The following is a 57,671-nucleotide window of genomic DNA, read 5'->3' as shown; positions in this document are numbered from 1 at the left end:
TTGCAGCATGTACAATACCAGTTTTATCTACTTTAAAGTCAATTTTACCAGCTTTTACTTCTGTAACGGCTTTTGCAATATCCATTGTTACTGTACCAGTCTTAGGGTTAGGCATTAAACCACGAGGACCTAATACACGTCCTAAAGGACCTAATTTCCCCATAACACTAGGCATAGTAATAATAACGTCTACGTCTGTCCAACCACTCTTGATTTTATCAAGGTACTCATCTAAACCAACGAAATCTGCTCCAGCTTCTTTAGCTTCTGCTTCTTTATCTGGAGTTACTAATGCTAAAACTTTTACGTCTTTACCTGTACCATGAGGAAGAGATACAACACCTCTTACCATTTGGTTAGCTTTTCTAGGATCAACTCCTAAACGAACTGCTAAATCTACAGATGCGTCAAACTTTGCATTAGATATTTCTTTTATTAATGCAGATGCTTCAGTAATAGAATAAACTTTTCCTTTTTCTATTTTTGCTAAAGCCTCTTTTTTCTTTTTTGTTAATCTTGCCATTTTAAATTTCTTTTATAGATTAATTTGGCGCGTTTCCAGTCACGGTTATACCCATTGACCTTGCGGTTCCAGCTACCATCTTCATAGCAGATTCAATTGTAAATGCATTTAAATCTACCATTTTGTCTTCTGCGATAGTTTTCACTTGATCCCAAGAAACTTTAGCTACTTTTTTTCGGTTTGGTTCTCCTGAACCCTTCTTGATTTTTGCCGCTTCTAATAATTGTACTGCAGCTGGTGGTGTTTTGATTACAAATTCAAATGATTTGTCTCTGTAAACAGAAATTACCACAGGTAAAACTTTACCTGGTTTATCTTGTGTTCTAGCATTAAACTGCTTACAGAACTCCATGATATTAACCCCAGCAGCTCCTAGAGCGGGTCCAACCGGTGGCGACGGATTCGCTGCACCTCCCCTTACTTGTAACTTAACTACTTTGTCTAACTCTTTTGCCATTTTAAATAATTTAGTCGATGTTTACTTTTATTGGAAGCAAAAGAAACATCTATCTTTATGTAACAATTATTATACTTTTTCTACTTGCATATAACTTAATTCTAATGGTGTTTTTCTTCCAAAAATCTTCACCATTACTTCTAGTTTACGCTTTTCCTCATTTATCTTTTCGATACTTCCGTCAAAACCATTGAATGGTCCGTCTATAACTTTTACCGTTTCTCCTATTGTGAATGGTATTGCTACATTAACATCTGTATCTACTTCTAATTCATCTACTTTACCTAACATTCTGTTAACTTCAGATTGTCTTAAAGGCACTGGCTCTCCTCCTTTAGTTTCTCCTAAAAAACCAATAACATTTGTTACAGATTTAATTATGTGAGGGATTTCACCACTTAAATTTGCCTGAACCATTATATAACCAGGAAAGTAAACTTTTTCTTTGCTTACCTTTTTCCCGTTACGTATTTGAATTACTTTTTCAGTAGGTACAAGAACCTGATCTACATAATCTTGTAAGCCTAATCGAGCTATTTCATTCTCAATATATGCTTTGATTTTGTTTTCTTGACCACTTACAGCTCTAACTACGTACCACTTCTTTTCTATTCCTTCAGACATAAATCTTAAAATTATCCGTTTATTAAATTAAAATAATACCCAATAACTCTACTGAAAACTGTATCTATTCCCCAAATTGCTAAAGAGAAAATAATAGAAAATACAGCTACAAGAATAGTTAAACTTTGTGTTTCTGCCCATGTAGGCCAGCTCACATTATTCTTTAATTCTTCAAATGATTCTTTTATATAATTTACAATTCCTGCCATTATAATATTTGTATTTGCACGGGTTGAGAGACTCGAACTCCCGACACCTGGTTTTGGAGACCAGTGCTCTACCAACTGAGCTAAACCCGTAAATATAAGTCAAGGCGTTCCGCAAAAACGGAACACCTTTACTTATTATTTATAAACTCTTAATTAGTCTAAAATCTCAGTTACCTGACCAGCTCCAACTGTTCTTCCTCCTTCACGTATAGCGAAACGAAGACCAACATTCATTGCAATTGGTTGAATTAACTCAACGTGAATTGTTAAGTTATCTCCAGGCATTACCATTTCAACTCCATCAGGAAGCGCAATGTTTCCAGTTACATCCGTTGTACGAACGTAAAATTGTGGACGGTAATTTGTATGGAATGGAGTGTGACGTCCACCTTCTTCTTTCTTAAGGATATAAACCTCAGCTTTAAATTTAGCGTGAGGAGTTACAGAACCTGGCTTACAGATTACCATACCTCTAGAAATTTGAGACTTTTCAATACCTCTTAATAAGATACCTGCATTATCTCCAGCTTCACCTCTATCAAGGATTTGACGGAACATTTCAATACCTGTAACAGTAGATGTTAACTTTTCAGCTCCCATTCCAATAATCTCTACAGGATCTCCAGTATTTGCTACACCAGTTTCAATACGACCAGTTGCAACAGTACCACGACCAGTAATAGAGAATACATCTTCGATAGGCATTAAGAAAGGCTTGTCTACTTCTCTTACAGGCTCTTCAATCCATGCATCTACAGCATCCATTAATTCCATTACAGTATCTACCCATTTTTGTTCACCGTTAAGTGCACCTAAAGCAGAACCAGCAATTACAGGTCCATTATCTCCATCATATTCATAGAAAGATAATAAATCTCTAATCTCCATATCTACTAACTCAAGTAATTCTTCATCATCAACCATATCCACTTTATTCATGAATACAACCATACGAGGAATTCCTACCTGACGTCCTAATAAGATATGCTCACGTGTTTGTGGCATTGGACCATCTGTTGCTGCTACTACTAAAATAGCACCATCCATTTGCGCTGCACCAGTAACCATGTTCTTTACGTAATCGGCGTGACCTGGACAGTCAACGTGAGCGTAATGACGATTTGCTGTTGCATATTCTACGTGAGAAGTATTAATTGTTATACCTCTTTCTTTTTCTTCAGGAGCGTTATCAATTTGATCGAAATCTTTTGCCTCTGATAAACCTGCATCAGCTAATACTTTAGTAATAGCAGCAGTTAAAGTTGTTTTACCGTGATCTACGTGTCCAATTGTACCAATGTTTAAGTGTGGTTTTGAACGATCGAAAGTTGCCTTTGCCATGTTTAATTTATTTTAATCTATTTATATTATTGTTCAATTTATTCTATACTATACTTTAAAAAGAGCCAATGACGGGAATTGAACCCGTGGCCTCTTCCTTACCAAGGAAACGCTCTACCCCTGAGCTACACCGGCTAAATATTAGAGCGAGAGACCGGGTTCGAACCGGCGACATTCAGCTTGGAAGGCTGACGCTCTACCAACTGAGCTACTCTCGCAATTATTTATAATCCTTAATATTCACAACCTTCGCTTTAAAACTACTTTACTGGTATCGCAGTTAAAAAAGTGGGGAGAGTAGGATTCGAACCTACGAAGTTAAAAACAACAGAGTTACAGTCTGTCCTCGTTGGCCGCTTGAGTATCTCCCCAATTATAAATATTTCACTCTATTAAAGAACTTGAGCCGATGGAGGGACTCCCTTCGACTACGCTCAGGATAAACTTCTCGTCCCAAGTCAATAATTTCATTTCAAAAATTATCAACTTCCCTTTGCGCAATTCACTTTTTGAGCCGATGGAGGGACTCGAACCCACGACCTGCTGATTACAAATCAGCTGCTCTAGCCAGCTGAGCTACATCGGCTTTTTTTTAATGCCTTTTAGCTATAAAAAAAGCCCGCTATTTCTAACGGACTGCAAATGTATATATTTATTTAATTATTCAAAACATTTTTTCGATATTTTTTTTATAAATGTGCTCTTAATTTTTCTTTTCGCTTTTTTAACTGTCTTTCGAGCGACGCAATCGCCACATCTGTACCCTCTTCGAACGATTTACATTGTTTTTTCACAACGAAGCTATCTCCAGGTACACTTACTCGTGCTTCAAAAATTTTATTTTCCTTATCACTAGTATTATCTAATTTCAAAAAAACGTCTGCTTTTATTATCTTATCGTAAAAGGTATCTAACTTATCCATACGTTTTTGGACAAAGTCTAATAGTTTTTGATCTGCATTGAAGTTGACGGATTGGGTGTTTACTTTCATACTTCTAATTTATTATAGGTTAAACAATTATGCTATTTTTTTTTACTTCTTGGATGTGTGTTTAGGTACACTTTTTTTAACTCTGCTATACTATTATGTGTATAAACTTGTGTTGCAGCTAAACTAGAATGCCCAAGCAATTCTTTTACAGCATTTAAGTCTGCACCTTGATTTAGTAAATGAGTTGCAAATGAATGTCTTAATATATGCGGGCTCTTTTTTACTTTAGTAGATGCTAAACTAAAATACTCATTTATTATTCGGTACACAAGTGTTTCGTAAATTTTAACTCCTTTTTGGGTTAAAAACAAACAGTCTTTATCTACTATTATTTCTAATTGCTTTCTTGCTTCTAGATATTTGTTGATAGTTTGTATTACCGATTGTAATAATGGAACAAATCTTTCTTTGTTGCGTTTCCCTAATACTTTTAATGTTTTATTGGAGGTATCAATATCTTTTAATTGCAGCTGCACCAGCTCCATACGTCTAATTCCTGTAGAATAAAATAGTTCTATAATTAGTTTATCTCGTATTCCCTTATAATCTTCTTGAAAGTTAAGCTCGTCTAATACGATTGCTATTTCGGCTTCAGAAAATGGAATCTGTATTTTCTTACTTGTTTTTAAAGCTTTGTGTTTTGCTAATGGATTTGCTTCTATTTCTCCTATTTTAAGAAGGAATTTATAGTAGGTATTTAAAGCCGAAATTTTTCTATTAATACTTCTATTGGAGATTTCTTTTTCTACCATAGCAACGATCCAACTTCTTATTTGCGAATAGTTTGCGTCTTCTATACTTTCTTGATCGAATGCGGAAGCATTAAACATTAAGAAATCGGAAAGATCTTTTTCATAGGCTTTTATGGTTAGCTTAGAATAGTTTTTTTCTAACAAGAGATAATCGATGAAAGCGTTAAATAGCATTATTGATGTTAATAGTTAATAGTTAATAGTTAATAGTTAATAGTTAAATGTACTAAAGTTTTACTGGAATTGATTTTAAAACAAAAAAATCCTAATAGTTATTACTAATAGGATTTAATATTATCTTCTTTAAAAGTACTTAAACGTTTTCTGCATCTCTTAATCCTTGAACATATTGTGCTTTTTGCACTTGTGCTCTACGTTCCATAGAAGGTTTAGTATATTGTTTACGTTCTTGTAGTTGATTTTTAACTGTAGTTTTAACAAACTTACGTTTGTGGCGTTTTAATGCTCTCTCTATATTTTCTCCTGCTTGTACTGGAATTCTTAACATAGTTCTTAACCTCCTCTCTTTTAGATTTTTTAAGGCTTCAAATATAGAAATAAAAATACAAAGTATAATCTTTATTTATTTCTTAAGTTTCCATTCTTTAAGAAATATAAATTTTTTATTGTCTTGAAAAATATCAACGGGATAATAAGATAATGTATCTCTTCCCAAATAAGATTTAAATACACCTGTTAATTTACGTTTACTTTTTTCAAATTTATATTTTAATGTATCTGATTTCCTCAAAACTTTCACAATAAATTCTGAACAATATAATCTGTTTGGTTCATTGGTTGAAAAGTTTTTATTGAATACAATTTTTAAACCCTCATAACCCAAAATACATTTCCTTATAGTATTAGTTTCTGTAGAACTACTAGTATTAATTTTCCATAAACTTGTATAAAAAACCCTTTCTTTATTTATGTCTAAAAAATCTTTCATTTTATGTATTCTTAAATCAGATTGATTATCATTTTCATCTAGCACATGGTATACAAGCCATGTGTTATTTTTAAATATTAAAAAACCTACATGAGAACTAAACTTATCTTTTAAGTTAAAGTCTCTAGCTATATTACCAAGTTTAGTTTTAGTTCCTCGATATACTATATATATTTGTTCTTCATCGAGTAATATGTTATCGTACTGAAAATTAGTTTTATTACAACTAAATAAAGCCACAAAACTAATTATATGTAAATATTTCAAAGGTCTTCTAAAAAACATTAAATATCAGACCAAATTCTAACGCATAGAAATTAGTAAGTTTAAATTCCTGCTTAGAGTCTCTGTAATTATTAAACATATCTGATTTAGACTTTACTCCAAACAAAACACCTAAGTCTTCAGCAATCTTATAGTTAATACCTAAACCTATTTGAGCTCCATAATTTAAACCTAAATTTTTATTACTACTATTCTGATTAAGATTTATATTTTCCAATTTAGAATAATAAAGATAAGAAGCATAAAACCCTACTCTGGCATAGACTGTTAATTTATCGGTACTTTTATATTCCCCTTGAAAATACAGAGGTAAACTTAAATAGTTATTTGTTAAAAATAATTGTTCATTAATTAAAGAACTATAATCACTTTTTACTTTTGAATGTTCAATACCTGTAATTATAGCCCATGTATTGTTCATTAAAAATTCTTTTCCTACAAATACTTCTAATACTTGCGCGTTAGTTTTAAAAATATTTTCTGCTTCTAAAGTTGCAATCCCAATATCCATATGCATCAAATATTCTCCTTTATTAGACTTCATACTTTCTTGAGAGTAAACCACACTAGAAATTAAAATTAATAAAACCTTTATAAAAATATTTCCCTTCATAATTAATATGTTAATTTATTATTTCCCTCCAGTACTTCCTAAAACTCCTCCAAGAACTCCTCCTACAATAATGCACAAACTACACAGTAAACCACCAACCAGCATTCCTGCAATTGCTCCAAAAAGTCCCCAAAAACTATATCTTCCATGACCTTGATAATCCAACTCTTGCCCATATGAATTAATGAATGATAACATTTCTTTTTCGTTTATTTCTAAGTTATTATAATCTACATGATCTATAATGTTTTCTATCCAATTCCCTTCAGAAATACTTTTTAAAGAAGATTTTGTGAACTCTGTTAAATTATAATCAGCTAAAAGTTGATCAATTCCATCTGTTGTAGATACACCATACTTTGTTATAATTTCATTTACCATTTCTACAGAAATTTCACCTTCTTGATATCCTAACAAAACTAGTTGTTCATCAATTAACTCTTGAGTAATTTCAAAATCAGAAGTTAATCTGCTATTTATAGTAGAATGCAAATTTTTTTCTACTAAATCAACTTCATTAATAATTTTTTTAGCCTCTTTTCTATATAGAGAATTATTAATACTAGACCCCTCATCCATGTTTACTTTTGAACAGGAATAAAAAGTTGGCATTAAAAATGTATAAATTAATAAAATTGCGATTAATTTTTTTGTTTCTTTAATAGTTTTCATCTTAGTCAGTATTGACAAATGTTAATGTATAGAATATTTTCTAAGATATAGAAAATATTCTATACATTAACATTTGTTTAACACTTTTACGTTTAAAAAAATGAGATTCTAAATTACTGAATAAAAGATCAATAACTGTAGTATTCTGCAAAAAGGATTGAACGTTTCGACTGCGCTCAACGCAGGCTAATTGTTTGAGCTCTTTTTATTTTTCATAAAAAAGCGAGTAGTGAAAGCGTGGTGCTCCTTCGCTAAAGCTTTGGAGCATATAGATGCCTTGCTTAAATAATTTAAAGTCTTATTACTTAGTTGTAAATGATAAAGTTGGTTTGCTTTAGCGAAGGAGCATTTGCCCAAATAATTAATCTTTATATAAGGACGCTCTTTTGCTTAGATCTAAAATAAGCTGCTCATCTTCTTCACTTTCTAATAAGACGTTATAACTCTTCCAGAAGTCTTTATTGTATGGTTTTGGCGCAAAGATGTCTGCATCCCAATCTTTTTGTAGCTCGTTTGCTATTTCTTCTTTGTCTAGAATAATTTCGGAAAACAGAATTTCTTGTACCGTATAATAGTAACGTTCTTCTTTATTATAGCGTGCTTCTTCTACTTTTGAAATTTTTAAAGATGGCTTCATTCCTACATTTACCAACTTTGGTGTTTCGTAATAAATATAATTTGGGTACATTTTATCTTTATACTCCCTATAAGTGATTACTAATTTGTGATTGGTTTGGGTATCAAAAAGTCTTTTACTTCTATCTTTTTGCGCTGGAGATGCAGCTACCAGCTCATACTCTATTTTCTTAAAGGCATAGTTATCATAATAAATATATAACCAACCTTGTGCGTGATACCCTTCGTTAAAGATTCCTTTGGTGTCTAAACCGACAAAGTCTTTAGAGTCTTCAATTTTAATTTTATATAGTTTACGCTCATTATCTACTAAAATAGTATCTAATTCAAATTGGTGCTTTTCTAGTATGTCGTCACCAAATATAGCTTTGGCATTATTTGCATTACGCAATAAATTTAATTTACCTTGAAAAAGATTTTGCAAACCGTTTATTCTATTATCATTCCATTTAATGGCTGTTAATAGTTGATCTGTGGTTACCGATCTTCGGCTTATATCTTTTGCTTTGAGTTTTTTCTTGGTGTTTTGATTCTTATACGATGCAAAAGTGAACAAACTATCTACATCCCGAAGGTCATAACTTTTACGGACTTGATCTACATTAATTTTTAGATAATCGGCACTATTGGAAGTGTAACCCGAATCATAAACCGTTATAGCACTTTCGATTAGCCATTTAAATTCATTTTTGTTACGTTCTTTATGTCTTAAAAATCCTTTTTGAATGTATGAAGAATCCGGAAGGTTTCGTTCTAGTTTTGAAATTGCTTTGACTACAATTTCGTTTCCTGTTTTTGGTCTTGCCTCTGCTATTAAAACCACTTCGTCTAAAGATGCTTGTTCTTCAGATAGAAATATTGGAGTACTAGCATCAAATTCTTGAATTGGAATTCTAAAGGTAGAATACCCAATAGAAGAAACAACAAGTGTGTCTTGTTCATGTTTTTCTGGCACTTGTAGCACAAAATTACCATCTATATTGGTTACCGTACCAATGGTTGTGTTTTTAATATAGACACTTGCGCTAGCAATAGGGAAAGAATCTAGTGTATCTACAACGGTATTTTTAAGTTCGGTTTGCGCGTAACTGGTAACTCCTAAAAAAAGTAAGATAACAACAGCTAATTGTTTTGTGTTTTTAAATTGCATAGTATAAGTTTAATAGTTTCAGGGCCATTTTCTTAGTTAACGATTTGGAATACTAATTAGTATTTCATCTTAAGGAATTCTTAAATCGCCACATTATTTTGTAAAAAAACAATGTAGCGATTTTTAAAATACTACTGAAATTATTTTTCAGCAGGTTTATATACTTTGGAATCTATTACCATTTCATCAAAATTGGGCTACAATTTTAGTGAAAATGGTAATGGAATTATTTCGCCGCAGGTTTATACTCCTTCTTATCAATTACCATTTTAGCGAGATTATTATATAATTTTCGCTAAAATAATAATCAGTTTATTTTGCAGCAGGCTTATACTCCTTCTTATCAATTACCATTTTAGCGAGAATCTCACGAAGAATTTCACTTGTTCCTCCACCAATTGGTCCTAGTCTGCTATCACGCAAAAGTCGTGCCATTGGATATTCTTCCATATAACCATAACCTCCTAAAAACTGCATACATTGATATGCAACCTCATCTGCCATTTTTGTAGACTTCAATTTAGAGATGGTTGCTTCTTTTACCACATACTCCCCGTTATTAAGTCTGTTAGCCACCGAGTAGTTATATTCTCTACACATATCCATATCGGCATACAGATCTACAAAGCTATGACGTAATGCTTGAAACTTGTCTATTGTTTTTCCAAATGCGGTACGTTCACTCATATATTGTCTTGCATACTCTAAAGCATAATCTGCTCTTGCGTGTGCATTAATTCCCATAATTAAACGCTCTAAAGCAAAATGTTGCATGATATACGGAAAACCTTTTCCTTCTTCACCCATTAAATTACTTGCAGGAATGGTTACATTATCGAAAGCAATTTCTGCAGTATCACTTGCTCTCCATCCTAATTTATCTAGTTTAGTAGCAGAGATTCCTGGTGTATCTCTATCCATGATAAACATACTCATTCCGTTATGTCCTGCTTCTGGATCTGTTTTAGCAGCAACTACTAAATAGTCACTATACACCCCATTTGTAATAAATGTTTTAGAACCATTAAGTACATACGTATCTCCTTTTTTAATTGCTGTTGTACGCATTCCTGCAACATCCGATCCACCAAAAGGTTCTGTAATACAAAGACAACCTATTTTATCTCCAGTAATACTTGCTGTTAAATATTTTTCTTTTATTTCGTGGCTTCCCTCTTTATTAACATGCGTCATTGCTAAATAGGTATGTGCCCAAATATTAGCTGCAAATCCGCCAGAGTTTATTTTTTGTAATTCTTCTAACAATATAACAGTGTAGAATAAATCTAGGTTTAATCCGCCATATTCTTCTGGATATGCTAAACCAAAGAAACCCATTTCTCCGAATTTCTTCCAAATGAAACGTTCTACAGTTCCAGTTTCTTCCCATTTATCTATATGTGGAACCACTTCTTTTTTTAAGAAGTCTTGTAAACTTTGTCTAAATAATTGATGCTCTTCTGTGAAGTACATGTTGTTCATAAAGTTGATTTTTTATTATATTCTAGTTTAGAGTCAAATATAATTTAATTATCTCGATTTTTTTTACTGGAAAGCCTTTAACTTTTGTTAATTCTTCAATAGATTGAAAACCGTCCCGCAACACTCTTTGTTCCATTATTTGATGTGCAACCTCGTAATCTATATATGGTATATTCACCAACTGATCCCTTGTTGCTTTGTTAACAGATACTTTATCTATTGCTTTTGGGGTTTTTACGGTAAATTCATTAGTAATACGTGTAATGACTTCTGGTTTTAATCCGTAGACTTCTTGTAATTGTACGTCTGCAATGAATCCGTTTTGCTTGTCTCTATATTTTACAATGCGATTAGAGTATGCTTCGCCAATACCTCTTACTTTTTGTAATTGACTAGCGGTTGCAGTATTTAAATCTATTTTTTGCTGAAATGTTTTTGGTGTATCGGAATCGCTCTTCGTTGTATACTTGGTATAGGTCTTCGGTTTGGGATTGGTAACCCATTCTGGGAATTTAAAAAACGGAGAGATTTTATTTAATAGCGAATCGGAAACTTTAGTGACTTGCTGAAACTGTTTCACCGAGTTCACCCATTTATTTTGTTTTCTAAACTGAAGCAATCTATTAATTTCCACACTGGTCATTCCTAAAGTATAGCCTTTATAATCGGTAATAAAATTTGGGTTGAAGGGATAAATTTTCGGTTTCCGATTTTCTATTTCTACTGTACGAAGGGAATCCATTTCCTTTTCAAAAAGGGCTAATTGCTTATGATTTACTGGAATTTCTTCCGAAGAAAAATCGTTAAAAAAAGAAAAACACTGTACCGCAATGATAATTGTTAACCATAGAAAAATCCCATTTCGTTGTTTTTTAGTAAACACGAAATGGGATTTAAAAGTATTCATCTTCAACAGTTTAGTTTAGATGAAGTTACAAAAAATATTTAATCTTCTGAAACTCTATTTTTTATAGCGTTTTTATATTTAATTAATTCTTCACGTACTCTTGGTGCTAATAACACCAATCCGATCATGTTTGGAACCATCATAGCAAAGATCATGGCGTCTGAAAAACCAATTACAGAACCTAAACTTGCTGCAGAACCAATAACTACAAATACACAGAATAATAATTTATACGCATATTCCATTTTTTTAGATCTACCAAAAAGGTAAGCCCAACCTTGAAACCCATAATAAGACCAAGAAATCATGGTACTAAATGCAAATAATACTACTGCAACAGTAAGTACATACGGGAACCATGAAATAACAGATTCGAATGCTCCAGAGGTTAATAAAATTGCTTGTGCATCATTTAATCCTGCATTTGCAGCTGTTACATTACCAGTAATAATTAACACTAAAGCGGTCATAGTACAAACAACTACAGTGTCGATAAATGGTTCTAATAAAGCAACCATACCTTCACTTGCTGCATATTTAGTTTTTACTGCGGAATGCGCAATAGATGCAGAACCAACACCAGCTTCATTAGAGAAAGCTGCACGTCTAAATCCTTGTACTAAAACTCCAATTGCTCCACCGGCAACACCTTCAGGGCTGAATGCTCCATTCCATATTGATGTAAAAGCATCACCTACCATATGGTAATTTGCTAGTATTACAAATAAAGAAGCTGCTACATAAATAACAACCATAAAAGGTACAATTTTATCGGTAACCTTAGCAATCTTTTTAATTCCTCCAATAATAACAATACCTACAAGTACAGCCATTACAATACCGAATAACCATCCTCTACCATGTAAAAAAGAAGCGTCTCCACCTGTAATACTTTCAACTAGTTGAAAAGCTTGATTTACTTGAAACATGTTTCCACCTCCAAAAGATCCTCCAATTACAAAAATCGCGAATAATACCGCTAGTACTTTTCCTAAACCTGCAAGTCCTTTTGCTTTTAATCCTTTCGTTAGGTAGTACATTGGTCCACCATAAACGGTTCCATCTTCTCCTATATCTCTATATTTTACACCAAGTGTACATTCTACAAATTTAGATGCCATTCCTAAAAATCCTGCAACAATCATCCAGAACGTAGCTCCTGCTCCACCAATAGATACAGCAATTGCAACTCCTGCAATATTACCTAAACCTACGGTTGCAGATAATGCTGCTGTTAATGCTTGAAAGTGACTCACTTCTCCTTCATGCCCTTCTACTCTAATAGTATCTGGATTATCTTCTTCATCTGTAAATTTTGATTTTTCAATTTCTACTTTATGATCTTCTCTTCCTTCTAAATCATCATACTTTCCTCTAACAATATTTACAGAAGTAACAAAACTTGTGAAGTTGATAAACTTAAAATAAAATGTAAAGTATAATGCTCCAAGAATTAAAGGAAACAATACCCAAAACACTTTAACCTCACCACCAAAATCTATCTGATAGAATATAAAATTCACAAACCATCCTGTTGCATCGCCAAAAATTTGGTCAATTTTCTGGTCAACACCAACCTCTTGTGCCTCTTGCGCAAAATTTATAAATGGTAAAATGAATGTAAAAATGGTAAGAAGATATTTCTTCATGATATAATTTAGTTAGTTAAAATTTTGATTTAAGTTAGCAAGATGCTAAAAAAAAATGATTTTTTAAAGCATAACCTGTTAAAATAGGAGTCTAGTGTAAGTTATACACGGTATTTAATTCTTTGATTTGTTCTGGTCTGCCAAGTACAATTATCTTAGCATTAGCTTCTAACTTCTGATCTGCTTCTGGATTTACAATATATTCTCCATCCCCATTTTTATATCCTATTACATTGCATCCTGTCTTTCTACGTAAGTCTAAATCTTTTATCGTTTGAATACTCGCATTAGTATTATAGAGTTTACTTACTTGAATTTCTTCTACATTAATATTTGAATTCCCAACAACTCCAAGGTTATCTATAAACTCAATCAAATCAGGAATAACAACCAAAGAAGCCATATGATCGCCACCAATTCTATCTGGAAGTATTACATTATTTGCTCCTGCAAATTTTAGTTTTTTATAAGATGTTTCTTCAGATGCTCTACTAATAATACGCATGTTTGTATTCATCTGTCTTGCAGAAAGCACCACAAACAAATTATCTGCATCACTTGGTAAAGCAGAAATCAAAGTATTTGCTCTCTCAATTCCAGCTTGCAATAAAACTTCATCTTCATTTGCATTTCCAAAAATAAAAGGCAGTTCTTCGCTTTCAAATTTATCGATGGTTTCTTTATTTTTTTCAATAACAACAAAAGGTTTATTATAAGCTAGTAGTTTTTTAGCTGCTTGTTTTCCGTTTCTTCCATAACCACAAATAATAATATGGTTTGCTAGCTCATTTATGGTTTTCTGCATCTTTTTTTGTTTTAATTCTTCCAAATTATTTTTGCTTAAAATATATTCTGTAATCACAGATAAGGCGTACCCAACAATTATTATACTAGTTAGTATTAAGAAAATAGTAAATATTTTAGATACTGGATCTAGAGGTTGCACTTCACCAAAACCGACAGTTGTAATGGTTATTACTGTCATGTAAAAGGCGTCAATCCAAGAATAATGTGACAATAGTTTAAATCCTAATACCCCAACAAAGAGTAGTATTACTAGCAAACTTACTGCTGTATAAATTCTGGTTCTAAAAAATCTTAAAAAAGGGCTAATCATACGTTATAGGTCGAAAACCGAAGTTCGTTTTGTATACACAATATCTTTTATTTTTATCCAGAAAGCTAAAAACAAATACAAAGCAAAGCCAAAACCTACGGTAACAAAAGTTAGATATATAAACGAAGTTCTTACCACTTTTGCTCGCATACCAAATCTATCTGCAATACGCTGACAAACATAATAACCATGTTTTTGAAAATATAAGAGAATGCGATAAAAAATGTTCATGACTGCAATTTAGTTAATTGTCCTGAATTTATTCTAAATCCAGATTTAAAAATAAAGAAATCCATAGTTATTGTTTTGTTTTTACAACGAATACACGAATGTTTTTCTGAAGAATTATTTTTAAATATTATATATAAACTCGACATATTGAAATTGGAAACACTGCCACTAAATACTGTGACTGAATACTGGGACTGAATACTGAGACTGAGACTGAGACTGAGACTGAGACTGAACTTACCTCTTTATCAAACTGCTTCCAATTGCACATTGCAAACATTTATTTTTATCACAATATTCGGTTTTAAGCTGCAATAATGCTTGACTATGCATAGCAGAATTCCCTAAAGGTTTTAGATCTTGAAATTTGGTAACAATGCTATTTTTCTCGGAAGCTATCTCTTGAATAATACTAATAATGGCATCCGTTAGCTCTTTTCCTTGTTGTTTTGCAAAACTAAACTGAATAGGCACAATGGTATTTATAATAAGTAAATCTATAAACGACTTTGTAATTCTTTTTTTAGATGCTTTAGAAACTTTACCAAACGTAAAGTGAATTTCCCAATATGAAGAAGTAACAACGGTAAACAAGTTATAAATTTCTGCTTTACTAGTTGCGCAAATTATTTTTGAAAACAAACTACTTTGCGTAGCATATACACTTGCTAGTTGTGAAATACGAATGGTAGGAAAATTTGGAGGTCGTAATCTAAAAAACTGAAAAGGAATTACGGTTGCACCAGACAAGTTATGCTTTTGTTTTAAAAACTGATATTCTTTTTTAAGTTCTAGATAATACAAATCTTGGACATCCTTATCTAACAAATCTGCTTGTCCAAAAAGCAAAGCCTCTAAACTAGTTTGTTTGGCGTGTAGCTTTTGCACTAAATTAAAAGGGAACGAACTCGCAAGACTTAAAAAAGCATCGCCATTTACTTTTAGCCCGAAGTTTTTAGCAAGCATTTTAAAAAGAACCGCTTCCCAATTATTCTTACTGGATTGCAGTAATTGTGTAATTGCTGTAGATTTTCGTTCTAAACGTTCAAAGTACAAACGCTCTAACCAATTGCTTACCACAAAATCACTGATACTTGCAAAATCGTTTTCACAATTGATCCATTTTTGTTTTTTACTAAACAGCTTTTGATAATTCTGTAAAGCCGTTTTACTAACCACATCTTTAAGAACTAAAGTTGGAATTACGGTATTGTCTTTTCGGTGTATTTCAGTATCATGCTCCCAAACTACATGCAGGATAACACTATCATAATTTTTGTCTTGCTCATGGTTGTGTAAAAACCAATCACTAGATTTTATATGAATCTCTACATTACCTGCCCAAAGTTGGTCGGCAATTTTAATTTGTGCATTAAAAAAATCTGGTCCCGTATTATGGTTGTGCGCACCAACTTGTATCACAGAAACAGGTTCTTGTGCGACTGTCTGTAAATTGGTTAGCGCAAATTTTTTGTATTGCCAAATATAATGTAGAAAATTTTCTATCATTATACTAAAGTACATAATGTGTTTTACATGGCAAAAAATACTTCATTCTATGTATTTTTATTTTTCAAAAAAATAGAATAATTTTGTTAATCATAGCTATTATAAAATGATCCACCTCATTATAGGCAACACAGGTTCCGGAAAAACCACCTACTCCAACCAACTAAAGAAAGAAACCAAAGGCATTCTCTTTTCTATAGACACCTGGAACAATACTTTATTTCTCGCGGATAAGAAAACGGAAGATGGATTAGATTGGTTTTTAGAACGTATTGAAAGAGCTGAAATGATTATTCTAGATTTGGTAACACAACTAGAAAACGGCAATACCGATGCCATTCTAGATTTAGGGCTTTCTAAATTTTCGCATCGTGCAAAGTTTAGAAAATTTGCTTCAAAACATGGTTTTGAAATTAAAACCCATTTTTTAGATATTAGTAAAAAAACTAGACTAGAACGCGTATTAAAAAGAAACGAAGAAAAAGGAGACACTTTTGAATTTGAAGTAACCCAAGAAAACTTTGATTTTATGGAATCCTGGTTTGAAAAACCTACGGCTATTGAAATGAAAGATGGAGTAACAATTACAGCGTGAAAAAGCAAACATGTACTGGACACGATTTTTTCAAAAATCACTCGAACTGGTGCAATAAATTCGATTTGTGTTAGCTTCACGAGATTGACTTGTTCCTTTTGCTCCTCACAATGACATAATTTGCTGTTAAGAATGCCTTATAAATTCGGTTATAACTATTGACATCACTATTTTTGTATCCATTATCACTTCACTATTAATAGAAAAAAATAACACAAATGAAAAAATTAAAAAATAAAAAAGCAATAATTACTGGAGGAGGAAGAGGCCTAGGAAAAGCAACTGCAATTGCATTTGCCAAAGAAGGAATAGATGTAGCTATAACAGGTAGAAACGAAGCAGTTTTAAAAGAAACCGTTGCCGAAATAAAAGCTTTAGGTGTAAACGCTGTTTATGCGGTTTTTGATGTTGGTAATTATGACGAAGTAAAAAAAGGAGTTAAAGATTTAGTAGATGCACTTGGATCTGTAGATATTTTGGTAAACAATGCAGGAATTGCTGCTTTTGGTACTTTAAATGAAATGGATGTAGAACAATGGAGTGCGATAATACAAACCAACGTAATGGGAATGTATTATGTTACTAAAGAGGTTTTACCTTATTTAATAGATAAAAATGAAGGAGATATTATAAACATATCTTCTACTGCTGGTTTATCTGGAAATGCAACTACCTCTGCATATTCGGCATCTAAATTTGCAGTTATTGGTATGTCGGAATCTTTAATGAAGGAAGTCCGTAAAAACAATATTAGAGTGTGCACATTAACACCAAGTACTATCGCATCAGATATGTCAATAGATTTAGGTATTGCAAGTAAAGATTCGGAAGATAGCGTTTTACAACCTGATGATTTTGCAGAATTAATAGTTGCTGGATTAAACTTACCAAGAAGAGCGATGCTTAAAAGTGCTGCTTTATGGTCTACGAATCCTTAGTAGATTATAAATCGTAATTGGTTCTCGATACCTTTTTTTAATAAAAAAAATACGCGAACTAACGGTTTAGGTATAAAAAAACCTCCTAGAATTTAGGAGGTTTTTTTTATGATTTAATTTTGTTTCTTGAGATTTCCGCCGTTACGGAAATAAAAAAAGAACTATTCTATATAACCCATTTTTTTCATCCAATCGTTATTGAACATTTTACCAACGTAACGACTTCCATGATCATGAAAAAGAACAACTACAACATCGTCTTTTTTAAATTCGTCTTTTAATTGTAGTAGCCCTTTTATTGCTGCTCCTGCACTATTTCCTAAAAACATACCTTCTTCTAACGCTAGTTTTTGTGTGTATACAGCTGCATCTTTATCGGTTACTTTAGTAAATCCATCAATAATAGAAAAGTCTACATTTTTTGGTAAGATATCTTCTCCAATACCTTCGGTTACATAAGGATAGATTTCTTTCTCATCAAAGATTCCTGTTTCGTGGTATTTTTTAAATACAGATCCGTAGGTATCAATTCCCCAAACTTTCACATCTGGATTTTGTTCTTTTAAGTATTTTCCAACTCCTGAAATCGTTCCTCCTGTTCCTACTCCAACCACAAAATGCGTAATCTTTCCATCGGTTTGTTTCCAGATTTCTGGTCCAGTACTTTCGTAATGTGCTTTTGCGTTACTCGGGTTATCATATTGGTTTACATACCATGAATTTGGTGTTTCTTCTCCCAAACGTTTAGAAACCGAATAGTAAGATCTTGGATCTTCTGGTGCAACATCTGTAGGACAAACAACAACTTCTGCTCCGTGTGCTCTAAGTACATCTGTTTTTTCTTTAGATTGCTTATCGCTAATTACAAAAATACATTTGTATCCTTTTACAATGGCAGCAAGTGCTAATCCCATTCCAGTATTTCCTGAAGTTCCTTCAATAATAGTTCCTCCTGGTTTTAAACGTCCGTCAGCCTCTGCATCTTCAATCATGGTTAAAGCCATTCTGTCTTTAGCAGAATTTCCTGGATTAAAAGTTTCGTATTTAGCTAGCACCAAACAAGGTAAGTCTGCTGTTAATTTATTTAGTTTTACTAATGGTGTGTTACCAATAGTTTCTAGTATGTTATTTGCGTATTCCATGTGTTCTTCCCTTAAAAACGGGAATCTTTTTTTTAATTCAACCTTTTATTCGAAGTGCAAAAATAGTTAAAAGGGAATAGTTAAAAGTGAAAAGTGAATTTTTATTTTGCGTTAGCGATTGAGCAATTGTTGGAGCTCCTTGAAAAGAGCGACTTGTGAAAGCGCGGTACTACGAAGCTCAAGCGAAGTAGTAAACGCCCAACGTATCAAAAAACTTCTGCTGGCTTGCATATTCTTGAAAAACCATTTCACTGAGTTACACAGAGAATTGCCGAGTTTTCACAGAGAAAGATTAACTAGATGGAAGACCGAACACTGAGACTGAGACTGAGACTGAGACTAGAAACTGTGACTGTTAAGAAAAACCTACTCGAAACGAATTGCTTTAACTGGCGAAATTTTGGTGATGATGTAAGACGGAATTAATAGCATGAGTAAACAGAGAATAAAGGTTCCAATATTTAATGCTAGAATGTAACCGAAACTGATATAAACAGGTACTTCACTTACGTGATATACGGCAGGATCTAACGGGAATATTTTTCCATATTTTTGTGCGAATAGTAAGGTTAGTCCTATTAGGTTTCCCCAAAACAATCCTTTTAAAATAATATAGCCTGCATTGTATAAAAACATTTTACGAATACTCCAATTGTTACTTCCTAGTGCTTTAAAAATACCTATCATTTTTGTGCGTTCTAGGATTAAAACCAGTAATGCGGTAATCATATTTATTCCTGCAACGAGAATCATGATACCGATAATGCCATAAGTGTTTTTATCGAAAATACTAATCCACTCAAAAATAGAAGCGTGTTTTTGCTCTACGGTTACTGCGTTTAATAAAGATGGTGTGTTTTGAAAGACTTCTCTGTACTTATCGTTTAGTTGCGAATAATCTTCTAATAAAACCTCGAAGCTTCCAACTTGGTCGGCTTCCCATTTGTTTAAACGTTGAATATGACGAAGATCTCCAATAACATAGGTTTCGTCAAATTCTTTTAATCCGGAATTGTAAATACCAACAATATTATATCGCAATGGTATTGGCATTGCGTTAGGATCTTCTTTTCTAAAGAAAGTGGTAAACGTATCGTTTAAAGAAAACTGCATGCGTTTGGCTAAATCTTCTGAAATTAGCACGTCTTGATTTCTCTCTTTGGTATAATCTGGTAATCTGCCTTCGACAAGAAATTCTTGAAAATAATCCCAATCATAATCTGCTCCTACCCCTTTTACAATGATGGCTTCAAAATCGGTTTCGGTTCTAATGATTCCGAATTTGGATGCCACTGCTTGCACGTTTTTAATGCCGTCAATATTTTTAAACTTAGGATAAAAATCTTGTTTGGTAGAAATTGGTTTTCCGCTTTCTTGCGAGTTATTACTATCGAAATTAGAAATAATAATATGCCCATTAAAAGCCGAAACTTTATCTCTAATTTTTTGTTGCAGACCAATTCCTGTGGCAACCGCAATCATCATGACTATGATACCAACAGCAATTGCAGCGATTCCAATTTTTATTATTGGTGCCGAAACACTACTTTTATACGCTTTACTATCAATAATGCGTTTAGCTATAAAAAACTCGAAATTCAAACTAGATTATGCGATTTAATGTTTTCAAAAATACAGTTTTATTATTTGTTTTGGTATTAATTTCTTGCGGAAGTAAGGCAAAATCTGAAGCTAGCAGTTCTAATATGGAAGTTATGGCTAAAAACGAGATCCTTCTACAAGGGCAGCAGGATAGCATACAGCAGATTATTAGCAAAGAATTAATTCTTGGTGCAAATCAAACCGAAGCCTATTTACCTTTACTAAACGGAAAACGTGTTGGTATTGTTGCCAATCAGACTAGTGTGATATTTAAAGGTAACAAGAATGAGATTGCCACGTCGCAAAAAGCTCCTCGCAATGACACATACACACACCTTGTAGATTCTTTAATCGCATTAAAAGTGGATGTAAAAAAAGTATTTGCTCCAGAGCATGGTTTTCGAGGAACTGCGGATGCTGGGGAAGTAGTTAAAGATGGTATAGATACCAAAACAGGATTACCAATTGTTTCGCTATATGGTAAAAACAAAAAGCCTTCAGTAGAACAGCTTAAGGATTTAGATCTTGTTATTTTTGACATTCAAGATGTTGGCGCACGCTTTTACACCTACATTTCTTCTTTACATTATGTGATGGCAGCTTGTGCAGAAGCTAATATTCCAGTATTGATTTTAGATAGACCAAATCCAAATGGGCATTATATTGATGGTCCTATTTTAGAAATGGAACACAAAAGTTTTGTTGGTATGCATCCTATTCCTGTGGTGCACGGAATGACTATTGCTGAATATGCTAAAATGATTAATGGTGAAAAATGGTTAGAGCATGGTGTACAATGTGATATTACTGTAATTGCAATGCAAAATTACACACACGATACGGTTTACGAATTACCAATTAAACCTTCTCCAAACTTACCTAATGCAAAATCTATAAACTTATATCCTAGCTTATGCTTTTTTGAAGGAACAAACGTAAGTGCTGGTAGAGGAACAGATAAGCAGTTTCAAATATTTGGCAGTCCTTTTTTAGACACTGAAATGTTTCCGTATACTTATACCTTTACACCAAAACCAAACGAAGGATCTAAGTACCCAAAACATGAAAACAAAGTCTGTTATGGTATGGATTTAAGCACTAGTAAGTATTTAAGCAGATTAGACCTTAACTATATTATTGAAGCGTATCAGGCTACAGAAAAAAAGGAAACATTTTTCAACAACTTCTTTACCAAGCTAGCTGGAACTAGAAAACTACAAAAACAAATTGAAAACCAACATACAGCTTACGAGATTAAGAAAACTTGGGTTAAAGGTTTAGCAACTTATAATGCCATGCGACAAGCCTATTTATTGTATAAGTAAAAAGCCTCTAGAAAAAATCTAAAGGCTTTAAATATTCGCAAATAACATTTGCTCTGTGACTAATTTAAACTAGTTATAAGGTTCTCCGTTTGGTCTCAAGTTTTCTGCTCTATACTGTTCACGAGTTTGCACAGCGTAACTACCATTTCTTCTATTTGTAAGGTTGTAGCTTTTATACGTTGTAGAGTCTAAACTAGGTTTTTTTCTTTCTACAACTTTAGTTTGTCTTTCTGGTTTAGCACTAACTAACTTTTTCTCGTTAACTAGTTTTTCTACCACTACACGTTCCTTTTTAGGTTTAGCTGTACGCGTAGCAACCCTAGTATTCCCTTTAGGAGTAACTTCTTTTTTAACTATTCCTTTTTTAACTATTTCCTTTTTAGGTTTTTCTGTCTTTTCCTTTTGTACTGGCAATTCTTTAATTATTTCTGCAACAACCGTTTCCTCCTCTTTTATTATTGGTTCTTCTTCTATAATTTCTGGTTCTGGAGTAATCTCAGCAATTCGTTCTTCTTCTAATCTTTCTGACTCCGGATTAGCCTCAGCAACAAGTTCTTCTTCTGGACTTTTTAACTCTGGTGCAACCTCAGCAATTAGTTCTTCTTCCGTTTTAAGATCTTCAATTGGTAAAAGTCTAGAAACTCTAAAAATAATAGTTTTTTGGTATTGATAAATGTCATCGCTTTTTTCTATTTGAAAAGCTGCAATGGTGTACTCTCCAACAGGAACAGAAGCCAATGGAATGCTTGTTCTTTTTAAACCTCTTTCTATTTCAAAAACTTTAGATGCATACGTTCCAATAAACTCCACTTTATAAAGATTGAAATCACTACTTAAATGTAGTGTATCTCCAGTTCTATTTAAATTGTGTTGTAAACTATTAGCTTCAGAATTAACGTTTTTTGCAATTGTAGAATAAACTTTGTTTTGAGAAAATGATGCATTACATGTCATCATGGCTATAAACAAGAATAATAGCGTAATTTTCCCCTCTTTCATTACGTGAATTAATTTAACCATTTTTATTGAATTTGATAAGCGCTATTAATCAAAATTCTGTCCAAAGATCATATTAATTTACAAAAAAAAGACACTTATATATGGCTTAAGTAGAAATATTCGTTGAATACCAAGTTTTACAGACGAAATACTATTCGACTGAAATAAAAGACTTTAGTTTCCATTAAATGGAAGAAAAAACACAAAACACTTTCGATTTTTTACAAAACAATCAATATAACAAGCATTCCCATTAATACACACAGCACCTTTAATATTTTAATATATTTATTGACAAATTTGTAATAATACATCTGGAAAATCAGTAATTATTCCATCTACATTAAAGCGAATCATTTCTTGCATTTGAGAAGCAGTATTCACGGTCCACGGAATTACTTTAAACCCTTGTTCTTGATAATAGTTTGTAGTTTCTTTATCTAACAGTTTATAATACGGACTTATTATTTCTGGCTTGTAGCTTAACTGTTTTAGTTTTTCTGGAATCCCTTCGGATGCATCCACCAAAATAGCCACTTGCATTTCTGGAGCTTGCTTTTTTATTTCTTCGAGAATTCGTACATCAAAAGATTGAAGATTGCACCTATTAAACACTGGATGTTCTTGAATAGTTTGTAAAACGAGTTTCACAAATTCTTCTGGTTCAGGTGTGAAAACACCATCATATTCGGGAAGCGCTTTAATTTCAATATTATATTTAATATTTGGATTTAATACTTCAGAAGTACTAAAAACTTCATCTAGCGACGGTTTATAGGTTTGTATTTTTTCTTGATTGGGGAATCTTTCATAAAACTTAGTACCACAATCGAAAGCTTTAATTTCTAAATATGTTAATTGGTATAGATTGTACTTTTCACCATTCCCTTCCGGAATTTCTTTTCCGTTAGCATCTAAACAAATATCCGGATTCATATAAGGTTCGTGTGAGACAATCACCTTATTATCTTTAGATATAGCAACATCCAACTCTAAGGTATGCACGCCTAACACTATCGCTTTTTTAAATGCAGGAAGTGTGTTTTCTGGCATTAAACCTCTACAACCTCTGTGTCCTTGAATATCTATTATTTGTGAAGTTTTACTATTCATAAATAGAAATGATAATTAATTTTCTTTTGCATCTAACTTGGTAGCATTTCTGTATTTTTGAAATGGTTGTTTTAGCAAATTAGTAATGCTACTGTTTTCTGCTTCGTGTGGAAAAACATCGACTCCGTAGATTAATTTGTTTCTATCTAGAGTCATGAATGTCCCAAAAAGTCTATCCCAAACCGAAAAAATATTCCCGTAGTTAGAATCGGTATAAGGCAACACATAATGGTGGTGTACTTTATGCATATCTGGAGAAACCAAAAAGTAACTTAAGGCAGTATCAAGCTTTCTAGGCAACTTAATATTAGCATGTGTGAATTGTGTAGCGATTAAAGATAGTGACTGATACAACATTACAATTGCAATTGGTGTACCAACGATAAACACTCCGCATAAAGTAAAAGCAAAACGGATAATACTTTCTAACGGATGATGTCTATTTGCTGTGGTTGCATCTACTTTATGATCGGTATGATGTACCAAATGCACTTTCCATAAGACATTCACTTTATGTTCTACAAAATGCGCTAAATACGCTCCAAAAAAGTCCAGAAAAAATACACCTAGAAATACATATAAAACTAACGGCATTTCGGGTAACCAATTAATAATTCCAAAGTCGTTTGCTTTCACCCAATCAGCACTTTGAAGTAGCAAAAAAGCGAGTGCAAAGTTTATAATTATTGTTGTTCCTGTAAAGAATAAATTTGGAACTGCATGTTTCCATTTTTTATAGTTTAATTTATACAGAGGTAAAACACCTTCTAATAGCCAAAAAAATGTAATTCCTCCAACAAGAATAAGACTTCTATGTAAGCTAGGAATGGTTTCAAAGTAGTTTATAAGGTTTTCCAAATTTGAAATGTTTTGTTTTTAAAGATAGTAAAAACGATTTTTCTCGTAGCTCTTATTTTCTACACAAGTAATTACAACAACTTAAAACAAAACTAACGCTATAAAAACTAGGCTTTTATTCGTTTTTTCATTTCTTCTACAATATTAAAAGCTGCGGGACAAATAGCCACGTTCTTCATGGTAAGATTAGAAATTTGCTGAAACTTTTTTCTGTCTGTATGCGGAAACTCTCTGCATGCTTTTGGTCGTACATCATAAATGGAACAGTAATTATCTGCTCCTAAAAAGGTACAAGGTACAGACTGCAATACATAATCATTGTCTTCATCTACACGCAAATAATTAGCAATAAACTGTTGTGGTTTTTGCTTAAAATGTTTTGCAACTCTTTCTACATCTTTATCGGTAAACAAAGGACCAGTAGTTTTACAACAATTAGCACAGGTTAAACAATCGGTACGCTCAAATTCTTCTTCATGCAATTCTTGCATGATGTAATCTAAATTTTTTGGTGCTTTCTTTTTTAGCTTTGTAAAAAAGGTTTTGTTTTCCTTATGCTTATCTTTGGCAAGCTTTGGGAGTTGTTTTAGAAATTCTTCCATAAAGCAAAAGTAATTAAACTTGTTAATTAGAACGAAGTGATACAGCAAAATAATCAGGATGTTTCGACTGCGCTCAACATGACAGAATAATTAATTAAACACAGATTCCTAGATTCGCTTCGACTGCGCTCAGTGTGACAATAACAATAAATAAAAAGATTTCCGTTTTCACGGAAATGAAAATAAAATTTTGATGAAAGATTTATTCGGAAAAGCCTTATTAGATTACCAAAACGGAAACTATACAGAAGACATTATTACTTCTACTAATATTAGTGATGCAGATGAATTACCTATTCCATATCTTTTTAGAAGTTTTTCTGAAATGCCGAAACTTGAGCAAAAAGCATTACAACTTTCTAAAGGAAAGGTCTTAGATGTTGGATCAGGAGCTGGTAGTCATAGTTTGTATTTACAGGAAAAAAACATTGCTGTACAAGCTATTGATATTTCTAAAGGAGCTATAGAAGTTTGTAAAAAGAGAGGTGTTATTAAAGCCGAAGTAAAAGATCTTTTAAAGGAAACCGAAACTTTTGACACTATCTTATTACTGATGAATGGTACTGGTATATTTCAAGAGCTGAATCACGTGGTGACGTATTTGAAGCATTTAAAAAGTATTTTAAATTCTGGCGGACAAATATTAATAGATTCTAGTGATATTAAATATATGTACGAAGATGAAGATGGTGGATTCTGGATGGATACTACTGCCAATTATTATGGCGAACTCGATTATTTTTTAAGCTATAAAGGAGAGGATGAAAAACCAATGAAATGGTTGTATTTAGATTTTAACACCTTGCTTACTGCTTGTACTTCGGTTGGGCTAAAATGTGAATTAATTACCGAAGGAGACCATTTTGATTATTTGGCCAAGCTTAGTCTTTAGTTTCTTTTCGTTTCTTTTCGTTTCTTTTTAGCTCTACGATGACGTTTTTTTTCGTCTTTAGTGTATTGCGTATATGCTGCAATGGTTTTCAGATTGACTTCTCCCGACACTTCAACATCATAATTTAAATTTGCTAATTTTATCTGAAGTGTCTTTACTTTATTTTGGTCTGAAAAAACATCATTAAAATCACAATTAATTTCTTGCCATGAAACGTGTTTCCCATTCTCTCTACATCTAATATAACATTTTCCTGGTTCTGGATTAGGTGGTAGATCTTGCGAAAAGCTATTCCAAGAAAAAAGACCTACAAAAAGTAAAAATAGAAATTGTTTCATATTATAAGTTAAATCCTTTTTCGCTTAATTTACCTACTATCGTTCTGTAAAAACCACTACTCCACATTTCAGAAATTTTGCTCATAGAAGCATTCATAGAATCTTGAGATCCTGTAATTTTTTGTCCGGTATCACTTCTGTAAAACTCGGTTAAAGCTACTTTATCCCCTTCGGTAAGGTTCCCTGCTTCTTTAAACATATTTTGTCCTGCTTTCGTTGCATACAAATCATTCATGTTTTTTACATCTTGGTGAGTAAAATGTCCGCGATACGCAGAAACTACCATTTGACTTAACTCCTCTAACGATTCTGTTTTAAGTCCTTTAAGTTCGTTCCAAAGCGTTTCTGGAACCTCTTGTGAAGCATATTGTTCTTGCAACATACCAAACATTTGATCTACTACATCTTCATAATAGGCATATGTACCATTGCTCTTAATACATTGTTTTACGTCTTCGCTATACGCATCTACTTGTGCAAAAGTTGTTGTAGATACAATTAAGGCGATTACTAGTGTATATATTTTTTTCATGTTTACTTTCCGCGAAAGCGGTAATCTTAGTTAATAAATATTTTTACAAAGAAAGCAATTATTGTGCCACGCCATCAATAAAAGTTTGCTGCACTTTTATATTAGGAATTTCACGCTCTGGAACTTGCATGATATCTTTATCTAAAATAATAAAATCTGCAAACTTACCAGCTTCTATGCTTCCTTTTTCTTGTTCTTCAAAATTAGCATGCGCTGCCCAAATGGTCATTCCTTTTAAGGTTTCTTCTCTGGTTAATGCGTTTTCTTTATTAAAACCATTCTCTGGATATCCTTCCACATCTTGTCTTGCAACTGCAGCGTAAAAAGTTAAAAACGGACTAACCTGTTCTACGGGGAAATCGGTTCCCAAAGCAACGCGTCCACTTTGATTTAATAACGTTTTATAGGCATATGCTCCTTTTACTCTTTCTTTACCTAAACGTTCTTCTGCCCAATACATATCACTTGTAGCGTGTGTTGGTTGTATGGAAGGAATAATATTTTCGTTTTTAAAATAATCAAAATCGTTGTCTGTTATTACTTGCGCATGTTCTACTCGCCAACGTCTGTCTGTTTTTCCTTCTAGTGTTTTATTGTAGGTATTTAAAACAAAGTGAATTGCAGAATCTCCAATAGCATGCGTATTCATTTGATAGTCTGCTTTTTCAATTCTTGTTGCAAGATTTTTGTAATCCTCTAGACCAATAACCATTGCTCCAAAATGATTATGCTTATCGGTATATTCTTGTTTTAAAGCTGCACCTCGAGAACCTAAAGCGCCATCGGCATATACTTTTACAGATTGTACATTTAGTTTTTCGGTTTTTATTTTTCCTTTAGGAAGGTAATAATCTAGGTTTTCTTTGGTGTTGCTAATCATCGCATATACTCGAATGTTTAGTTTTTCAGCCTTTTGTAAACTATCTATCAATTCGATAACATCTCGATCTAATCCTGCATCTGAAACCGTTGTTAATCCTAGATTAGTACAAATAGTTTGTGCTTCTAATAATGCTGCAATTTTTTCTTGTTTTGTAGGTTCCGGAAAAATGGCTTCTACTAATCCCATAGGATTATCAATTAGAATACCTGTAAGTTTTCCTTTTTCCATTAGAATTTCTCCTCCCTCTACTTTTGTGTTTTTGGTAATTTTTGCTAGATCTAAAACTGCTTGATTACATAACATAGCGTGGCCATCAATTCTGCTTATTGCCACTGGAGTATCTGGAAATAATCTATCTAATAATGCTTTGTTTGGATATTCTTTTTCTTCCCAATCGTTTTGATCCCAACCACGACCTATAATAAAAGGGCTATTTCTTTTTTCTTGAAAGTCGGTAACCCGTTTTATTACTTCGACAAAACTTTTGGTACCAACAAGGTTTACACGTTGCTCATATAAGCCTAATCCGTAAAAATGACAATGTGCATCTATTAAACCAGGAACAATGGTTTGCCCTTTAGCATCGATTATTGTATCTGCTTGAAACTTCTTTTTAATATCGATTGCATTACCTACTTCTAAAAACTTTCCGTCTTTAATTGCGAATGCTTCCGCAGTTTCAAAGTTTGCGTTTACGGTGTAAATTTTTGCATTGGTAACAATAGTATCTACTTGTTGCGCTTCTTTGTTACAGGAGAAGATGAGTAGCAGGATTAAAAGGGAAAATAGTTTTTTCATGGGATTGGTTTTTGTAAAAATAACAAAAGCGTTCTAAATAGAACGCTTTGCTTTAAAAACCCTTCCGAATTTAGCATTATGAGAAAAAGGCAAATCCACCTTCCCTTGAAATAAGAGAAGGAATTGCTTTGGGATTGTGATTTAGTTTTATTTGGTGAGATCCTGAAACCAGTTCAGGATGAAACTACGTGTCAAAAATCAAACTTATACGTTGCTCCTGCAAGAAATTGAAGTCCTTGCACTGGATAGTTTTGCCAACGGTTATATTCTTGGTTTGCAATATTATTTACTTTTGCAAAAGCCGACCATCTATCGTTTAAATGATAACCAACATGTGCATTGGCATCAAAATAGCTTTTTAAGGTGATGGTTTCCGTAGGATTTAACAACGCTGGAAAAGTGATATTCTGAACATCATTAAAACCAGTCAATCCTTTTCGTTCTCCTACATAAAACAGATTTGCTCCTGCAAACCATTGTTTCGTTATTTGATAGTCTAAAAATAGATTTGCTTTTAAGTTTGGAAGATTCCACGCTTCAGCTTCTTCATCTACATTATAGCTAAAGTATTCTGCTTTGACTCCTAAGGTGAAATTTCTATTGATGTCTGCCTTTATCTCTCCGGAAACACCAAAGGTAGAAACATCATCATAAACGATACCGAAAGCGTTTCCGTTTTGGTATGCTTCATCTGCATCAAAACCGTAAGGAACTAGATTATTTCTGTACATTGCTTTATCGCCTTCAGCCATATATCTTCCTTTAATATCATAGCTCATGCCATTGGCTATCTTTCCTTTTAAACCAACAAAAACATTATATTTTTGATCGGTTGGTGTAATGAATAAGGTTGGAGATACAAACGGATTTTCTTGTGCAAAACCATAATAAGTATTCTGAACCAAATCCCCTTGAATTCCACCATAAGCGATTAAAATTTCATCTACCATTCTATACGATGCTGAAATATTTGGATAGATAAAGAACTTACTTTTTCCGGATTCTATATCATTTAAATAAAACAACGAAACTCCTAAATCTAGCGTTAAATCTTCTTTTATCAATTGGTATGTTGGTGAAAGTCCGATATTAAAGTTACCATATTTTAAGGCTTCTTCTGTAAAATAGTTTCTATCAAACTTCCCTCCTAAATAATCGATTCTTAAACCGATATTAAAGTCCAAATCTTGCATCGTAAAATCCCCGTCGGTATTTACCAGAAATCTGTTTTCCCCAGAACTATTATTATCTCCAAATCGTCTATACAAAACGCTAGCTTCGTTAATATACGAATCTGTAAAAGCTACATTTCCTCCAAGATTAAATCCATAAAAAGTATGATCTACATCTCCAATAGCTTCCGCTGCAGCGTCATCATACAAAGGCTGTGGTATGCCATACCAATTGTACTTTTGGTGTAAAAATCCGCCTTCAATATTCCATGCTACATCGCGTTCGTTTCTAGCGTAGTTTGCACTCACTTTTGTATTTGAAAAATTATCATCTAAAAGGAGATCGTTAATGCCACCTTGCGAAGAATGATGACTTATATAACCACCTACACTTTCGGTTCTACTAATGGCATGATTTAAATATACTTCACCTAAAATACTGGTGTACATTCCTGCTGCAAGTGTTGCATAATTGTCATATAACTTTGCTGGTTCTTCTTTATCTACCACTGCTGCTTTTCCTTTTGCTGGCGTAAAAGTAGATGCTACAGGAAATGAAAAAATATTGTATTTAATTTCCTTTTTGGTCGCTGTTGTTTCATCGTCTAAAGATGGAACTTCCTTTACTTTAAAAGCATCGGAAACCGTAGGCGTATATGGTTTTACAACCTGAATCACATCTGGATTTAAGGTGTCTTGTTCGCGTTCTTGAGAAAAACCTAATGTGGTAATTAACATTAAAAGGATTACTAGAATTTTATTTTTTTGCTTTCGCATATTTATATTTTTATTGGAAATGCTTCGACTTTACTCAGCATGACATTTAACTTTAACTTTAACTTTTAAATTATAAGATTCCTGCCTTCGCAGGAATTTGTTTAATCTTCTGGAACAACAGACGCATTTGTCTTTGCTTGTTCTTCTTTTATTTTGCTTAATTCGGTTTGTGCTTCTGCAACTACATCTTCAAAGGCTGCAAAATTTTTAATTACACTTTCTAAAATGTAGGTAGCTTGAAAGGCGTCGTCTAAAGCGTAATAATTTTTCGCCATCACCACTAATCCTTTTGCGCTGTAATATTTATAGCCAGAATAATCTTTTGCTAAACGTTGGATAGCTGTATTTGAAGCTTCATAACTTCCTGCTTTATTTTTAAAATAGCCATTATAAAACAACGCTTCTGCTGCGGTTTCTCCTGTCGCTGTTAATTCCACTTGTGCATAGGCCGTTTTTGCTCTGTCTTCGTTTCCTGTTTTCATTGCAGAACGTGCAATAATCACATGTGCATCACTTTTAATTTTATTATCTAAGCTACTTTTTAATAGTACTTTTTCCGCGTAAGCGACAGCCTCATTATATTTTTCTAACTCGTAATTTGCTTTCATTAAATTAGATTGTGCAAAGATTACATTTTGCGGAAAGTTTGCTTCCATTTCTAACCTAGTTAACACTGGAATGGCGTCGGCCCAATTTTTACTTTCGGTATAAATTTGTGCCAAACGCATCAAAGATTCTTCGGTAAATTCACTTTGCGAAGCTTGGGTCACATATTTAAAATGTGGTGCAGCGGTTTCCTTTAAATCCTTTTTGAAATATAATTGTGCGACATAGAAATGCGCTTGTAAAGCATGTAATCCGTTTGGAAATTCTTGTAAGTAACCATTAAACTGCTTAATTGCTTTATCGGTTTCATTATCTAAATACTTCTTTTCGGCAGCTTCATAGGTGGTATTATCTAAATCGGCATTAGTAACTTCGATATAATCTAAGGTTTTCACCCAAGAAGCGTATTCGTCTACTTTTCCTAAATCGATATAAATTAAACGTGCTGTAGCAACCGCTTGATTTGCTTCTGGAGTTCCAGGGAAATCTGCCGCAACCTTTTTAAATTTGGTTAAAGCGGATTGGTTTTCGCTTCCATTATAATAAACTAATCCTTGTCGGAGTAATGCTTTTGGCACGAATGGACTACGAGAATATTCGCTATTTAAACGATCATAAGCTTGCATTGCTTTGTCTGTGTTTCCTGCTTTTACATAGGAATTACCAAGCTCATAAATTGCATCATCGCGTAATTTAGAAGCTTCATACGTATTTATAAACGTTTCTAATTGCGTAATCTTTTGGGAAGCATTTCCGGCATAACCAATACTTAATGCTTTTTGAAAAAATGCGTAATCGGATTCGATTTTTCCTATTTTAATTGCTTCGTCATAAGCTTGAATGGCTTCGTTATACTGACTAGAAACAAAATAACCATCTGCCAAACGAAGATATGCATCATTCAATCTTACTTTATCCTCTTTTCTTTTACTTATAAATTGATTGAAATATTGTGTTGCTTGCGTATAATTTTTCTGTTTAAAATAGGTGTATGCAATATTGTAATCTAAGTTGGTAATTTCTGGCGTTTCTGTTGCAGAGGTTTGTTGTTCAAATTGTTTAAAACCAACTAAAGCATCTTCAAAATTAGAAAGATTGTAATCGGTTTCTGCTTTCCAAAAAGTTGCTCTTGCAGTATATTTAGCGTCTTGTGGTTCTTTTAAAGACGTATTAAAAAGTTTTAAAGCTTCCTGGTATTTGCTTTCATTGTACAATTCAATTCCTCTATAAAAAGTCACCTTTTGGTACGCTACTTTATTTTCAAAACTCTTTTTACCTTCTAATAACTTTAAGGCTTCCTTGTAGTTTTTAGAAGTGATATACGAATCGATTAGCAAGGTTTCTATTTCGCTTTTGTATGCTGTTTCTGGATATGTATCTAAATAAGTAGATAATACTTGCGGAACAGATTGGTACGGATTTCCTATTTCGTAACTAATCTTCGCATAATTTAACCATGCATCCTCTTGAATTTTTAAGTCGTAATCCATTTCTGAAGCATTACGAAACGCATTTAAAGCCTCTTGTTTTTTGTCTAGATTCACATAGCTTTCCCCTAAATGATAGTAGGCATTTTGTGCTACGCTATTATTTCCTCCAACAATTTTATTGAACTCGTTGATGGCTTTCTGATACTCTTTTTGTTTGTAGTATGCATAGCCAAGCTGGTAATAATCGGTGTTATTCCACTTACCTCGAGTCCCTTCATATTTAGATAAAAAAGGAATAGCCTCTGGATATTTCTCTAGGTTAAAATAGCTTTCACCAATTATTTTGTTGAGTTGCGAAACTTCGGTTTCATCACTATTAGGAACTTGTTCTTTTGCCAGTTTTATAGCTTCTTCAAACTTACCGAGTTTAAAATGTAAATCTGCTTGATAGTAAGAAAGCTTCTCTTTGTATTTTTCTTCTTCACCAACTTGATCAAAGTACTCGTTTGCCTTATCATAATCATCACTTTGATATGCCATAAACCCGATATAATACTTGGCTTGCGATCCATATTCTTGTGAGTTTTCTACACGACTCAAATATTCTTTTGCTGTTTTAAAATCTTGCGTTACAAAAGCAACGTAACCATTATTAAAGTTGAATCTTTCCTTTTCGGTTCTTGCTAATCCGCTTTCATCTACTTTATCGTACCATTTTTTAGCGTGTGCATATTTTTCGTTGGTAAAATAATAATCTGCAACATCTACATAAGCAGTATTTCGTTTGGTACTTGTAGGATAATCTGCTACAAAGTTTTCAATTAGTTGATCTGCGTTTTGTTGGTTTAATCGCACGGCACAATTTGCTATAAAGAAAGCACAATCACTTTCTAAAACATCTGCTTTTGCCGTTCTCTTTATTTGATTAAATAAAGATTGTGCTGCTAAATATTGTTGATTATTATATAAGCTTAACGCTTTTTGATAGGCTACAAGATCACTGGTGTATATTGCCGATTGTTGTGCAAATATTGGAAAACTACAAGCTATAGCTAATAGAAGTATGTATAGATTTTTTCTAGTCATGGACTATGTTTTTTATTAAAGAATCAAAGATAAATCAATATGTAAGTGATAACGAAATAATTTTGTTATAATTATAAACCGAGTTATTAAAAATTGGCTGAAGCTAGATGATGAAGGACCGATGACTGGTGACCAAAGACTGAAATTAATTGTAGGAAACAAAAAACTTTTAACTTTTAATTTTTAGCTTTTAACTTTTTAATAATACATTTACATCTCTTAAAATCAATAATTGTATAAAACGCGTACTCTTTTTAAATAATGATAATTAAAAAACTAGATACTTTTATCCAAAAATACACACTTCCAATTTTAATTATTTATGGTCTAATAATTAGACTTGTTATTTTTATGAATTATAGTGATGATGGAATATTTAAAGATTCTCAGAATTATATCGATTTAGCTACCGCTATTAGTGATTTCAACTTAAATGGCTATACAGGAGAACGCACACCCGGCTTCCCTACTTTAATTGCATTATGTGCAAACAGTTTAAAATTAACCATACTATTTCAATCTTTTTTAGGAATATTAAATATAATTTTACTCTACAAGTATGCTTATTTAAGAACTAAAAATAAAATCACTTCCTTTTGGATCGCCTTTATTACAACTTCTTTTTTGAATTTTTTATTTTTCGAGTTGGCAATATTAACTGAAACGCTAACGGTTACTTTAATGCTTCTTATATTCTGGTATATTGAAAACTTTAAACTACTGGATAACGATTCTAAACCAAAACATCTTTTTATTCTATCCTTACTATTTGCTAGTATCTATTTAACTAGACCCATGTTTATATATTTACCTATCGGTTTCTTTCTTTTTTACATTGTAAAAAACGCCTCTTTTGGAATTAAAAAAACATTTTTAAAAGCAATTATTGTATTAATTATTCCTTTCATATCTTTTTACAGTTGGTGTTCTTTAAACGAAAGAAATATTGGATATTTTACTAGCACTTATTATTTAGGGATTAATTTGTCACAAACAGCAACTTTCTTTTTTGAAAAGGCTCCAGAAAAAGACAAAGTAATAAGAGATATTTTTGTTAAACACAGAACCTACCTTGAAGAACAAAATCAGTCAGGCAAATACGCAATGACAGTTTGGCACGCATATAAAGAACTACTTAAGGAGACCAAACTCTCTCCTCCAGATTTATCTCACGAATTATCTAAAATATCTATAGATTTATTTAAAAAACATCCTGATTTATATGTAAAACAAGTAGCAATTTCTTGGGTTAATTTTTGGAGATCCACTTCTGCATTATTATGGCATACAAGTAGTTTTAAATCTCCATTAGCGAATACTATTTTCTCGGCACTATGGAATTACGTTCAAAAACCGTTACTCTTACTTTCAAACTTTTTGTTTCTCCTATTTTCTTTAATAAAAATTATTACTTTTAAATTTAAAAAATTTGATTCTGATTTATTTCTTATTGCTATTGTTCTTTCAGGATCATTAGCACAAGCTTTGGTTGCTTATGGTACTAATTCGAGATTCTGTTTTCCTTTTTTTCCATTAATAATTTTCTTTACAATAACAAATATCACCAATTTAAAAAACCGTTTAGGTTATAACAAAATACTATAAACTTATGTCGAATCTTGTTTTACAATTAAAAGATGTTTCTATTTTTCAAGGAAACAACTTAGTGCTTTCTGATGTCAATGTAGAAGTTAACAAAGGAGATTTTGTCTATTTAATAGGAAAAACGGGTTCTGGGAAAAGTAGTTTTATGAAAACACTTTATGGCGATTTGGCTTTAACACAAGGTGAAGGACATATTGTAGATTATGATTTACGTAAATTAAAGGAAAAGGACATTCCGTTTTTAAGACGAAAGCTTGGTGTTGTTTTTCAAGATTTCAAATTACTAACAGATAGAACGATTAACGACAATTTATTATTTGTTTTAAAAGCAACAGGCTGGAAAGACAAAGATAAAATGAAAACTAGAATTGATGAAGTTTTAGATAAGGTTGCCATGAAAACCAAAGGTTTTAAGTTTCCGCATGAACTTTCTGGTGGAGAACAACAACGTGTTGCTATTGCTAGAGCCTTATTGAATGATCCTGAATTAATCCTAGCAGATGAGCCAACAGGAAATCTAGATCCGCAAACCAGTATTGAGGTTATGGAAGTTTTACAAGAAATTAATAAAAATGGAAATACTATTTTAATGGCTACGCATGATTATGCTTTGTTATTAAAATACCCAAGTAAGACTTTAAAGTGTGATGAAAATCAGATTTTTGAAGTGGTACAACGTAAGAGTTAAAATAGCCAATTAAAGAAACGTTTCAAGCCGCTTTCCTTTTTATTCTCTTTTTCCTCATTTGTACTATTTGTACTGGTAGATGCCGTTTTTTCCACTGCATTAAATTCGATAATAAATACGCCAAAATTATTTAATGTTTTATTTTCTGAAGGATGTACAGCTTGCATTGGCACTGTTATCTTAGAGCCTTCCGTTAATGTTCCAGTCTTTAAAACACTGTCTAAATTCTCTACATCTGTAATGGAATACTTGCTTCCTTTTTCGATGTTGTATTCCGAGAAATCGACAACCACATCTTGCTCCTCTTTATTAAAAAGCACCACTCGGTAACTACTGGATTTGTATTCGCTTTTTGTAATATCTAAAACGTTGGCTAAGTTAAATGCACCAATGTGTTTTTTTTGGCTGTTTGTATCTATATTAAACTTCGTTTTCCAATCGTTAAAGGAATAGTTTGTTTTATGAATACGGAAACCTGCCGTATTTTTTGAATAATATGTATTATTAGAAAACTTCCAATTATTATTTTTTGCTAGATCGAAAACCGAGTTTGTAAAATTCATATACCCCGTATAAACCGTATTGTTTGTAAAGGTTAGCGTTTTTGCATACAGAATTCTCAATGCGTTATTTCTTCCTAAAATAAGATTATTATCTACCACCACATTTTCTACTGGCGCTTTATGATAAAAACCGATGGTTAGCGATGGCGCATCACCATTTACCTCATTTTTTAAATAGTTTGTATTGTGATACAAAATGTTATTGGTAACCTTAATATTCTTTGCAATGTTTATAGCATTTCTATCGTCTGAAGCGACAATAATATTATCTACCGTGTACTTATTTGCAGGCAAACCACTATTAAAAATGACATTATTATCTAGAGTGATATTTTTAACATATTCAAAATCTGCATTTCTTCCTGCAGACCAAACTTCAATACCTTTATAGTAATTATTAAAAATGACATTGTTTTTAATAATTCGTTCTTCTTCACTTTTGTTCTGAACATAAAATCCTTCTCCAGCACCTCTTCCTTTTTCATTAATCACACCGTTATTGAAAACAAAACATTCGGCAATTAAGGTTCCTCCAGTACTTTTCCAAGAACCAAAACCTAATCCAGGATTATTATATATTTTAAGGTTTATGAACTTGCAATTTCTTCCTTCTAAATGATAAACTCCTGCAATTCCCTTAAATTTCTTAATTCTAAAATCTCTATTAAAACCACCCAACCAAGTAACTTCAAAATCCTTATAAATTACTTGTCCACCACGAATGCCTAGGGTCTGTCCGTTGGTAGAAGCAACATTTCCATTTAAAATCACTCGATCGTTTGGATATGCACTTACTGTAATGTATTTATTTGGAATGGTGCTATTGAGCGTACTATTGTATCTACCATTATAAACCCCTTCATGCAACCAAATGGTATCCTCACCTTTAACTGTTTTATTAGATTGGGTTAATGCGGTTTGTAAATCCCAAGGATTTTGCAACGACCCGTTTCCTGTAGTTTTCCCTGGTGTTGTTTTATGGTTTTCAGGAAACACATGAAACTCTTGCTGTGCAAAGCTTAGCGTTACAAATAAAGCAGACAAAATAGTAAGACAGATTTTCTTCATAGTAACAAAATTACAATTACTATACCAATAGCAAACAGATTACATTATTTTTGTTAGTTTTGAACAAATCTAACAAGCATTCATGCTCTCTATATTAATTCCCACATACAATTACAACATTAGCGCTCTTGTGGCGGAAGTGTATGCCCAAATAAAGCAGCTAGATGTGGCTTTTGAAATATTGTGTTATGATGATGGCTCCAAAGATAAAAGCATTATTGCTGCCAATAAAGAGATTAATAGTCTAGAAAACACAAAATACCATATACTAGAAAAAAACATTGGTAGAAGTGCTATTAGAAATCTTTTAGCAAAAGAAGCAAAATTTGAATGGTTGCTTTTTTTGGATGCAGATGTACTACCAAAAGAAAAAGACTTTATAGCTACCTATTTAAAATCCATAACCAAAACATCGCAAGTTATTTATGGCGGAATTTTGTATAGCGAAAAGAAACCTAACAATAACCACTTACTACGATGGGCTTACGGAAGAAAACGTGAAGCACTGCCTACAATACAAAGAAACCAAAATCCTTACTTAAGCTTTTTAACGCTTAACTTTCTAATTAAAAAAGACGTATTTAATGTTGTCTCTTTTGATGAAGATATACCCAATTTAAGACATGAAGACACGCTGTTTTCATATCATTTAAAATTAAAACAGATTAAAATAGAACATATTGAAAATCCAACATACCATTTAGGTTTAGAAGAAAGCAGCTTGTTTTTAAAAAAATCTATCGAATCTGTAGATGCTTTACACCTATTTTTAAAACAAAACTTAATCCCTAAAGACTATACACTAATAACTAAAGTGTTTTTTAAACTAAAAAAAGTAAAGCTTCATTATATGTTTGCCTTTATTTATAAAGCATTTAAAGGTTCTTTTGATAAAAACTTACTTTCAAAAAAACCTTCTCTCTACCTATTTGATTTATACAGATTAAGCTACCTTTGTTACTTACACACGTAATTAATGCCCTTTTTTTCCATAATAATTCCATTATACAACAAAGAACATTTTATTGTTAACACAATACAGAGTGCTCTTGACCAAACATTTCAAGATTTTGAAATCCTTATAGTTAATGATGGTTCTACAGATGGCAGTCTACAAAGTTTAAGCGTACTTAAGGATTCTAGGATCCAAGTGCATACTATAAAAAATCAAGGTGTTTCTCATGCCAGAAACTACGGAATTGAAAAAGCAAATGCAGATTATATTGCTTTTTTAGATGCGGATGATTTATGGCTAAATAACCATTTAGCACAACTAAAAAAACTCACCGAAGATTTCCCTAATTGCGGTTTGTATGCAAATGCGTATGTAAAGAAAATAGGCGAAATTACATTAGAATCTGATTATATAGATATTCCGAAAGCTTGGAATGGCATTGTTACAGACTATTTTAAATCTAGTATATTTAGTTGTATTGCTTGGACATCTGCAGTAATGGTTCCTAAAAAAATATTAGAAGATTATAATGGGTTTGATGAAAAAATCACATTTGGAGCTGGCGAAGACACCGACTTATGGATTAAAATCGCCATACAACACCAAGTCGCTTTTAATAGTAATGTTACTGCTATTTACAACTTGCATGCAGAAAACAGAATCTCAAACTCTAATACGAACTTAAGAAATTTTCTAGATTTAGAGGCCTACGAAGAAGAAGCGAAAAACAATGCTTCATTAAAAACGTATCTAGATTTAAATAGATTTTCTATTGCATTACAATACAAACTTGTGGGTAATAAAAAACAGATGGATTTTTACTTAAAACATTTAGATAAAAGTAATTTAAACGCGAAACAGCGTTTTTTACTTAGTTGTAATAAAAGTGTTTTAGTCTTTTTAATGAAAACACAAAATGTATTAAGACAGTTTCATGTTAATTTAAGTCCGTTTAAATAACTCGAAGTCTTTATAGGCTCTTATGTAGTCGCTTTCATCATATTCGTTAGAAGCTAAAACCAAGCATACAGAACCAGAAGAAAAGTTATCAATTTCCCGCCAGATTCCAGGGACAATTAACAAGCCTTTATTGGGTTTATTTAAGGTTATTTTTCTTTCGTTTTCACCATCTTTTAAATGCACTTCAAAACTACCACTTAAAGGAATTAGAAACTGATATAAGTTTTTATGCGCATGACCACCACGATAAGAATCGCTTGGCACATCATATAAATAATATACTCTTTTAACGGCAAATGGTATGCAATCTTTTTCAACAACAGCTAGCTTACCACGAGTATCACTTACTGTTGGTACTTCAATAATTTTAACGTCGTTTACGCTAGTTTTCATTTAAATTTTCAATTAGTTTATTCCAGTCTTTACTTATATTTTCAACAGAAAACTTTTCTACACTTTGCTTAGCATTTGCTTTACAATGCTGATAAAGTACTTTGTCAAATATAAAACTATTCATTGCATCTGCTAAGGCATTTACATCATAATTTTCTACTAGCAATCCATTTTCCCTATTTTCTATTACTTCTTTTGGTCCCGAGGTACAGTTAACAGCGATCACAGGAGTTGCTAATGCTAACGATTCTGGAATTACCATAGGAAAACCTTCATGTCTACTTGTAAGCATGGTGAATAAAGCATTTTTCACATACGGATACGGATTTGCAGTAAACCCCTTGAATACTACATCATTTTCGAGCTGTAATTCTTTGGTGTAATTTACAATCTTATTATAATCATCTCCATTACCTAATATTAATAATTTAATATGCTGTTCTGGCAGTTTGGATGCTTTATATGCTTGTAATAATAAGCTAATATTTTTATGGTGATCGTCTATTCTTCCGTAAAAAATAATATAGTTGTTATTTTCTATTTCAAAGGTATTAGCTTCGGAAGCCTTTTGTTCTATCTCTTCAAAGTTAAACGCATTATAAACGGTATGCATTTTTTTAATTTGAAATTCTTCTTTAAATTTTTGACTAATTTCTTCTGAAACAGCAGTAAATGTTTCCTTTTTATACAACCAATTATTCAGCCATTTATATGGTGTAAACGTTTTTTCTTGCACGTAATTATGAAGCACATAAATTACAGGAATATTGTTGTACAAATATTTAGTAAAGATGCATTCTCTATACGCCAACACACGATATCTGTTATCAATAACAACATCGAAGTTTTCTTTTTTAAGGTATTTCTTAAATTTTCTGAATCTTTTGATTTTTCCTGAAAAAGTATCGTTTTTATCTTTAAATTCACCTAAGTTAAAAAGCGTACCAGAATATGCATATTCTACTTGCGATAACATTGTTACAACATGAATATCATAACCTAAATTATGCAAAATATGCGTAAGGGTTGCCGAAGATTTTTCTGCTCCTCCTTTTGCAAGAGAAGAAGTAACTACGCAAATCTTTTTTTTATTGTTATTTTGCAATGGATAATTTATTAGAAACCAAATATAGTAAATGAAAATCTTATTATTAGGAGAATATAACTCTTCGCACTATACTTTAAAAGAAGGATTGCAAAAACTTGGCCATGAAGTATTGGTGGTAGGTCATGGCGATGGATTTAAAAAAAGAAAAGTAGATATATCTTATTCTTTAAAATACACAACAGGCTTTTCTAGTAAAGTAAAAACCGCTTTATACAAGTTATTTGGTTTTGAAATTACTTCGTTAAGTGTTAAAAAGCAATTTAATGATTTTAAAGAACAACTAACTGGTTTTGATATTGTACAGCTAATTAATGAAACCCCGTTTAATACCATACCCAAAGTAGAAAAGGAACTGTTGGATTTTATTTTTAAAAACAATAAAAATGTTTTTCTGCTTTCTTGTGGTACAGACTATGTTAGCATAAAATATGCACACGATAAAAAGTTTAGATACTCCATACTCACGCCTTATTTTAATAACAAAAGCACGAAAAAAGATTTCTGGCATGCTTTAATGTACTTAACTACTCCTTATGTAAAGCTGCATGAATATGTCTATAAAAACATAAAAGGGGTTATTGCTAGCGACTTAGACTACCACATCCCTTTAATAGGAAATGAAAAATATTTAGGAAAGGCTCCTAACCCAATTAATCTAGAAAAATTGAAATATATAGATTTAGAGGTAACTGGTAAGATTGTTATTTTTCACGGTATTAATTCTTTTAATTATTACAAAAAAGGAAACGACATTTTTGAAGAAGCTTTAGCTATTTTAAATAAAAAACATGCAGATAAAATAGAAATCATTACTGTAAAAAGTTTACCATACCAAGAATATATTAAAGCTTTTGATACTGCTCATATTTTATTAGATCAAGTATTTGCTTACGACCAAGGTTTTAATGCTTTGGAAGCTATGGCAAAAGGAAAAGTGGTTTTTACTGGAGCCGAACAAGAATGGTTAGATTATTTTAATATTGAAGAAGATACTATTGCGATTAACGCTTTACCTGATGCCAAAAAAATTGCTGAAAAACTGGAGTGGCTAATCTTAAATCCTAACAAAATCACAGAAATATCTAAAAATGCTAGAGCTTTCATAGAAAAAGAACATCATTATGTAGATGCTGCAAAAATATATTTAGAAAAATGGCAATCTAAAATTTAATCTAAAATTCTAGGGAAACGCAACTCTAAAGATACTCTAGTAATATCTTTATTATTATTTACTGCAGCACCATGAATTAAGAAAGGTGTAAAAATTAAAGCTTCCCCTTGCTTTGGGTTTGGCCTTATCATTTTAATACTTCCGGTTTTGGTTTCTAAAATACATGGCACATAATATATATTACCATTTATCTCTGCTCCTTTGCTTTCGGTTCTTAAAATTTCGTTTTCCGGAATTAAATGACTTCCGGGAAGAACAGGTAACGACGCCTTTTCATTACAACCAACAATTGGTATCCAAACATTAATAATGTCTTCCCAATAGCTTAAATACCCATCTCTGTGTGGCGGATTGATATCTAATGAGTTTGGTCTACTTATTCTAATCTGTATATGTGATTTTTGCAATTCTTCTACCCAAGAGGTTAGTTTATACCCTAAAATATCACCAAAACGCTCTGCCAAGGCATCTATATTAAAATCGAAATCTTTGTTTTCTAAATTTCTAGTAATATCAATAACTTGATTATGTAATTCATTGGTATTAACAACCTCATGGTATTTTTCAAGCGTAAACGTATCTTCGTTAAAAGAAATATTATTCGCTTTTATGGCATCCATAATATTTTGGGTTAGGGACTTCTTTAATCTTTCAAATTCATCATTTATAAAAGCAGTAACCACTTTATACCCTTCAGCTTCCCAAGACATTTTGGATAAAACACTATCGGCTTTATTGTATAGCAATTCTTCTTTTCCCCAGAAAAAATCACCTTTCACTTTAAAAGCATAAGGTGTATTATCTAAATAAATATGACAGGTTTTTGTATTCATGATTTAAACTTCTAAGTCTTTTTCATCTTCTTCAACTTCATCTGGAATCACACCAAAAAGTGAAGAACTGAAGATTAATAAAATGATAATATAATAAATTGCATAATTTACAAAGTGGGCAATTGCTGCCCCTTTAACACCATATAAATCTATAAAATAAATACTAGCTAGATACATTAAAAGTACAGAAAAAGCTTCGGTTATGATATAGTGCCAAAACATATTCTTGGCTAAAAATTGATAGGAAATTACCACCGATAATACTTTGACAAAATCACCTAATAATTGCCAAAAAAACAAATCTTCAACAGGTTTAAATTTGTCCGTTAACACCACTGTTATTATAAAAGATCGAAGCACATAAATAACAACTAAACCTAAAGCAAATATTGGCACTATGGTTTTATAAAAACCAAAAATTTCTTTTCTAAATTCTTTAACGTTATCAATTTCTGACAAACGCGGTAAGATGTATAATGTTAATAAGGAGCTTACAAACATTAAATAATATTTAGATATTCGTGTCATTGCTTCCCAAAAACCTGCCGCTTCCAAACTAACATTATCTATGATATAATTTCTAACAACAACCGAAACTATTGGTAAAACGATGGCTGAAAACAGTGCCATTATAGAATAAGAACTTAATTTTTTAATAGAAGAAAGTCTAACGTTTTTAATCTTGATTAACGGGATTAAACTTCGTTGATTTAAAATACCAACTAAGGTTATTAAAAAGATTAAAGATTCTGCTATTACAATTGCTATTAATGCGCCATCTATTCTATTCAACCAAATTAAAAGAACGGTTACAACGGTCCCGAGAACTTGACCGATTATATTAATAATCAGTATTAATTTATACTTAGAAAAGCCATTTAAAATAGAAAAAGCGAACATGTTTAAGGTATAAAAAGGCAATGCAATTGCAAATATTTTTATAACATAAGCATAGTCACTATATCCCGGAAACAGAGAATCATTAATGTAATCTGTATTAAAGTAACACAAAAAAGAAACCAGAAAAGTAGAAACAAAACCAATGTAGAACACGGTAGATAAAGTTTTACTTAACTCTAAAGCATTCTCTTTAAATTCTGCTACATATTTTACAACACCATTGTAAAGACCTAGAATTGAAATGGACTGTGCAGATCGTAAAAAATCACGCAAATTCCCTATTAAAGCCATTCCTTCTGCACCTATAAAATATGCAATAGCTTTAGAGGTTAAAAAACCTGTAATTATTTTAGTTAAAACTGCTGCCGAATTTAACGAAGCAACTTTAAATAGAACATTAGAGTTTATATAATTTAATAAGCGTTTCAAATATTTAAGTATGTTCTTTTATTGTATTTAGATCTTTGTGATTCTAAATACAGATAAAACAGTTTCAATTAATATGCGTTTATAGTTTGTATAATTTGGGTAATTTCTTTTTTTGTTAAAACAGGACTTATTGGTAAACTTACAATGTTTTTATGAATAAGTTCTGTTACTGGTAATTTTAAAGAAGCAAAATCCTTTAATGCTTCTTGCTTATGTGGCGCAATAGGATAATGTATTAGTGTTTCTATTTCATTCTGCTTTAAAAAACTTGTAAAATCGGCTCTATCTTCTACTAAAATGACAAAAAGATGAAACACATGATTTTTAGAATTATCATAAAATGGAAGTGTTATTTTTTCGTTTTTAATTTCCGAAATAAAACGCTTTGCTATTTCTCGTCGTTTTTCATTATCTGCATCTAACTTTGGAAGCTTTATGTTTAAAAAAGCGGCTTGTATTTCGTCTAACCTATTATTAAAACCAATGGTATCATGTAAATACTTTTTAGAAGAACCATAGTTTCTCAGTTTTCTTATTACTGCAGCTAAGGCATCATTATTTGTAGTAATAGCTCCTCCATCACCTAATGCTCCAAGATTTTTGGCAGGATAAAAGCTAAATGCAGCTACGTCACTAAGATTCCCTGCTTTTTTATTGTTTTCATACACTGCTCCGTGTGCTTGTGCTGCATCTTCAACAACCAATAATCCGTGTTTTTCTGCGAGTGTATTTATACTTTGCATATCTGCTATTTGTCCGTATAGATGCACCGCAAGAATCGCTTTGGTATTTGGAGTTATTTGTTTTTCTATTTCAGAAAGGGAGAGGTTATAGGTTACCAAATCTGGTTCGATAAAAACAGGCTTTAATCCAGAATGGATAACAGCTAAAAAACTTGCAATAAAGGTATTTGCAGGCACAATAACTTCGTCACCATCTTGTAACAAACCAAGTTCTTTATAGGCTTTAAAAATTAAAATTAAAGCATCTAAACCATTACTTGTTCCTATACTATGTTTGGTACCACAATAGCTTGCAAAATTGGTTTCAAAAGTAGCAACTTGCTTTCCTAAAATATAATAACCAGAATCTAAAAACTGTTTAAATTGTTCTTGAAACGGAATATCAAAACGCGCATTAATCTTATGTAAGTCTAGAAACTTAATCATATAAATATAGTATCTAAATTATCCATATTCTTCAAATCTATTTGGTGAAAATCTTGGGTAATGGTTCTTGCTCCAAAACCTTCTTTCCAATATTGCAAGCCTTGATTTATATTTTTGCTTTGGTTTTCATTAGAGATTCCAAAATCAAAATACGCTTTATCTTTAAAAACTTCATTAATTAAATATAGGTGTAAAAAATCAAGACTACCAATAACATTTTTATCTGCATTTCCAGAAATATATTGCGAATGTGCAACCTGGTTTGTTTCGAAAATAGTAGTTCCTGCTACAAGAACATTATCTTGATACACATTGAATTGTCTAATATTTTTGGGAAACTTATTTTTTAAATTTTTAATTTCTTGTAAAGAATGTACTGGTTGTGCTTCATGTTTTGCATTCAAATTTGGGATAAGAATGGTATTCCAAAAGGCATCAAATTCTGCAACCTCTTTAACCTCCAAGTTTTGTTTTAAAGCCCTTTTATTTCCAGCAATTCGGTCTTTAGATAGTTTTGGTTTATATTTTAGATTTAAAACAGAAAGTGTATCTCTTTTAATTAATTCTGCTTGTAAAACAAACATTAGATATTGCATTTCATCATTAGGTACTAGACTATAAATAGAAGGAAACTGTTTTAACTGTAAAGTTTTAACACCTTTTTCTTTATAATAATTTAATACTGCTTTTAAGCATCGAGCAACATCCTTTAATTTTAGTTTTTCTGAAACAACTAGCCCTCCATAGGTTAATCCTTGATGTGAAAACACGTTTTCATTAGTTATGTTTGCTGGTAAAACAGCAATTAGCTTATCATTTTTATAAATTAATAACGAAAAATCATCAAATCTATCTTGATGATATTCCATGAAATCTCTTTGAAATAAGAAAGTAGCATTTTTAGCTTTGGCAACAAAGTTGTTCCAAAGTGCTTTATTTTCTGGGTTATATTTATGGATAGTAAAACTAATTTGATTTCTTTTTATAAGGCTGAAAGTACTAATTTTATTAGTATTTATTTAGATAATTCTTTAAAAACAACTTCTCCTTTTTCATTTATTAGTTCATAAACTCCATAAGGTGCTCCTTTTTTAATAACCATATAGCTTTTATCATCTTGTAAATTATCTAAATAAGATGCGTCCTCTGCCAAATGAGCAAATAATATTCTAAAAAAATTAACTGGAGTTTTAAATTCAGTATCAAATTCTGGCGCTTCATTTGGCCACTTTATTGCTAACGTACTAGTGAAAATAGATTTAATTATTTTGTCGTCTGTTTGCTTCTTTCTAGCTTCTGGAGTTGCGTTTAAACCAACAAACCCACCATGATCTGCACTAATAACAATTAGCGCATTTTTATCTTTAGTATTTATAGTCTTTATTATTTTTTTTAGCCAAATATTTGTTTCTAATAATCTTTTTAAATATAATTCTCGTTCTGCATCTTTAGAATCACCAGCAAACTCGGATGTTGTAACATGACCTGGAGAAATTTTTTCAATAAAATAAAAGTTTGCAGATTCGCTATTGTTTTCTATTGCTTTATCTAAATCTGCAACTAAATCATTTTGTTTTTCAAATCCTCTAGAAAAATATGAAATGTTGGAATAATCAATATTACAAAAATCATATGCTATTTTAGGTCTATTAAGTAATAGATAAGAAAACTCTAATAGCAAATTTGTTTTGTAATTATTATTTTTTAAAATGGATACTACAGGATTTTCACCAACAATAATATCTCTAGAATTATATAATTCGGTTTGGGCTTCTTTTGGTGAATTATAATAATGATGTTTCATTGCAAAAAATGAACTATTGGAACTTAAAGTCGAAAAATAATTACTTCTAAAGTTGTAATATTTTTTAAACTCATTATCCTGTAAATAATTTTCAAAATCCCTATTATCAAAATTATAATGCCCTTTAACTAGTTCAGAAAAATTAGCATAACCATCAACCTGTATTATATAAATATTAGGTGTCTTTTTAAAAACAATAGCTTCAATATTGTCTGGTTGTTCCATCCATTTATTGGAATAAGAAACAAAACCAACAATCTTTAAAATTAAAAAAGGAATAACAAAGATTGCCAATATAAATTGCAAAACAATAATTTTTTTAAAATGCTTATAAATTAGGATTGCTAGTAAACATGCAATAAAAATAAATAGTAATCCTATCTTTTTTTTTGCTATTCCATGCATGTTTATATATAAGAAAAAAGTAAAAAAAGCAAAGTTTAAAACTGGAAATAAAAATTTTCTCTTACCTTTTAGTAGGTTATATTTTTTAGTAATAAAACTTACAGAAACAAAAATTACTGTTGGTAATAATAAATATATAAAACAATAAAAATAAAATTGTTGCCAGGAGTTTATAAGCGTAAAATTCTTTTCAAAATTAAAAAGAAAAGGATACAATCCTGCTGCAACAGCTGCTATAACAGGAATTTCTTTTTTGCTATCTAGAAAAGTAATTACCTTATTTCTTAATTTACTTAACATGCTTTGGTTTTAGTAAATACATTACACGTTCACTATTTGTAATAGGTTTTTTTTCTAGTACTTCAAAATATATAGCATAAGCGGATTCAAAATTTTCTAAAGTATACCAATCAAAATGATCTTTAAAATCTACCTTACTACTTAACAAGCGTTGTACCCAAGAATCGTTTCTTTTTGGAAACTCGATAACCAAGTATTTAGAAAAGGAAGCAAAAAACTGTGCAGACATCTCAAAAGTTACATTACCAGATAAGGACATGTGATGAATTACTGCCAAAGCCAATGTAACATCTGGAGCAAAGTCTTTCATTCTATTTATAAAGGAATCGCGCTCCTTATTTTGAAAACCAATGGCTGCAGAAGGATTTAAAACATTTAAAACAAAAGGAGTAATAAAAGATTCTTTGTTCTCTTTAATTGCTTTATAATTAAAATCTACCGCATTATTGTCTATATCGCAAACCAATGCTTGCTTTAATTCGGAATTAATTTTTCTAACAAAAGTACCATCATTACCACCAACATCAATTAGCGTTTTTGCTTGCACATTTTCTATCCACGTATCAATTATTGTAGATTTTTCTACAAAAGCATCTGTACTATAATTGGTTTTATCGTAGTAATTACCCCATTCACTATGTTCTTTTAAAGTCAGTTTTTTAATATAATCATACAAGCTTTGTATAATATTTAATTGTCCTTTTTTAGATAAAGCGGAAGCTTTAGATTCCCCTTTATAATCTTCGTTATGCTTGTCTTCAAACTTTGCTAACAAATGAATATTAGCGTATAAAAACGGATTCATTTTTGTTTTAAACGGAAGCATAGAAGCTAACATTTTAATAGGAATACCATCTATAAAATTGCTCATCAACTTTAAAGATTGTGCGCCATGGTAATGTGCTAATACCAAGGGACCTAAAAAATGAGTGATAAATTGTTTGTATGCTCGCCAAGGTGTATTTTCTTGGTAAAAATCGAAAGAAAGTGTATCGATAAAAACAGCTTTTCCATCATGAAAAGTAACATTAAATGCTGTTGCATCTTTAAGTGAAAAACCTTTTTCTAAACTGTATTTCTGAAGCTTTAACGTTAATAACGCAGCTTCTTTATACATATTAAAACTCCACTCATAAGGATAGGTTATAAAAGGAATGTTTTCTGGTTGTATAACAATCTTATCTTCGGTTTTTGTTATTTCCCGATGTGGAATTAATAGTTTGTTTTTAAATAAACTATCAAAAAAACCAGAAGTTGTTAATGCGTTGTATTGCTTAAAATATATAGGAAATATTGCTCGCTTAATAACTCCTTCTTCCGTAAAAATATAACCAGAAGGATCTCTAAACGAAGAAGCGTGCTTGCTGTTATCTATCACGAACTATAGTTTGGTTTCTGTATCTTGATCTTTAATTTCAATATCGTCAAAAATATCTTCTTCCCGATTTTTAGAAAAGCCTAATAAAGTTTTAATTTTATACATTAAACCTTTAGAAAACAATATAACACCAGCGACTGCTGCTACAACTGCTTGAATAATCATTGCGCCTAAACCTGGATCGAAATATAATAAATGCATATTGAAATTTTTTGTAAATATACTAAACTTAAACTTTACAATTATCTAAATTTTTAGTTTAGGGATCTCTATATAATTTCTAATGAGAGTAGGACAATTACTGGCAATAGCCTCATTTAAAGCAAGATAATTTTATAAGACGGGTTTGGGTAAAACCAAAATTACGCCAAATAGATTCACAGTATTAGCGTGAACTATTTGACGTAATTTTTATAACGTAATACTTAAGTTTTTACTTAAGCAATCTTGTTTCTTTTACGATCGTTTTCTGTTAACCAAATTTTACGTAAACGTAAGTGGTTTGGCGTTACTTCAACATACTCATCTTTTTGGATATACTCTAAAGCTTCTTCTAAAGAGAATTTAATTGCAGGTACAATTTTAGCTTTATCATCTGCTCCAGAACTACGTACATTACTTTGCTTCTTTGCTTTTGTAATATTTACAGCCATATCATCTTGACGAGAGTTCTCACCAATTACTTGACCTTCGTAAACACTTTCTCCTGGCTCAATAAAGAACTTACCTCTATCTTGTAATTTATCAATAGAATAAGGAATCGCTGTTCCGTTTTCCATAGAAATTAAAGATCCAGAAACACGTCCCGGAATATCTCCTTTTAATGGTTGGTATTCTTTAAAACGGTGTGCCATAATAGCCTCTCCAGCAGTTGCTGTTAGTAATTGGTTACGTAAACCAATAATACCACGAGAAGGAATCATAAACTCACAAATCATACGCTCACCCTTAGCAACCATACTTAGTAACTCTCCTTTACGTTTCGTTACAAACTCTACGGCCTTACCAGATACGGTTTCTGGAAGATCAATCGTTAATTCTTCAATTGGTTCACATTTAACACCATCAATTTCTTTAATGATTACTTGTGGTTGTCCAATTTGTAATTCATAACCTTCACGACGCATCGTTTCTATTAAAACCGATAAGTGTAATACACCACGTCCGAAAACCATAAATTTATCTGCACTACCAGTTTCCCCTAGTTTAAGTGCTAAGTTTTTTTCTAATTCTTTTTCTAAACGATCTTTAATATGACGAGAAGTCACATACTTACCATCTTTACCAAAGAAAGGAGAATCGTTAATAGTAAATAACATACTCATTGTAGGTTCATCTATTGCAATAGATTTTAAACCTTCTGGGTTTTCTATATCTGCAATGGTATCTCCAATTTCAAATCCTTCAACACCTACAAGTGCACATATATCTCCAGTTTGAACGCTTTGTACTTTCTTACGTCCTAAACCTTCAAAAATAAATAATTCTTTAATTCTAGTTTTTGTAATTGTTCCGTCTGCTTTTACTAAAGAAACTTGTTGTCCTTCAACAAGAGTTCCTCTTTGTAATCTACCAATCGCAATACGACCTGTAAAAGAAGAGAAATCTAAAGATGTAATTAACATTTGAGTTGTACCTTCTTCAAATTTAGGAGTAGGAACATGCTCTATAACCATATCTAATAATGGTTCCACATTGTCTGTTTCATTTTTCCAATCGTCACTCATCCAGTTGTTCTTAGCAGAACCATAAACGGTTGGGAAATCCAACTGCCATTCTTCAGCTCCTAATTCGAACATAAGATCGAAAACTTTTTCATGTACTTCATCCGGAGTACAGTTTTCCTTATCTACTTTATTAATAACTACACAAGGTTTTAATCCTAAATCAATCGCTTTTTGTAATACAAAACGCGTTTGTGGCATAGGCCCTTCAAAAGCATCTACTAATAGTACAACACCATCAGCCATATTTAATACACGCTCTACTTCTCCACCAAAATCGGCGTGACCAGGAGTATCAATGATATTAATTTTTGTGTCTTTGTATACAACAGATACGTTTTTAGAAGTAATTGTAATTCCTCTTTCACGTTCTAAATCGTTATTATCTAGAATTAAGTCCCCAGTATTCTGGTTTTCTCTAAATAGTTGACAATGGTACATGATCTTATCTACTAATGTAGTTTTACCATGATCTACGTGTGCAATAATTGCGATATTTTTAATATTAGCCATAATAGTGCCTTATTTTAAGCGTGCAAAGGTACATTAAATTCTTGTGATAATATGCATCTTATTAAGTATTTATAATTTCTATAAAATATACTGACATTCAATAGCTTATAAAAAGTGTTGTAAAAAAATCCGTTTTTATCACTTTAACACTTTTTAATACTTCAAATTAGCATAATCTCGCTTTTTAGTTAATTATTTGTTATAATAGTAAAATATTGTAATTTTTCTTCCTATTTTTCGTTAAAATATTTAATTACCCCCTAAAGTAATTAAAACAAATTTTTAATTTTTCCCTAACTGAAAAAAATAGCATTATGAACCTAATTACTAAGTACTCCAAATTTATCCCTTATTTATATTTCCTAACTATAATAGCGTATTGGTTTACAGACATTAATAAAATAGAAGGTGTTTCTGCCTATCCTATATTATTATTTGGTATTCCATTTATATGGCAATTAATAAAACCTAACAACAGATTAAATTTTGGTTTAGGTATCACCTTTGTATGCTTATCTTCTTATATGATAATCGCCTACATTTCTGAAAGTCTTCAGATTGTTAATTTTTCAAACGTTACAAAACAAGTTGCCGTTTATAGCGGATTGTTTGTAGCAGCAAACTTTATCATGGCATTATGGATTATGAGAAATAGTATGAAAAAGAGTTTTTAATTTGATTATCTTTGTCGCTTAAATTTTAAGTAGATGAATCTTCAAGATATTCCAAAGATAAAACATACCAATTCTAACAATTTTTTCCTTTTAGCAGGACCATGTGCTATTGAGAGTGAAGAAATGGCATTTCGTATTGCCGAAAAAGTACTAGAAATAACCAATAAATTAGAAATCCCTTACATATTTAAAGGAAGTTTCAAAAAAGCAAATAGAAGTAGAATTGATAGTTTTACAGGAATTGGAGACGAAAAAGCATTAGAAATTTTAAAGAAAGTTTCTGAAAAATTCGACGTGCCTACTGTTACAGACATTCATGAAGTTAGTGACGCTGCTCTTGCTGCAAAATATGTAGATGTTTTACAAATACCTGCATTTTTAGTCCGACAAACAGATTTAGTAGTTGCTGCCGCAAAAACAGGTAAAGTGGTAAACTTAAAGAAAGGACAATTTATGAGTCCCGAAGCCATGAAACATGCGGTACAAAAAGTAAAAGATTCTGGAAGCGATAAAGCTTGGATAACAGACAGAGGGACTATGTTTGGTTACCAAGATATGATTGTCGATTTTAGAGGCATACCAACCATGCGTCAATACGCTCCTACAGTTTTAGACGTTACACACTCTTTACAACAACCTAACCAAAGCGTTGGTGTTACTGGAGGAAGACCAGACATGATAGAAACTATTGCACGTGCTGGAATAGTAAACAATGTAGATGGTTTATTTATTGAAACACATTTTGATCCTGCAAACGCAAAAAGCGATGGCGCAAATATGTTACATCTCGATAATTTAGAGAAATTACTTACCAACTTGGTAGCTATTAGAAAAACCATAAACGCATTATAATTACCCCAAATTTCTTTTTAATGAAAAATGCAACGCTAAAATATTTAGCACTATTCAGTCTTATATTATTTTCAACTACTACAATTGCACAAGAAGATGTGATTGCTCCAGAAAAATACACCGCTAACAACAAAGGAAAGTTCTTTATAAGTTGGGGAGGAAACAGAGAAACCTTTTCTAAATCGGATATTAGATTTCAAGGTGATGGTTATGATTTCACTATTCATGATGCTTCTGCAAAAGACAAACCAAAAGGTTGGCATGTCGATTATATAAACCCCACAAGAATGACCATACCACAAACCAATGTAAAGGTTGGTTATTTTATATCCGACAAATACAATATTGCATTTGGTGTAGACCACATGAAATATGTAATGAAAAGAAATAAATTCAAAAACGTGAGTGGCTATATAGACCTTCCTGAAGAGGAAGAAGGCAGTATTTACAATCAAGAATTTACCGGTGAGGAATATTTTGTTTCCAAAGATTTTTTAAAATTCGAACACACTAACGGATTAAACTATGTGTATTTAGAATTAAATAGATTTGATGATATCTCATCCCTTTTAAAAATCAATAACACCGATACCTTTCAAATAAATATAACCGAAGGTTTTGGAGCAGGAGTTTTATACCCAAAAACAAATACTACGCTATTACAAAAAGACAGATATGATGAGTTTCATCTTGCTGGTTATGGTATTTCTTTAAACGTTGGACTAAACCTTACTTTCTTTAAATACTTTTTTATTGAAACCGATTTAAGAGGTGGTTTCATTAATATGCCAGATATTAGAACAACTAGCAATACGAATGAAAAAGCATCCCAACATTTTTGGTACTTACAACGTGTCATTTCTGTTGGAGGAAGGTTTAGAATTTAACTACCCTTCAAAATTATTTATTAGAATTCATTCTCCTCTTTTTGTCAAGAGGAGAATGAATTTTATTTCTAAAATTAGGAGGAAGAAGAGCTTAGAAAGCATCTTCGATAAACTTATGTTTTTATTCCAAAAGGACTTTTAAGTAAAAAGAGACTTCCATACTATTTATAAAAACTTTTGTCTTTATTTTTATACACCTCTTCAAGAATTCCTATAAAAATAACATCCTCAATTTCTTCCAAGGTTTTATAACGCAAGGACTTTACTAATTTGCGGTTTTCACTTACTAAATACGATTCGTACTTTTTAGGCAAATGTGCTGCATGCCAAAAACCAACATCTACAAATTCCTTTTTATGACTTGCATTTAAATAGCAAATAGGTTTGTTATTTATATAGTAACAAGGAATGCGCCACTTATATTTCAATTCTGCTTCAGGTAAGGTATGTCCTATAACTACTTGTAAATGCATTAACATAGAACGATATGGTTCTGGTTGATTAATTATATATTGGGCTTCTGGATTCATAGTTTTATTAGATATCATAAAATTAACAAAAATTTATAAGCAAACATTCAATAAATTTCATTTACTTTGTAATTCAAAGTACTTTTATATGGAAGCCAAAGATTATTTAAAAGACATCAGTGAGATAAAAAATTTAATGAATAAATCCTCCCGTTTTATTTCATTAAGTGGCTTATCCGGAATACTAGCAGGAATCTACGCACTTATTGGTGCCGCTGTTGCGTATTGGCTGGTAATCAATCATAGTTATGGTACACTACTTTTAGATGGTTGGGTTTTTAAAACGTGCGTATTGGTTTTAGCTCTAGTTGCTTTTTTTAGTATTGCAACTGCGATATTCTTAACCACTAGAAAAGCAAAAAAGAACAACGAAAAAGTTTGGGATGGTACTTCTAGACGACTAATTCTTAACTTTTTAATTCCGCTTATTACTGGAGGAGTTTATATACTAATAATTTTAGCACAACAAAAATACGGACAAGCAGGAGCTTTAATGCTAATATTTTATGGTCTTGCTTTAGTCAACGCATCTAAATACAGTATTGGAGATATTAGATATTTAGGTTTCATAGAAATTATTTTAGGCTTAATTTGCGCACTATTACCAGGATATGGTTTTATCCTTTGGGTTCTTGGTTTTGGTGTATTACACATTATTTACGGAACCATCATGTATATTAAATACGATAAGAAATGAGTAAAGCAATAAAAATTGGGTTGATAGCAACGCTACTAGTTTATGCACTGGGAGTAACATACACCTGCTATTCCAACCAAAAGTTCACACAACAGTTTGAACGTTTTGATATAGATAAAAACGGTTCTATTGATGATTATGAAAAGTCAATACAAGCAGAACTATACCTCAGCCAAATGGCGAAACGAAAAACAACAAACCAAGGAGTTATTATATTAATACCTGTTTCTATACTAATTGGCTTTATTTGTTTCGCAATGGCCATCCTTTTTAATAAGATGAAAAACATTGATGATAATGAAATAAATTACCAATAGATGAGTATTCTAATAATTCTCATTCTAGCAATTCCATCCTACTTTTTATCGAAGTGGATTTTAAAAAAGCTACATCTAGGAAACGACAAAAACAGAAAATTAATAGCCCTAATTCCAGCTATATTTTTGAGTCTGATAATTTATTTCGGATTAATTTATTTATGGATATTTTCGGTTTCGTATTATCCTTCCAATGATTTTGACAAACAAGAATGGGAAACAAATATCGAGGAAAGATATAAAATGTCTGAAGATATAATGGAAAGCAAAATATTAATCGGAAAAACAAAAGAAGAAATAACAGCATTATTAGGAAAAGATTTTTACACGTACAACCAAAATCACATTGCCTATGGCATTGGATTTGTCCCGGGACTTTTTAGTATGGATCCAGACGTTTTAGACATCTATTTTGAAAATGGAAAAGTAACGAAAGTAGCGCAACACCAAAATTAAATAAAAAAATTCCTGCCTTCGCAGGAAGTTTATGAGCATAATAACCAACATAAATAAAGCATTCGATCATCGCATTAGATTAGGCATCATGTCTATTTTAATGGTAAATGAGTATGCCGATTTTAAAACTTTAAAAGAATTGCTAGAAGTTACAGATGGCAACTTAGCAAGTCATACCAAAGCGCTGGAAACAGCAGAATACATCACTGTAGAAAAACAGTTTATTGGCCGAAAACCAAACACACGATATGCCACCACAAAACTTGGTAGAGCAGCATTTAAAAAACATATTGAAGCACTAGAAAAAATAATTAATAAACAATAACTCCCTCCTTTTTAGGGAATAATAAAAAGCATAGGCTTTTTTTTTACTTAACCACTTTGAATTTCAAAGTACTTTACAAACTCAATTACCATGGAAGAAATACAAAAACAACACACAAACAAATTTGGCAACTGGATAAAAACATCCATTACCGCGAGAATGCTAATGATTGGCTTTTTAACCTTAGTACTATTAGTGCCTTTATCTTTTATAGAAAGTTTAATTAAGGAACGCTCCTATAGGCAACAAGATGTAGTAAGTGAAATAAATCAGAAATGGGGAAAACATGTTTTAGTATATGGTCCAATCTTAAAAGTGCCTTACAAAACCTATAGCGAGACAAAAACGTATAACGAAAAAACAAAAACCTATTTCAAGGAAACGCAAACACATACAAACTACGCGTATATTTTTCCGGAAAAACTAGACACCAAAACAACTGTAGAATCTAAAACGCTAAACAGAGGCAATTTTGAATCTGCAGTATTTTCAACCAATATGAACTTTTCAGGAAACTACATCCCAACAGATCTTTCCGCAAAAGGAATCAAAAAAGAAGATATCATCTGGGATCAAGCAACCATAATTATTAAAACCTCCAACCTAAAAGGAATTAAAAGTGAAATGCTTTTAAAACTCAACAGCAACACCTATACGTTTCAAACCAATTTTAACGATACAAATAGTAATAACCATTTAGATATTTTAGAATCTGGTTTTCTAAAAAAAGAGGATATTACCAAAACCGAAAATACTAATTTTAGTATCACCATGTCCTTTAATGGTAGTCAGCAAATAGAACTCATCCCAATTGGTAAAACCACAACCATGAGCATGACTTCTAATTGGGCAGACCCAAGTTTTATTGGAAATTATTTACCTAACGACGAAACCAAAACCATCACTAAAGACGGTTTTCAAGCCGATTGGAAAGTATTGCATATCAACAGAGCATTCTCGCAACAACACCTTAACAAAATACCAAACCTCAACAGCTTTGCTTTTGGAACCAAATTTATGGTCATGGTAGATGAATATCAAAAATCCGAACGTTCAGCAAAATACGGGTTCCTAGTAATTGGTTTAACCTTCCTCATTTTCTTCCTCATACAAACCATGAGCAAAATAAACATTCACCCTTTTCAATATTTAATGATTGGTATTGCGCTCACCATGTTTTA

58 protein-coding genes and 5 tRNA genes (2 of these 63 running past the window's edge) are annotated in these 57,671 nt (G+C 31.8%); 17 read left to right on the top strand and 46 right to left on the bottom strand.

What is annotated here, in order from left to right; genetic code table 11:
* The 23 genes from rplA to FG167_RS10195 all read right to left on the bottom strand — a co-directional run.
* Positions 1–523, bottom strand: the 5' portion of a protein-coding gene (gene rplA, locus FG167_RS10305) for a 50S ribosomal protein L1 (protein WP_203458202.1). It extends 167 nt beyond the left edge of the window; only the first 523 of its 690 coding nucleotides appear in the window; the start codon lies at positions 521–523; the stop codon falls past the left edge of the window.
* Positions 524–542: 19 nt separating this feature from the next.
* The gene (gene rplK, locus FG167_RS10300; protein ID WP_055443105.1) at positions 543–980 is read right to left on the bottom strand and encodes a 50S ribosomal protein L11; all 438 of its coding nucleotides are present in this window, start codon (positions 978–980) and stop codon (positions 543–545) included.
* A gap of 69 nt (positions 981–1,049) precedes the next feature.
* On the bottom strand, positions 1,050–1,604 hold the full coding sequence (gene nusG / locus FG167_RS10295) for a transcription termination/antitermination protein NusG (protein WP_055443104.1): 555 nt from the start codon (positions 1,602–1,604) through the stop codon (positions 1,050–1,052).
* Between the two features lie 11 nt (positions 1,605–1,615).
* Positions 1,616–1,813: a preprotein translocase subunit SecE gene (gene secE / locus FG167_RS10290; RefSeq protein ID WP_203458201.1), complete on the bottom strand. Its 198-nt coding sequence runs from the start codon at positions 1,811–1,813 to the stop codon at positions 1,616–1,618.
* Positions 1,814–1,830: 17 nt separating this feature from the next.
* A tRNA-Trp gene (locus tag FG167_RS10285) sits at positions 1,831–1,903 on the bottom strand.
* 63 nt (positions 1,904–1,966) lie between these two features.
* Positions 1,967–3,154, bottom strand: coding sequence for an elongation factor Tu (gene tuf, locus FG167_RS10280; RefSeq protein WP_203458200.1), 1,188 nt, complete (start codon positions 3,152–3,154; stop codon positions 1,967–1,969).
* A gap of 63 nt (positions 3,155–3,217) precedes the next feature.
* A tRNA-Thr gene (locus FG167_RS10275) sits at positions 3,218–3,289 on the bottom strand.
* Positions 3,290–3,299: 10 nt separating this feature from the next.
* A tRNA-Gly gene (locus FG167_RS10270) sits at positions 3,300–3,372 on the bottom strand.
* Positions 3,373–3,443: 71 nt separating this feature from the next.
* Positions 3,444–3,525: transfer RNA gene (locus tag FG167_RS10265), tRNA-Tyr, on the bottom strand.
* Positions 3,526–3,666: 141 nt separating this feature from the next.
* Positions 3,667–3,740, bottom strand: a tRNA-Thr gene (locus FG167_RS10260).
* Positions 3,741–3,843: 103 nt separating this feature from the next.
* Positions 3,844–4,146, bottom strand: a complete 303-nt coding sequence (gene hpf, locus FG167_RS10255; protein ID WP_055443102.1) for a ribosome hibernation-promoting factor, HPF/YfiA family — start codon at positions 4,144–4,146, stop codon at positions 3,844–3,846.
* Between the two features lie 32 nt (positions 4,147–4,178).
* Positions 4,179–5,072 (bottom strand): tyrosine-type recombinase/integrase, encoded by an 894-nt coding sequence (locus FG167_RS10250; protein ID WP_203458199.1) that lies wholly within the window; start codon positions 5,070–5,072, stop codon positions 4,179–4,181.
* A 139-nt stretch (positions 5,073–5,211) separates the two neighbouring features.
* The gene (rpsU, locus tag FG167_RS10245) at positions 5,212–5,406 is read right to left on the bottom strand and encodes a 30S ribosomal protein S21 (protein ID WP_203458198.1); all 195 of its coding nucleotides are present in this window, start codon (positions 5,404–5,406) and stop codon (positions 5,212–5,214) included.
* A gap of 75 nt (positions 5,407–5,481) precedes the next feature.
* Positions 5,482–6,114, bottom strand: coding sequence for a YiiX/YebB-like N1pC/P60 family cysteine hydrolase (locus FG167_RS10240; protein WP_203458197.1), 633 nt, complete (start codon positions 6,112–6,114; stop codon positions 5,482–5,484).
* Between the two features lie 7 nt (positions 6,115–6,121).
* On the bottom strand, positions 6,122–6,745 hold the full coding sequence (locus FG167_RS10235) for an outer membrane beta-barrel protein (protein ID WP_203458196.1): 624 nt from the start codon (positions 6,743–6,745) through the stop codon (positions 6,122–6,124).
* 18 nt (positions 6,746–6,763) lie between these two features.
* Positions 6,764–7,417, bottom strand: a complete 654-nt coding sequence (locus FG167_RS10230; protein ID WP_203458195.1) for a hypothetical protein — start codon at positions 7,415–7,417, stop codon at positions 6,764–6,766.
* A 361-nt stretch (positions 7,418–7,778) separates the two neighbouring features.
* Complete coding sequence (locus FG167_RS10225) at positions 7,779–9,203, bottom strand: carboxypeptidase-like regulatory domain-containing protein (protein WP_203458194.1); 1,425 nt, start codon at positions 9,201–9,203, stop codon at positions 7,779–7,781.
* A 312-nt stretch (positions 9,204–9,515) separates the two neighbouring features.
* A complete protein-coding gene (locus tag FG167_RS10220; RefSeq protein ID WP_203458193.1) occupies positions 9,516–10,685 on the bottom strand; it encodes an acyl-CoA dehydrogenase family protein in 1,170 nt (389 codons plus the stop codon).
* 22 nt (positions 10,686–10,707) lie between these two features.
* Positions 10,708–11,592 carry a helix-hairpin-helix domain-containing protein gene (locus FG167_RS10215; protein ID WP_203458192.1) on the bottom strand — a complete coding sequence of 295 codons (885 nt, stop codon included), beginning with the start codon at positions 11,590–11,592 and terminating at the stop codon, positions 10,708–10,710.
* A gap of 38 nt (positions 11,593–11,630) precedes the next feature.
* Positions 11,631–13,241 (bottom strand): sodium:alanine symporter family protein, encoded by a 1,611-nt coding sequence (locus FG167_RS10210; protein WP_203458191.1) that lies wholly within the window; start codon positions 13,239–13,241, stop codon positions 11,631–11,633.
* A gap of 91 nt (positions 13,242–13,332) precedes the next feature.
* Positions 13,333–14,358 (bottom strand): TrkA family potassium uptake protein, encoded by a 1,026-nt coding sequence (locus tag FG167_RS10205; RefSeq protein WP_203458190.1) that lies wholly within the window; start codon positions 14,356–14,358, stop codon positions 13,333–13,335.
* Between the two features lie 3 nt (positions 14,359–14,361).
* Positions 14,362–14,589 (bottom strand): PspC domain-containing protein, encoded by a 228-nt coding sequence (locus FG167_RS10200; protein ID WP_055443096.1) that lies wholly within the window; start codon positions 14,587–14,589, stop codon positions 14,362–14,364.
* 237 nt (positions 14,590–14,826) lie between these two features.
* Positions 14,827–16,113, bottom strand: a complete 1,287-nt coding sequence (locus FG167_RS10195) for a DUF2851 family protein (protein WP_370568377.1) — start codon at positions 16,111–16,113, stop codon at positions 14,827–14,829.
* A gap of 91 nt (positions 16,114–16,204) precedes the next feature.
* Here FG167_RS10195 and FG167_RS10190 point away from each other — a divergent pair, with 91 nt between their 5' ends.
* Positions 16,205–16,693, top strand: coding sequence for an ATP-binding protein (locus FG167_RS10190; protein ID WP_203458189.1), 489 nt, complete (start codon positions 16,205–16,207; stop codon positions 16,691–16,693).
* A gap of 218 nt (positions 16,694–16,911) precedes the next feature.
* On the top strand, positions 16,912–17,631 hold the full coding sequence (locus FG167_RS10185; protein ID WP_203458188.1) for a 3-ketoacyl-ACP reductase: 720 nt from the start codon (positions 16,912–16,914) through the stop codon (positions 17,629–17,631).
* 161 nt (positions 17,632–17,792) lie between these two features.
* Here the strand turns inward: FG167_RS10185 and FG167_RS10180 are convergent, their stop codons facing one another.
* Positions 17,793–18,773, bottom strand: coding sequence for a PLP-dependent cysteine synthase family protein (locus FG167_RS10180; RefSeq protein ID WP_203458187.1), 981 nt, complete (start codon positions 18,771–18,773; stop codon positions 17,793–17,795).
* A gap of 366 nt (positions 18,774–19,139) precedes the next feature.
* Positions 19,140–20,375 (bottom strand): FtsX-like permease family protein, encoded by a 1,236-nt coding sequence (locus FG167_RS10175; protein ID WP_203458186.1) that lies wholly within the window; start codon positions 20,373–20,375, stop codon positions 19,140–19,142.
* A gap of 8 nt (positions 20,376–20,383) precedes the next feature.
* Between FG167_RS10175 and FG167_RS10170 the strand changes: the two genes are divergently transcribed.
* The gene (locus tag FG167_RS10170; protein ID WP_203458185.1) at positions 20,384–21,700 is read left to right on the top strand and encodes an exo-beta-N-acetylmuramidase NamZ domain-containing protein; all 1,317 of its coding nucleotides are present in this window, start codon (positions 20,384–20,386) and stop codon (positions 21,698–21,700) included.
* Between the two features lie 69 nt (positions 21,701–21,769).
* On the opposite strand, the gene FG167_RS10165 is transcribed toward FG167_RS10170, so the two are convergent.
* From FG167_RS10165 to FG167_RS10150, 4 genes are all read right to left on the bottom strand, one after another.
* The gene (locus FG167_RS10165) at positions 21,770–22,720 is read right to left on the bottom strand and encodes a hypothetical protein (RefSeq protein WP_203458184.1); all 951 of its coding nucleotides are present in this window, start codon (positions 22,718–22,720) and stop codon (positions 21,770–21,772) included.
* A 267-nt stretch (positions 22,721–22,987) separates the two neighbouring features.
* Complete coding sequence (locus tag FG167_RS10160; protein WP_203458183.1) at positions 22,988–23,812, bottom strand: glycerophosphodiester phosphodiesterase family protein; 825 nt, start codon at positions 23,810–23,812, stop codon at positions 22,988–22,990.
* 15 nt (positions 23,813–23,827) lie between these two features.
* Positions 23,828–24,670, bottom strand: coding sequence for a sterol desaturase family protein (locus FG167_RS10155; protein ID WP_203458182.1), 843 nt, complete (start codon positions 24,668–24,670; stop codon positions 23,828–23,830).
* Between the two features lie 107 nt (positions 24,671–24,777).
* Complete coding sequence (locus FG167_RS10150) at positions 24,778–25,272, bottom strand: YkgJ family cysteine cluster protein (protein ID WP_203458181.1); 495 nt, start codon at positions 25,270–25,272, stop codon at positions 24,778–24,780.
* A 193-nt stretch (positions 25,273–25,465) separates the two neighbouring features.
* On the opposite strand from FG167_RS10150, the gene FG167_RS10145 reads away from it, so the two are divergent.
* A complete protein-coding gene (locus FG167_RS10145) occupies positions 25,466–26,164 on the top strand; it encodes a bifunctional 2-polyprenyl-6-hydroxyphenol methylase/3-demethylubiquinol 3-O-methyltransferase UbiG (protein ID WP_203458180.1) in 699 nt (232 codons plus the stop codon).
* On the opposite strand, the gene FG167_RS10140 is transcribed toward FG167_RS10145, so the two are convergent.
* The 5 genes from FG167_RS10140 to FG167_RS10120 all read right to left on the bottom strand — a co-directional run bounded on the left by FG167_RS10140 (position 26,161) and on the right by FG167_RS10120 (position 33,786).
* Positions 26,161–26,502, bottom strand: coding sequence for a hypothetical protein (locus FG167_RS10140; protein WP_203458179.1), 342 nt, complete (start codon positions 26,500–26,502; stop codon positions 26,161–26,163). The two genes, FG167_RS10145 and FG167_RS10140, sit on opposite strands and share 4 nt — an antisense overlap.
* A 1-nt stretch (position 26,503) precedes the next feature.
* Positions 26,504–27,034, bottom strand: a complete 531-nt coding sequence (locus tag FG167_RS10135; RefSeq protein ID WP_203458178.1) for a DUF2059 domain-containing protein — start codon at positions 27,032–27,034, stop codon at positions 26,504–26,506.
* Positions 27,035–27,092: 58 nt separating this feature from the next.
* Positions 27,093–28,715, bottom strand: coding sequence for an amidohydrolase (locus FG167_RS10130; protein ID WP_203458177.1), 1,623 nt, complete (start codon positions 28,713–28,715; stop codon positions 27,093–27,095).
* Between the two features lie 191 nt (positions 28,716–28,906).
* The gene (locus FG167_RS10125) at positions 28,907–30,664 is read right to left on the bottom strand and encodes a TonB-dependent receptor (RefSeq protein ID WP_203458176.1); all 1,758 of its coding nucleotides are present in this window, start codon (positions 30,662–30,664) and stop codon (positions 28,907–28,909) included.
* A gap of 101 nt (positions 30,665–30,765) precedes the next feature.
* On the bottom strand, positions 30,766–33,786 hold the full coding sequence (locus FG167_RS10120; RefSeq protein WP_203458175.1) for a tetratricopeptide repeat protein: 3,021 nt from the start codon (positions 33,784–33,786) through the stop codon (positions 30,766–30,768).
* A 261-nt stretch (positions 33,787–34,047) separates the two neighbouring features.
* Between FG167_RS10120 and FG167_RS10115 the strand changes: the two genes are divergently transcribed.
* Both FG167_RS10115 and FG167_RS10110 read left to right on the top strand, forming a co-directional pair.
* Positions 34,048–35,391 carry a hypothetical protein gene (locus tag FG167_RS10115; protein WP_203458174.1) on the top strand — a complete coding sequence of 448 codons (1,344 nt, stop codon included), beginning with the start codon at positions 34,048–34,050 and terminating at the stop codon, positions 35,389–35,391.
* A gap of 4 nt (positions 35,392–35,395) precedes the next feature.
* A complete protein-coding gene (locus tag FG167_RS10110; RefSeq protein WP_055443072.1) occupies positions 35,396–36,079 on the top strand; it encodes a cell division ATP-binding protein FtsE in 684 nt (227 codons plus the stop codon).
* Here FG167_RS10110 and FG167_RS10105 read toward each other — a convergent pair.
* Positions 36,076–37,710: a hypothetical protein gene (locus FG167_RS10105; RefSeq protein WP_203458173.1), complete on the bottom strand. Its 1,635-nt coding sequence runs from the start codon at positions 37,708–37,710 to the stop codon at positions 36,076–36,078. The two genes, FG167_RS10110 and FG167_RS10105, sit on opposite strands and share 4 nt — an antisense overlap.
* A gap of 82 nt (positions 37,711–37,792) precedes the next feature.
* Between FG167_RS10105 and FG167_RS10100 the strand changes: the two genes are divergently transcribed.
* Together FG167_RS10100 and FG167_RS10095 are read left to right on the top strand one after the other, a co-directional pair.
* Positions 37,793–38,683, top strand: coding sequence for a glycosyltransferase family 2 protein (locus FG167_RS10100; protein ID WP_203458172.1), 891 nt, complete (start codon positions 37,793–37,795; stop codon positions 38,681–38,683).
* A 3-nt stretch (positions 38,684–38,686) separates the two neighbouring features.
* On the top strand, positions 38,687–39,625 hold the full coding sequence (locus FG167_RS10095; protein WP_203458171.1) for a glycosyltransferase family A protein: 939 nt from the start codon (positions 38,687–38,689) through the stop codon (positions 39,623–39,625).
* Here FG167_RS10095 and FG167_RS10090 read toward each other — a convergent pair.
* Together FG167_RS10090 and FG167_RS10085 are read right to left on the bottom strand one after the other, a co-directional pair.
* A complete protein-coding gene (locus FG167_RS10090; protein WP_203458170.1) occupies positions 39,608–40,018 on the bottom strand; it encodes an FdtA/QdtA family cupin domain-containing protein in 411 nt (136 codons plus the stop codon). The genes FG167_RS10095 and FG167_RS10090 overlap by 18 nt on opposite strands.
* Positions 40,008–41,123 (bottom strand): glycosyltransferase, encoded by a 1,116-nt coding sequence (locus FG167_RS10085; RefSeq protein WP_203458169.1) that lies wholly within the window; start codon positions 41,121–41,123, stop codon positions 40,008–40,010. Before FG167_RS10085 ends, FG167_RS10090 begins: the two co-directional genes overlap by 11 nt.
* Positions 41,124–41,154: 31 nt before the next feature.
* Between FG167_RS10085 and FG167_RS10080 the strand changes: the two genes are divergently transcribed.
* On the top strand, positions 41,155–42,297 hold the full coding sequence (locus FG167_RS10080) for a glycosyltransferase (protein ID WP_203458168.1): 1,143 nt from the start codon (positions 41,155–41,157) through the stop codon (positions 42,295–42,297).
* Here FG167_RS10080 and FG167_RS10075 read toward each other — a convergent pair.
* The 8 genes from FG167_RS10075 to typA form a co-directional block, all read right to left on the bottom strand.
* Positions 42,294–43,130, bottom strand: coding sequence for a phytanoyl-CoA dioxygenase family protein (locus FG167_RS10075; protein ID WP_203458167.1), 837 nt, complete (start codon positions 43,128–43,130; stop codon positions 42,294–42,296). The genes FG167_RS10080 and FG167_RS10075 overlap by 4 nt on opposite strands.
* Before the next feature lie 3 nt (positions 43,131–43,133).
* Positions 43,134–44,459 (bottom strand): O-antigen translocase, encoded by a 1,326-nt coding sequence (locus FG167_RS10070; protein WP_203458166.1) that lies wholly within the window; start codon positions 44,457–44,459, stop codon positions 43,134–43,136.
* 68 nt (positions 44,460–44,527) lie between these two features.
* Positions 44,528–45,628, bottom strand: a complete 1,101-nt coding sequence (locus FG167_RS10065) for a DegT/DnrJ/EryC1/StrS aminotransferase family protein (RefSeq protein ID WP_203458165.1) — start codon at positions 45,626–45,628, stop codon at positions 44,528–44,530.
* Complete coding sequence (locus FG167_RS10060; RefSeq protein ID WP_239004368.1) at positions 45,625–46,497, bottom strand: GNAT family N-acetyltransferase; 873 nt, start codon at positions 46,495–46,497, stop codon at positions 45,625–45,627. The genes FG167_RS10065 and FG167_RS10060 overlap by 4 nt, the downstream gene beginning before the upstream one ends.
* Positions 46,498–46,643: 146 nt before the next feature.
* Positions 46,644–48,137, bottom strand: coding sequence for a sulfatase-like hydrolase/transferase (locus FG167_RS10055; protein ID WP_203458164.1), 1,494 nt, complete (start codon positions 48,135–48,137; stop codon positions 46,644–46,646).
* On the bottom strand, positions 48,127–49,515 hold the full coding sequence (locus tag FG167_RS10050) for a class I SAM-dependent methyltransferase (protein ID WP_203458163.1): 1,389 nt from the start codon (positions 49,513–49,515) through the stop codon (positions 48,127–48,129). The genes FG167_RS10055 and FG167_RS10050 overlap by 11 nt, the downstream gene beginning before the upstream one ends.
* Before the next feature lie 3 nt (positions 49,516–49,518).
* The gene (locus FG167_RS10045) at positions 49,519–49,716 is read right to left on the bottom strand and encodes a hypothetical protein (protein ID WP_203458162.1); all 198 of its coding nucleotides are present in this window, start codon (positions 49,714–49,716) and stop codon (positions 49,519–49,521) included.
* Between the two features lie 236 nt (positions 49,717–49,952).
* Complete coding sequence (typA, locus tag FG167_RS10040) at positions 49,953–51,752, bottom strand: translational GTPase TypA (protein ID WP_203458161.1); 1,800 nt, start codon at positions 51,750–51,752, stop codon at positions 49,953–49,955.
* A 314-nt stretch (positions 51,753–52,066) separates the two neighbouring features.
* Here typA and FG167_RS10035 point away from each other — a divergent pair, with 314 nt between their 5' ends.
* Genes FG167_RS10035 through FG167_RS10025 form a run of 3 tightly spaced genes read left to right on the top strand, consistent with a single transcriptional unit; the run spans position 52,067 to position 54,165 of the window.
* A complete protein-coding gene (locus FG167_RS10035) occupies positions 52,067–52,426 on the top strand; it encodes a hypothetical protein (protein ID WP_203458160.1) in 360 nt (119 codons plus the stop codon).
* 33 nt (positions 52,427–52,459) lie between these two features.
* Positions 52,460–53,278: a 3-deoxy-8-phosphooctulonate synthase gene (gene kdsA, locus FG167_RS10030; RefSeq protein WP_055443054.1), complete on the top strand. Its 819-nt coding sequence runs from the start codon at positions 52,460–52,462 to the stop codon at positions 53,276–53,278.
* Positions 53,279–53,298: 20 nt separating this feature from the next.
* Positions 53,299–54,165, top strand: coding sequence for a hypothetical protein (locus FG167_RS10025; protein ID WP_203458159.1), 867 nt, complete (start codon positions 53,299–53,301; stop codon positions 54,163–54,165).
* A 161-nt stretch (positions 54,166–54,326) separates the two neighbouring features.
* On the opposite strand, the gene FG167_RS10020 is transcribed toward FG167_RS10025, so the two are convergent.
* Positions 54,327–54,695: a DUF1801 domain-containing protein gene (locus tag FG167_RS10020; protein ID WP_203458158.1), complete on the bottom strand. Its 369-nt coding sequence runs from the start codon at positions 54,693–54,695 to the stop codon at positions 54,327–54,329.
* 88 nt (positions 54,696–54,783) lie between these two features.
* On the opposite strand from FG167_RS10020, the gene FG167_RS10015 reads away from it, so the two are divergent.
* The 5 genes from FG167_RS10015 to creD all read left to right on the top strand — a co-directional run.
* Positions 54,784–55,392: a hypothetical protein gene (locus FG167_RS10015; RefSeq protein WP_203458157.1), complete on the top strand. Its 609-nt coding sequence runs from the start codon at positions 54,784–54,786 to the stop codon at positions 55,390–55,392.
* On the top strand, positions 55,389–55,709 hold the full coding sequence (locus FG167_RS10010; RefSeq protein WP_203458156.1) for a hypothetical protein: 321 nt from the start codon (positions 55,389–55,391) through the stop codon (positions 55,707–55,709). The genes FG167_RS10015 and FG167_RS10010 overlap by 4 nt, the downstream gene beginning before the upstream one ends.
* Complete coding sequence (locus tag FG167_RS10005) at positions 55,710–56,165, top strand: hypothetical protein (protein ID WP_203458155.1); 456 nt, start codon at positions 55,710–55,712, stop codon at positions 56,163–56,165.
* A 31-nt stretch (positions 56,166–56,196) separates the two neighbouring features.
* Positions 56,197–56,490 (top strand): transcriptional regulator, encoded by a 294-nt coding sequence (locus tag FG167_RS10000; protein ID WP_055443047.1) that lies wholly within the window; start codon positions 56,197–56,199, stop codon positions 56,488–56,490.
* A 90-nt stretch (positions 56,491–56,580) separates the two neighbouring features.
* On the top strand, positions 56,581–57,671 hold the 5' portion of the coding sequence (gene creD, locus FG167_RS09995) for a cell envelope integrity protein CreD (RefSeq protein WP_203458154.1). Its footprint extends 280 nt past the window's final position; 1,091 of the gene's 1,371 nt are visible here — the first part of the coding sequence; its start codon is at positions 56,581–56,583; its stop codon lies off the right edge, out of view.

The organism is Lacinutrix sp. WUR7 (genome assembly GCF_016864015.1).
Lineage (GTDB): Bacteria > Bacteroidota > Bacteroidia > Flavobacteriales > Flavobacteriaceae > Oceanihabitans.
The sequence above is the reverse complement of the archived record's forward strand: the minus strand, read 5'-3'. Positions and strand labels throughout refer to the sequence as shown.

Excerpts from the sequence above, each read along its gene's own strand:
- rplK (WP_055443105.1), bottom strand. The coding sequence starts at position 980 with ATGGCAAAAGAGTTAGACAAAGTAGTTAAGTTACAAGTAAGGGGAGGT.
- nusG (WP_055443104.1), bottom strand. The coding sequence starts at position 1,604 with ATGTCTGAAGGAATAGAAAAGAAGTGGTACGTAGTTAGAGCTGTAAGT.
- secE (WP_203458201.1), bottom strand. The coding sequence starts at position 1,813 with ATGGCAGGAATTGTAAATTATATAAAAGAATCATTTGAAGAATTAAAG.
- tuf (WP_203458200.1), bottom strand. The coding sequence starts at position 3,154 with ATGGCAAAGGCAACTTTCGATCGTTCAAAACCACACTTAAACATTGGT.
- hpf (WP_055443102.1), bottom strand. The coding sequence starts at position 4,146 with ATGAAAGTAAACACCCAATCCGTCAACTTCAATGCAGATCAAAAACTA.
- FG167_RS10250 (WP_203458199.1), bottom strand. The coding sequence starts at position 5,072 with ATGCTATTTAACGCTTTCATCGATTATCTCTTGTTAGAAAAAAACTAT.
- rpsU (WP_203458198.1), bottom strand. The coding sequence starts at position 5,406 with ATGTTAAGAATTCCAGTACAAGCAGGAGAAAATATAGAGAGAGCATTA.
- FG167_RS10235 (WP_203458196.1), bottom strand. The coding sequence starts at position 6,745 with ATGAAGGGAAATATTTTTATAAAGGTTTTATTAATTTTAATTTCTAGT.
- FG167_RS10230 (WP_203458195.1), bottom strand. The coding sequence starts at position 7,417 with ATGAAAACTATTAAAGAAACAAAAAAATTAATCGCAATTTTATTAATT.
- FG167_RS10225 (WP_203458194.1), bottom strand. The coding sequence starts at position 9,203 with ATGCAATTTAAAAACACAAAACAATTAGCTGTTGTTATCTTACTTTTT.
- FG167_RS10220 (WP_203458193.1), bottom strand. The coding sequence starts at position 10,685 with ATGAACAACATGTACTTCACAGAAGAGCATCAATTATTTAGACAAAGT.
- FG167_RS10215 (WP_203458192.1), bottom strand. The coding sequence starts at position 11,592 with ATGAATACTTTTAAATCCCATTTCGTGTTTACTAAAAAACAACGAAAT.
- FG167_RS10210 (WP_203458191.1), bottom strand. The coding sequence starts at position 13,241 with ATGAAGAAATATCTTCTTACCATTTTTACATTCATTTTACCATTTATA.
- FG167_RS10205 (WP_203458190.1), bottom strand. The coding sequence starts at position 14,358 with ATGATTAGCCCTTTTTTAAGATTTTTTAGAACCAGAATTTATACAGCA.
- FG167_RS10200 (WP_055443096.1), bottom strand. The coding sequence starts at position 14,589 with ATGAACATTTTTTATCGCATTCTCTTATATTTTCAAAAACATGGTTAT.
- FG167_RS10195 (WP_370568377.1), bottom strand. The coding sequence starts at position 16,113 with ATGTACTTTAGTATAATGATAGAAAATTTTCTACATTATATTTGGCAA.
- FG167_RS10190 (WP_203458189.1), top strand. The coding sequence starts at position 16,205 with ATGATCCACCTCATTATAGGCAACACAGGTTCCGGAAAAACCACCTAC.
- FG167_RS10185 (WP_203458188.1), top strand. The coding sequence starts at position 16,912 with ATGAAAAAATTAAAAAATAAAAAAGCAATAATTACTGGAGGAGGAAGA.
- FG167_RS10180 (WP_203458187.1), bottom strand. The coding sequence starts at position 18,773 with ATGGAATACGCAAATAACATACTAGAAACTATTGGTAACACACCATTA.
- FG167_RS10170 (WP_203458185.1), top strand. The coding sequence starts at position 20,384 with ATGCGATTTAATGTTTTCAAAAATACAGTTTTATTATTTGTTTTGGTA.
- FG167_RS10165 (WP_203458184.1), bottom strand. The coding sequence starts at position 22,720 with ATGGTTAAATTAATTCACGTAATGAAAGAGGGGAAAATTACGCTATTA.
- FG167_RS10160 (WP_203458183.1), bottom strand. The coding sequence starts at position 23,812 with ATGAATAGTAAAACTTCACAAATAATAGATATTCAAGGACACAGAGGT.
- FG167_RS10150 (WP_203458181.1), bottom strand. The coding sequence starts at position 25,272 with ATGGAAGAATTTCTAAAACAACTCCCAAAGCTTGCCAAAGATAAGCAT.
- FG167_RS10145 (WP_203458180.1), top strand. The coding sequence starts at position 25,466 with ATGAAAGATTTATTCGGAAAAGCCTTATTAGATTACCAAAACGGAAAC.
- FG167_RS10140 (WP_203458179.1), bottom strand. The coding sequence starts at position 26,502 with ATGAAACAATTTCTATTTTTACTTTTTGTAGGTCTTTTTTCTTGGAAT.
- FG167_RS10135 (WP_203458178.1), bottom strand. The coding sequence starts at position 27,034 with ATGAAAAAAATATATACACTAGTAATCGCCTTAATTGTATCTACAACA.
- FG167_RS10130 (WP_203458177.1), bottom strand. The coding sequence starts at position 28,715 with ATGAAAAAACTATTTTCCCTTTTAATCCTGCTACTCATCTTCTCCTGT.
- FG167_RS10125 (WP_203458176.1), bottom strand. The coding sequence starts at position 30,664 with ATGCGAAAGCAAAAAAATAAAATTCTAGTAATCCTTTTAATGTTAATT.
- FG167_RS10120 (WP_203458175.1), bottom strand. The coding sequence starts at position 33,786 with ATGACTAGAAAAAATCTATACATACTTCTATTAGCTATAGCTTGTAGT.
- FG167_RS10115 (WP_203458174.1), top strand. The coding sequence starts at position 34,048 with ATGATAATTAAAAAACTAGATACTTTTATCCAAAAATACACACTTCCA.
- FG167_RS10110 (WP_055443072.1), top strand. The coding sequence starts at position 35,396 with ATGTCGAATCTTGTTTTACAATTAAAAGATGTTTCTATTTTTCAAGGA.
- FG167_RS10105 (WP_203458173.1), bottom strand. The coding sequence starts at position 37,710 with ATGAAGAAAATCTGTCTTACTATTTTGTCTGCTTTATTTGTAACGCTA.
- FG167_RS10100 (WP_203458172.1), top strand. The coding sequence starts at position 37,793 with ATGCTCTCTATATTAATTCCCACATACAATTACAACATTAGCGCTCTT.
- FG167_RS10095 (WP_203458171.1), top strand. The coding sequence starts at position 38,687 with ATGCCCTTTTTTTCCATAATAATTCCATTATACAACAAAGAACATTTT.
- FG167_RS10090 (WP_203458170.1), bottom strand. The coding sequence starts at position 40,018 with ATGAAAACTAGCGTAAACGACGTTAAAATTATTGAAGTACCAACAGTA.
- FG167_RS10080 (WP_203458168.1), top strand. The coding sequence starts at position 41,155 with ATGAAAATCTTATTATTAGGAGAATATAACTCTTCGCACTATACTTTA.
- FG167_RS10075 (WP_203458167.1), bottom strand. The coding sequence starts at position 43,130 with ATGAATACAAAAACCTGTCATATTTATTTAGATAATACACCTTATGCT.
- FG167_RS10065 (WP_203458165.1), bottom strand. The coding sequence starts at position 45,628 with ATGATTAAGTTTCTAGACTTACATAAGATTAATGCGCGTTTTGATATT.
- FG167_RS10060 (WP_239004368.1), bottom strand. The coding sequence starts at position 46,497 with ATGGAATATCATCAAGATAGATTTGATGATTTTTCGTTATTAATTTAT.
- FG167_RS10055 (WP_203458164.1), bottom strand. The coding sequence starts at position 48,137 with ATGTTAAGTAAATTAAGAAATAAGGTAATTACTTTTCTAGATAGCAAA.
- FG167_RS10045 (WP_203458162.1), bottom strand. The coding sequence starts at position 49,716 with ATGCATTTATTATATTTCGATCCAGGTTTAGGCGCAATGATTATTCAA.
- typA (WP_203458161.1), bottom strand. The coding sequence starts at position 51,752 with ATGGCTAATATTAAAAATATCGCAATTATTGCACACGTAGATCATGGT.
- FG167_RS10035 (WP_203458160.1), top strand. The coding sequence starts at position 52,067 with ATGAACCTAATTACTAAGTACTCCAAATTTATCCCTTATTTATATTTC.
- kdsA (WP_055443054.1), top strand. The coding sequence starts at position 52,460 with ATGAATCTTCAAGATATTCCAAAGATAAAACATACCAATTCTAACAAT.
- FG167_RS10025 (WP_203458159.1), top strand. The coding sequence starts at position 53,299 with ATGAAAAATGCAACGCTAAAATATTTAGCACTATTCAGTCTTATATTA.
- FG167_RS10020 (WP_203458158.1), bottom strand. The coding sequence starts at position 54,695 with ATGAATCCAGAAGCCCAATATATAATTAATCAACCAGAACCATATCGT.
- FG167_RS10015 (WP_203458157.1), top strand. The coding sequence starts at position 54,784 with ATGGAAGCCAAAGATTATTTAAAAGACATCAGTGAGATAAAAAATTTA.
- FG167_RS10010 (WP_203458156.1), top strand. The coding sequence starts at position 55,389 with ATGAGTAAAGCAATAAAAATTGGGTTGATAGCAACGCTACTAGTTTAT.
- FG167_RS10005 (WP_203458155.1), top strand. The coding sequence starts at position 55,710 with ATGAGTATTCTAATAATTCTCATTCTAGCAATTCCATCCTACTTTTTA.
- FG167_RS10000 (WP_055443047.1), top strand. The coding sequence starts at position 56,197 with ATGAGCATAATAACCAACATAAATAAAGCATTCGATCATCGCATTAGA.